The sequence below is a fragment of the Actinokineospora sp. NPDC004072 genome (assembly GCF_053604195.1).
Map to the genome: position 1 here is coordinate 1 of NZ_JBSGHB010000003.1, position 56,024 is coordinate 56,024.

59 protein-coding genes, 1 tRNA gene, 2 CRISPR repeat arrays and 1 riboswitch (1 of these 63 running past the window's edge) are annotated in these 56,024 nt (G+C 72.0%); of the genes, 36 read left to right on the forward strand and 24 right to left on the reverse strand.

Features of this window, described 5'->3' with window-relative positions; all coding sequences use genetic code 11:
* Positions 1–226: 226 nt before the first annotated feature.
* Positions 227–826, forward strand: coding sequence for a LysE family translocator (locus ACWEPX_RS04750; RefSeq protein ID WP_451895741.1), 600 nt, complete (start codon positions 227–229; stop codon positions 824–826).
* Here ACWEPX_RS04750 and ACWEPX_RS04755 read toward each other — a convergent pair.
* Positions 823–1,434: a hypothetical protein gene (locus tag ACWEPX_RS04755; protein ID WP_451895742.1), complete on the reverse strand. Its 612-nt coding sequence runs from the start codon at positions 1,432–1,434 to the stop codon at positions 823–825. The two genes, ACWEPX_RS04750 and ACWEPX_RS04755, sit on opposite strands and share 4 nt — an antisense overlap.
* Before the next feature lie 177 nt (positions 1,435–1,611).
* Here ACWEPX_RS04755 and thiC point away from each other — a divergent pair, with 177 nt between their 5' ends.
* Both thiC and thiD read left to right on the forward strand, forming a co-directional pair.
* Positions 1,612–3,258: a phosphomethylpyrimidine synthase ThiC gene (thiC, locus tag ACWEPX_RS04760; protein ID WP_451895743.1), complete on the forward strand. Its 1,647-nt coding sequence runs from the start codon at positions 1,612–1,614 to the stop codon at positions 3,256–3,258.
* Complete coding sequence (gene thiD, locus ACWEPX_RS04765) at positions 3,255–4,097, forward strand: bifunctional hydroxymethylpyrimidine kinase/phosphomethylpyrimidine kinase (protein ID WP_451895744.1); 843 nt, start codon at positions 3,255–3,257, stop codon at positions 4,095–4,097. Before thiC ends, thiD begins: the two co-directional genes overlap by 4 nt.
* On the opposite strand, the gene ACWEPX_RS04770 is transcribed toward thiD, so the two are convergent.
* The 4 genes from ACWEPX_RS04770 to thiO form a co-directional block, all read right to left on the reverse strand.
* Entirely contained in the window at positions 4,063–4,485 is a 423-nt protein-coding gene (locus tag ACWEPX_RS04770; protein ID WP_451895745.1) for a MarR family winged helix-turn-helix transcriptional regulator, read from the reverse strand. The genes thiD and ACWEPX_RS04770 overlap by 35 nt on opposite strands.
* A 77-nt stretch (positions 4,486–4,562) precedes the next feature.
* Positions 4,563–5,318, reverse strand: coding sequence for a thiazole synthase (thiG, locus tag ACWEPX_RS04775; RefSeq protein ID WP_451895746.1), 756 nt, complete (start codon positions 5,316–5,318; stop codon positions 4,563–4,565).
* Position 5,319: 1 nt separating this feature from the next.
* Positions 5,320–5,520, reverse strand: coding sequence for a sulfur carrier protein ThiS (gene thiS, locus ACWEPX_RS04780; protein ID WP_451895747.1), 201 nt, complete (start codon positions 5,518–5,520; stop codon positions 5,320–5,322).
* A complete protein-coding gene (thiO, locus tag ACWEPX_RS04785) occupies positions 5,517–6,590 on the reverse strand; it encodes a glycine oxidase ThiO (protein ID WP_451895748.1) in 1,074 nt (357 codons plus the stop codon). Before thiO ends, thiS begins: the two co-directional genes overlap by 4 nt.
* Positions 6,585–6,691, reverse strand: a riboswitch (TPP riboswitch). Its footprint overlaps the gene before it by 6 nt.
* A gap of 21 nt (positions 6,692–6,712) precedes the next feature.
* Between thiO and thiE the strand changes: the two genes are divergently transcribed.
* Complete coding sequence (thiE, locus tag ACWEPX_RS04790) at positions 6,713–7,366, forward strand: thiamine phosphate synthase (protein WP_451895749.1); 654 nt, start codon at positions 6,713–6,715, stop codon at positions 7,364–7,366.
* Position 7,367: 1 nt separating this feature from the next.
* Positions 7,368–8,312, forward strand: a complete 945-nt coding sequence (locus ACWEPX_RS04795; RefSeq protein WP_451895750.1) for a threonine ammonia-lyase — start codon at positions 7,368–7,370, stop codon at positions 8,310–8,312.
* On the opposite strand, the gene ACWEPX_RS04800 is transcribed toward ACWEPX_RS04795, so the two are convergent.
* Positions 8,302–9,771, reverse strand: coding sequence for an MFS transporter (locus tag ACWEPX_RS04800; RefSeq protein ID WP_451895751.1), 1,470 nt, complete (start codon positions 9,769–9,771; stop codon positions 8,302–8,304). The two genes, ACWEPX_RS04795 and ACWEPX_RS04800, sit on opposite strands and share 11 nt — an antisense overlap.
* Positions 9,768–10,514, reverse strand: coding sequence for a GntR family transcriptional regulator (locus ACWEPX_RS04805; RefSeq protein WP_451895752.1), 747 nt, complete (start codon positions 10,512–10,514; stop codon positions 9,768–9,770). Before ACWEPX_RS04805 ends, ACWEPX_RS04800 begins: the two co-directional genes overlap by 4 nt.
* A gap of 174 nt (positions 10,515–10,688) precedes the next feature.
* Between ACWEPX_RS04805 and ACWEPX_RS04810 the strand changes: the two genes are divergently transcribed.
* The 3 genes from ACWEPX_RS04810 (at position 10,689) to ACWEPX_RS04820 (ending at position 13,224) form a co-directional block, all read left to right on the forward strand.
* Entirely contained in the window at positions 10,689–11,726 is a 1,038-nt protein-coding gene (locus ACWEPX_RS04810; RefSeq protein ID WP_451895753.1) for an SIS domain-containing protein, read from the forward strand.
* A 47-nt stretch (positions 11,727–11,773) separates the two neighbouring features.
* On the forward strand, positions 11,774–12,256 hold the full coding sequence (locus tag ACWEPX_RS04815; RefSeq protein WP_451895754.1) for a winged helix-turn-helix transcriptional regulator: 483 nt from the start codon (positions 11,774–11,776) through the stop codon (positions 12,254–12,256).
* A gap of 77 nt (positions 12,257–12,333) precedes the next feature.
* Entirely contained in the window at positions 12,334–13,224 is an 891-nt protein-coding gene (locus ACWEPX_RS04820) for an N-acetylglucosamine kinase (RefSeq protein ID WP_451895755.1), read from the forward strand.
* Here the strand turns inward: ACWEPX_RS04820 and ACWEPX_RS04825 are convergent.
* The gene (locus tag ACWEPX_RS04825) at positions 13,192–13,827 is read right to left on the reverse strand and encodes a DUF3159 domain-containing protein (protein ID WP_451895756.1); all 636 of its coding nucleotides are present in this window, start codon (positions 13,825–13,827) and stop codon (positions 13,192–13,194) included. The genes ACWEPX_RS04820 and ACWEPX_RS04825 overlap by 33 nt on opposite strands.
* A gap of 191 nt (positions 13,828–14,018) precedes the next feature.
* Here ACWEPX_RS04825 and ACWEPX_RS04830 point away from each other — a divergent pair, with 191 nt between their 5' ends.
* Positions 14,019–14,795, forward strand: coding sequence for an SGNH/GDSL hydrolase family protein (locus ACWEPX_RS04830; RefSeq protein ID WP_451895757.1), 777 nt, complete (start codon positions 14,019–14,021; stop codon positions 14,793–14,795).
* Positions 14,796–15,079: 284 nt separating this feature from the next.
* Here ACWEPX_RS04830 and ACWEPX_RS04835 read toward each other — a convergent pair whose 3' ends face one another.
* The 12 genes from ACWEPX_RS04835 to ACWEPX_RS04890 form a co-directional block, all read right to left on the reverse strand.
* On the reverse strand, positions 15,080–17,860 hold the full coding sequence (locus ACWEPX_RS04835; RefSeq protein ID WP_451895758.1) for a BTAD domain-containing putative transcriptional regulator: 2,781 nt from the start codon (positions 17,858–17,860) through the stop codon (positions 15,080–15,082).
* A 128-nt stretch (positions 17,861–17,988) separates the two neighbouring features.
* Positions 17,989–18,888: an ectoine hydroxylase gene (gene thpD / locus ACWEPX_RS04840; RefSeq protein WP_451895759.1), complete on the reverse strand. Its 900-nt coding sequence runs from the start codon at positions 18,886–18,888 to the stop codon at positions 17,989–17,991.
* 29 nt (positions 18,889–18,917) lie between these two features.
* On the reverse strand, positions 18,918–19,316 hold the full coding sequence (locus ACWEPX_RS04845) for an ectoine synthase (protein ID WP_451895760.1): 399 nt from the start codon (positions 19,314–19,316) through the stop codon (positions 18,918–18,920).
* Complete coding sequence (gene ectB / locus ACWEPX_RS04850) at positions 19,313–20,566, reverse strand: diaminobutyrate--2-oxoglutarate transaminase (protein ID WP_451895761.1); 1,254 nt, start codon at positions 20,564–20,566, stop codon at positions 19,313–19,315. Before ectB ends, ACWEPX_RS04845 begins: the two co-directional genes overlap by 4 nt.
* Positions 20,567–20,611: 45 nt before the next feature.
* Positions 20,612–21,115: a diaminobutyrate acetyltransferase gene (gene ectA / locus ACWEPX_RS04855; RefSeq protein ID WP_451895762.1), complete on the reverse strand. Its 504-nt coding sequence runs from the start codon at positions 21,113–21,115 to the stop codon at positions 20,612–20,614.
* Positions 21,116–21,368: 253 nt separating this feature from the next.
* Positions 21,369–22,151, reverse strand: a complete 783-nt coding sequence (locus ACWEPX_RS04860) for a PIG-L family deacetylase (protein ID WP_451895763.1) — start codon at positions 22,149–22,151, stop codon at positions 21,369–21,371.
* A 10-nt stretch (positions 22,152–22,161) separates the two neighbouring features.
* The gene (locus ACWEPX_RS04865) at positions 22,162–23,478 is read right to left on the reverse strand and encodes a lysine N(6)-hydroxylase/L-ornithine N(5)-oxygenase family protein (protein ID WP_451895764.1); all 1,317 of its coding nucleotides are present in this window, start codon (positions 23,476–23,478) and stop codon (positions 22,162–22,164) included.
* An 85-nt stretch (positions 23,479–23,563) separates the two neighbouring features.
* Entirely contained in the window at positions 23,564–24,511 is a 948-nt protein-coding gene (locus tag ACWEPX_RS04870; RefSeq protein ID WP_451895765.1) for a methionyl-tRNA formyltransferase, read from the reverse strand.
* 45 nt (positions 24,512–24,556) lie between these two features.
* Positions 24,557–25,279, reverse strand: a complete 723-nt coding sequence (locus tag ACWEPX_RS04875; protein WP_451895766.1) for a PP2C family protein-serine/threonine phosphatase — start codon at positions 25,277–25,279, stop codon at positions 24,557–24,559.
* A 31-nt stretch (positions 25,280–25,310) separates the two neighbouring features.
* Positions 25,311–25,505, reverse strand: a complete 195-nt coding sequence (locus ACWEPX_RS04880) for a DUF1918 domain-containing protein (RefSeq protein ID WP_451895767.1) — start codon at positions 25,503–25,505, stop codon at positions 25,311–25,313.
* Between the two features lie 77 nt (positions 25,506–25,582).
* Positions 25,583–25,810, reverse strand: a complete 228-nt coding sequence (locus ACWEPX_RS04885) for a hypothetical protein (protein WP_451895768.1) — start codon at positions 25,808–25,810, stop codon at positions 25,583–25,585.
* A gap of 274 nt (positions 25,811–26,084) precedes the next feature.
* Positions 26,085–26,479: direct repeats of the CRISPR family, unit length 28 nt; unit sequence GTCGTCCCCGCGCACGCGGGGCTGGTCC.
* Between the two features lie 91 nt (positions 26,480–26,570).
* A CRISPR array of direct repeats spans positions 26,571–27,086; the repeat unit is 28 nt; unit sequence GTCGTCCCCGCGCACGCGGGGCTGGTCC.
* Positions 27,087–27,656: 570 nt separating this feature from the next.
* Positions 27,657–27,729: transfer RNA gene (locus tag ACWEPX_RS04890), tRNA-Thr, on the reverse strand.
* A 173-nt stretch (positions 27,730–27,902) separates the two neighbouring features.
* Between ACWEPX_RS04890 and ACWEPX_RS04895 the strand changes: the two genes are divergently transcribed.
* From ACWEPX_RS04895 to ACWEPX_RS04960, 14 genes are all read left to right on the forward strand, one after another.
* Positions 27,903–29,282, forward strand: a complete 1,380-nt coding sequence (locus ACWEPX_RS04895; RefSeq protein WP_451896162.1) for a threonine/serine ThrE exporter family protein — start codon at positions 27,903–27,905, stop codon at positions 29,280–29,282.
* An 85-nt stretch (positions 29,283–29,367) separates the two neighbouring features.
* Positions 29,368–30,816, forward strand: coding sequence for an alpha,alpha-trehalose-phosphate synthase (UDP-forming) (locus ACWEPX_RS04900; RefSeq protein ID WP_451895769.1), 1,449 nt, complete (start codon positions 29,368–29,370; stop codon positions 30,814–30,816).
* A gap of 36 nt (positions 30,817–30,852) precedes the next feature.
* The gene (gene otsB / locus ACWEPX_RS04905; protein ID WP_451895770.1) at positions 30,853–33,381 is read left to right on the forward strand and encodes a trehalose-phosphatase; all 2,529 of its coding nucleotides are present in this window, start codon (positions 30,853–30,855) and stop codon (positions 33,379–33,381) included.
* A gap of 79 nt (positions 33,382–33,460) precedes the next feature.
* The gene (locus tag ACWEPX_RS04910; RefSeq protein WP_451895771.1) at positions 33,461–33,931 is read left to right on the forward strand and encodes a hypothetical protein; all 471 of its coding nucleotides are present in this window, start codon (positions 33,461–33,463) and stop codon (positions 33,929–33,931) included.
* A 5-nt stretch (positions 33,932–33,936) separates the two neighbouring features.
* Positions 33,937–34,557, forward strand: a complete 621-nt coding sequence (locus tag ACWEPX_RS04915; RefSeq protein ID WP_451895772.1) for a DUF3558 domain-containing protein — start codon at positions 33,937–33,939, stop codon at positions 34,555–34,557.
* Positions 34,558–34,560: 3 nt separating this feature from the next.
* Positions 34,561–35,874, forward strand: coding sequence for a hypothetical protein (locus ACWEPX_RS04920; RefSeq protein ID WP_451895773.1), 1,314 nt, complete (start codon positions 34,561–34,563; stop codon positions 35,872–35,874).
* A 3-nt stretch (positions 35,875–35,877) separates the two neighbouring features.
* Entirely contained in the window at positions 35,878–36,633 is a 756-nt protein-coding gene (locus ACWEPX_RS04925) for an ESX secretion-associated protein EspG (protein WP_451895774.1), read from the forward strand.
* Positions 36,634–36,851: 218 nt separating this feature from the next.
* Positions 36,852–37,724 carry a helix-turn-helix domain-containing protein gene (locus tag ACWEPX_RS04930; protein ID WP_451895775.1) on the forward strand — a complete coding sequence of 291 codons (873 nt, stop codon included), beginning with the start codon at positions 36,852–36,854 and terminating at the stop codon, positions 37,722–37,724.
* Positions 37,721–37,891, forward strand: coding sequence for a DUF397 domain-containing protein (locus ACWEPX_RS04935; protein ID WP_451895776.1), 171 nt, complete (start codon positions 37,721–37,723; stop codon positions 37,889–37,891). Before ACWEPX_RS04930 ends, ACWEPX_RS04935 begins: the two co-directional genes overlap by 4 nt.
* Positions 37,892–37,946: 55 nt before the next feature.
* Positions 37,947–38,549 carry a DUF4178 domain-containing protein gene (locus ACWEPX_RS04940; protein ID WP_451895777.1) on the forward strand — a complete coding sequence of 201 codons (603 nt, stop codon included), beginning with the start codon at positions 37,947–37,949 and terminating at the stop codon, positions 38,547–38,549.
* Complete coding sequence (locus ACWEPX_RS04945) at positions 38,546–38,983, forward strand: DUF4247 domain-containing protein (RefSeq protein ID WP_451895778.1); 438 nt, start codon at positions 38,546–38,548, stop codon at positions 38,981–38,983. Before ACWEPX_RS04940 ends, ACWEPX_RS04945 begins: the two co-directional genes overlap by 4 nt.
* A complete protein-coding gene (locus ACWEPX_RS04950) occupies positions 38,980–39,687 on the forward strand; it encodes a hypothetical protein (RefSeq protein WP_451895779.1) in 708 nt (235 codons plus the stop codon). Before ACWEPX_RS04945 ends, ACWEPX_RS04950 begins: the two co-directional genes overlap by 4 nt.
* 5 nt (positions 39,688–39,692) lie before the next feature.
* Positions 39,693–40,115 carry a DUF350 domain-containing protein gene (locus tag ACWEPX_RS04955; protein ID WP_451895780.1) on the forward strand — a complete coding sequence of 141 codons (423 nt, stop codon included), beginning with the start codon at positions 39,693–39,695 and terminating at the stop codon, positions 40,113–40,115.
* Complete coding sequence (locus tag ACWEPX_RS04960; RefSeq protein ID WP_451895781.1) at positions 40,112–41,668, forward strand: polyamine aminopropyltransferase; 1,557 nt, start codon at positions 40,112–40,114, stop codon at positions 41,666–41,668. Before ACWEPX_RS04955 ends, ACWEPX_RS04960 begins: the two co-directional genes overlap by 4 nt.
* Before the next feature lies 1 nt (position 41,669).
* On the opposite strand, the gene radA is transcribed toward ACWEPX_RS04960, so the two are convergent.
* Both radA and ACWEPX_RS04970 read right to left on the reverse strand, forming a co-directional pair.
* Positions 41,670–43,025, reverse strand: a complete 1,356-nt coding sequence (gene radA / locus ACWEPX_RS04965) for a DNA repair protein RadA (protein WP_451895782.1) — start codon at positions 43,023–43,025, stop codon at positions 41,670–41,672.
* A gap of 91 nt (positions 43,026–43,116) precedes the next feature.
* Entirely contained in the window at positions 43,117–43,812 is a 696-nt protein-coding gene (locus tag ACWEPX_RS04970) for a hypothetical protein (protein ID WP_451895783.1), read from the reverse strand.
* Between the two features lie 267 nt (positions 43,813–44,079).
* Here ACWEPX_RS04970 and ACWEPX_RS04975 point away from each other — a divergent pair, with 267 nt between their 5' ends.
* The 8 genes from ACWEPX_RS04975 to ACWEPX_RS05010 all read left to right on the forward strand — a co-directional run bounded on the left by ACWEPX_RS04975 (position 44,080) and on the right by ACWEPX_RS05010 (position 52,130).
* On the forward strand, positions 44,080–44,571 hold the full coding sequence (locus ACWEPX_RS04975) for a CarD family transcriptional regulator (RefSeq protein WP_189208689.1): 492 nt from the start codon (positions 44,080–44,082) through the stop codon (positions 44,569–44,571).
* An 18-nt stretch (positions 44,572–44,589) separates the two neighbouring features.
* Positions 44,590–45,267 carry a 2-C-methyl-D-erythritol 4-phosphate cytidylyltransferase gene (gene ispD / locus ACWEPX_RS04980; protein WP_451896163.1) on the forward strand — a complete coding sequence of 226 codons (678 nt, stop codon included), beginning with the start codon at positions 44,590–44,592 and terminating at the stop codon, positions 45,265–45,267.
* Positions 45,264–45,725: a 2-C-methyl-D-erythritol 2,4-cyclodiphosphate synthase gene (ispF, locus tag ACWEPX_RS04985; protein ID WP_451895784.1), complete on the forward strand. Its 462-nt coding sequence runs from the start codon at positions 45,264–45,266 to the stop codon at positions 45,723–45,725. Before ispD ends, ispF begins: the two co-directional genes overlap by 4 nt.
* A gap of 19 nt (positions 45,726–45,744) precedes the next feature.
* Positions 45,745–46,407 carry an HAD family hydrolase gene (locus ACWEPX_RS04990; RefSeq protein WP_451895785.1) on the forward strand — a complete coding sequence of 221 codons (663 nt, stop codon included), beginning with the start codon at positions 45,745–45,747 and terminating at the stop codon, positions 46,405–46,407.
* A 63-nt stretch (positions 46,408–46,470) separates the two neighbouring features.
* A complete protein-coding gene (gene cysS / locus ACWEPX_RS04995; RefSeq protein ID WP_451895786.1) occupies positions 46,471–47,853 on the forward strand; it encodes a cysteine--tRNA ligase in 1,383 nt (460 codons plus the stop codon).
* A 2-nt stretch (positions 47,854–47,855) separates the two neighbouring features.
* The gene (gene rlmB / locus ACWEPX_RS05000) at positions 47,856–48,809 is read left to right on the forward strand and encodes a 23S rRNA (guanosine(2251)-2'-O)-methyltransferase RlmB (protein WP_451895787.1); all 954 of its coding nucleotides are present in this window, start codon (positions 47,856–47,858) and stop codon (positions 48,807–48,809) included.
* A 63-nt stretch (positions 48,810–48,872) separates the two neighbouring features.
* A complete protein-coding gene (locus tag ACWEPX_RS05005) occupies positions 48,873–50,306 on the forward strand; it encodes an MBOAT family O-acyltransferase (protein WP_451895788.1) in 1,434 nt (477 codons plus the stop codon).
* Positions 50,307–50,921: 615 nt separating this feature from the next.
* Positions 50,922–52,130 (forward strand): AAA family ATPase, encoded by a 1,209-nt coding sequence (locus tag ACWEPX_RS05010; RefSeq protein WP_451895789.1) that lies wholly within the window; start codon positions 50,922–50,924, stop codon positions 52,128–52,130.
* Positions 52,131–52,146: 16 nt separating this feature from the next.
* On the opposite strand, the gene ACWEPX_RS05015 is transcribed toward ACWEPX_RS05010, so the two are convergent.
* Both ACWEPX_RS05015 and ACWEPX_RS05020 read right to left on the reverse strand, forming a co-directional pair.
* The gene (locus tag ACWEPX_RS05015; protein ID WP_451895790.1) at positions 52,147–52,617 is read right to left on the reverse strand and encodes an NUDIX hydrolase; all 471 of its coding nucleotides are present in this window, start codon (positions 52,615–52,617) and stop codon (positions 52,147–52,149) included.
* Between the two features lie 9 nt (positions 52,618–52,626).
* Positions 52,627–53,370, reverse strand: coding sequence for a DUF5919 domain-containing protein (locus tag ACWEPX_RS05020; protein WP_451895791.1), 744 nt, complete (start codon positions 53,368–53,370; stop codon positions 52,627–52,629).
* Between the two features lie 193 nt (positions 53,371–53,563).
* Between ACWEPX_RS05020 and ACWEPX_RS05025 the strand changes: the two genes are divergently transcribed.
* The 5 genes from ACWEPX_RS05025 to ACWEPX_RS05045 form a co-directional block, all read left to right on the forward strand.
* The gene (locus ACWEPX_RS05025) at positions 53,564–53,932 is read left to right on the forward strand and encodes a plasmid replication, integration and excision activator (protein WP_451895792.1); all 369 of its coding nucleotides are present in this window, start codon (positions 53,564–53,566) and stop codon (positions 53,930–53,932) included.
* A gap of 10 nt (positions 53,933–53,942) precedes the next feature.
* Positions 53,943–54,149: a hypothetical protein gene (locus tag ACWEPX_RS05030; protein WP_451895793.1), complete on the forward strand. Its 207-nt coding sequence runs from the start codon at positions 53,943–53,945 to the stop codon at positions 54,147–54,149.
* 3 nt (positions 54,150–54,152) lie between these two features.
* A complete protein-coding gene (locus tag ACWEPX_RS05035; RefSeq protein ID WP_451895794.1) occupies positions 54,153–54,416 on the forward strand; it encodes a hypothetical protein in 264 nt (87 codons plus the stop codon).
* Complete coding sequence (locus tag ACWEPX_RS05040) at positions 54,413–54,697, forward strand: AMED_5909 family protein (RefSeq protein ID WP_451895795.1); 285 nt, start codon at positions 54,413–54,415, stop codon at positions 54,695–54,697. Before ACWEPX_RS05035 ends, ACWEPX_RS05040 begins: the two co-directional genes overlap by 4 nt.
* A 386-nt stretch (positions 54,698–55,083) precedes the next feature.
* A protein-coding gene (locus ACWEPX_RS05045; RefSeq protein WP_451895796.1) for an FtsK/SpoIIIE domain-containing protein crosses the window boundary here: on the forward strand, positions 55,084–56,024 show its 5' portion. Its footprint extends 532 nt past the window's final position; 941 of the gene's 1,473 nt are visible here — the first part of the coding sequence; the start codon lies at positions 55,084–55,086; its stop codon lies off the right edge, out of view.

A 56,024-nucleotide genomic window follows, 5' to 3' on the forward strand; every position in this document is an offset into this window, starting at 1 on the left:
GCGTGAAGGCGGTGAAGGCGGGCGGAGCCCGTTCACGCCCTGGCCAGTTTAGCGGCGTTTCGCTCCCCGCGAATGCGAGTCCACCCCATCGGACATTTCGGGCGGGGCGCGGTGCGGTTGGGCGGGTGGGCGCGTTTGCTATTGGGTTGGCGGGCGTGTTGCGGTTGGGGGTGGCGTTGGCTGATAAATCAGTTTCCCTGGTCGTGCTGGTGGCTCACTATGCGGTATGACCAGTTCCAGTCTCGTCGCCTTTATGATTGCTTCCTTTACCCTCGCCATGGTTCCGGGGGTTGGTACGGCGATGTTGCTGCGACAGTCTCTTCGCGGGGGGCGGAAAGCGGCTGCTGCCACGGTTGCGGGGATGGAGGTCGGGGTGGCCGTGTGGGCTGTGGCGGCGGCGTTGGGGTTGTCGGTCTTGCTGGTTGCTTCGGAGATCGCCTATCAGGTGCTTCGGGTGGCCGGGGTGGCGGTGCTGCTCTTCTTCGGGATCAAGGCGTTGATCGCGCGGAGGGTGCCCGATGAGCAGGTGCCTGCGAAGGGGAACGGGTTTCGGTCGGGGTTGGTGGTGAATCTCGCCAATCCCAAGCTGGCCGTGTTCGCGGTGTCGTTCCTGCCCCAGTTCGTCACCCCGGGGGCGTCCCGGTGGGTGCTGGTGCTGCTCGCCATCGGGTGGGTGGTCATCGACACGCTGTGGTACCTGCTGGTGCTCGCGCTGCTCACCCGGGTGATGGACGTGCTCAAGCGGCCGCGGGTCCGGACGGTGCTGGAGCGGGTGTCGGGGGTGGCGCTCGTCGGGCTCGGGGTCAAGCTGGCGGTGGAGGGCTAGCGCCAGGGGAGGTCGGGCAGGGTCGTCATCGCGCCGTAGCTGGAGGCCTCGGCCAATTCGTCGGCCCGGCCGGCCAGCAGCAGGACCCGGATGCGGCGGGCCTGCGCGGCCGTGAAGGTGTCGCCGACCAGCAGGAACGGCAGGGTCAGCCGCCAGAACGCGACCACCGTCGGGCGGCGGCGCTCGGCGGAGCGCAGGGCGGCGACCGCGACCCGCAGGGTGTGCTCGTTGGGGGTCATGGCGACCGGCATGCCCGCGTGGTCCCAGGCCCAGCGGTCCTGGTCGGCGCGGGCGCAGGTGAGGCAGCCGGGGTCGCCCGCGCCGAGTTCGGCGCGGCAGGCCGGGCACGGGATCAGGCGCAGGGCCCAGTCGGTGCACGTCCACGGGTAGACGCCCGCGGGTTCGGCCAGCACCTCGGCGGCCAGGTCGCGGTCGGGGGTGTCGCCGCGCAGGGCGGTCCAGTCGGCCAGCCAGTAGGCGTCCACGGCGTCGGCGCAGGCCGGGCACGCGGGGTAGCCGCGGCCGAGCGGGTCGCCGCAGCCCGCGCACGGCCGCACCGCATCGGGTCGGGCCAGGAGCCGGGCTCCTGGCGGGTACGGCCGCGCCATGGACCACAACCCTAATGCTCACTTGGCAGCCACGCCCCCTGCCGGCTAGGGTCGGCCCTGGAGAGAAACCCCAACGCGGGAGCTCGCGCCAAGGCGGGCTGAGAGGGCGACCGGCACCGGTGTCGCCGACCGCTGAACCTGACCGGGTAATGCCGGCGTAGGAAGGACAGGTCCCCCGTGGCCGCTCTTGACGACCGCTCCGTTCGCCCTGCCGTCACCACCGGCCCCATCTCGGGGTCGCGCAAGCACTACACCGAGGTCGACGGGCTGCGCATCCCCGTCCGCCGGGTCGAGCTGACCAACGGCGAGCACCTCGACCTCTACGACACCTCCGGGCCCTACACCGACGAGGCCGCCGCCATCGACGTCCACTCCGGACTGCCGAAGCTGCGCGAGCCGTGGATCGCCGCGCGCGAGCCGGTCGGCGGCGCCGTCACCCAGCTGGCGTACGCCAAGGCCGGGATCACCACCGCCGAGATGCGCTTCGTCGCCGCCCGCGAGGGCCTCGACCCCGAATTCGTCCGCCACGAGGTGGCGATCGGCCGGGCGGTGATCCCGGTCAACCGCCGCCACCCCGAGTCCGAGCCCGCGATCATCGGCAAGCGGTTCCTGGTCAAGATCAACGCCAACATCGGCAACTCGGCGGTGACCTCCTCCATCGAGGAGGAGGTGGAGAAGATGGTGTGGGCCACCCGCTGGGGAGCCGACACGATCATGGACCTCTCGACCGGCAAGCGCATCCACGAGACCCGCGAGTGGATCCTGCGCAACTCCCCCGTCCCGGTCGGCACCGTGCCGATCTACCAGGCGCTGGAGAAGGTCGGCGGCGACCCGGCCAAGCTGAGCTGGGAGGTCTACCGCGACACCGTCGTCGAGCAGTGCGAGCAGGGCGTCGACTACATGACCGTGCACGCGGGCGTGCTGCTGCGCTACGTGCCGCTGACCGCCAAGCGGGTCACCGGCATCGTCTCCCGCGGCGGCTCGATCATGGCCGCGTGGTGCCTGGCCCACCACAAGGAGTCGTTCCTCTACACGCACTTCGAGGAGCTGTGCGACATCCTGCGCGCCTACGACGTCACCTTCTCCCTCGGCGACGGCCTGCGCCCCGGCTCCATCGCCGACGCCAACGACGAGGCCCAGTTCGCCGAGCTGCGCACGCTGGGCGAGCTGACCGCGATCGCCCGGGCCAAGGACGTCCAAGTGATGATCGAGGGGCCCGGGCACGTGCCCATGCACAAGATCGCCGAGAACGTGCGGCTGGAGGAGGAGCTGTGCGGCGAGGCGCCGTTCTACACCCTCGGTCCACTTGCGACGGATGTCGCGCCCGGCTACGACCACATCACCTCGGCCATCGGCGCGGCCCAGATCGGCTGGCTGGGCACGGCGATGCTGTGCTACGTCACGCCCAAGGAGCACCTGGGCCTGCCCAACCGCGATGACGTCAAGACCGGCGTCATCACCTACAAGATCGCCGCGCACGCCGCCGACCTGGCCAAGGGCCACCCGCGCGCCCAGGAGCGCGACGACGCGCTGTCCAGGGCCCGCTTCGAGTTCCGCTGGACCGACCAGTTCAACCTCGCGCTCGACCCGGACACCGCGCGCTCGTTCCACGACGAGACGCTGCCCGCCGAGCCCGCCAAGACCGCGCACTTCTGCTCGATGTGCGGGCCGAAGTTCTGCTCGATGAAGATCACCCAGGACGTGCGCCGCTACGCCGCCGAGCACGGCATCGACTCCGCCGAGGCGATCGAGGCGGGCATGGCGGCCAAGTCGGCGGAGTTCGCCGACCAGGGCGGCAAGGTGTACCTGCCGGTGGTCGGGTGACCCCGCCGCGCGTGCTCACCATCGCCGGGTCGGACTCCGGCGGCGGCGCCGGGCTGCAGGCCGACCTGCGCACGTTCTTCGCCTGCGGCGTGCACGGCATGACCGCCGTGACCGCGGTGACGGTGCAGAACTCGCTGGGCGTCAGCGACTACGCGGTGATCCCGCCGGAGGTGGTGGCCGCGCAGATCCGCGCGGTCGCCACCGACATCGGGGTGCAGGCGGCGAAGACGGGCATGCTGGCCACCGCGGAGACCATCGCCGCGGTGGCCGCCGCCGTCGACGAGGTCCACATCGGACCGCTGGTGGTCGACCCGGTCGCGGCGTCGATGCACGGCGACCAGCTCCTGCGCGACGAGGCGCTGGACGCGCTGAAGTCGCTGCTGTTCCCGCGCGCGACGCTGGTCACCCCGAATCTCGACGAGGTCCGGCTGCTCACCGGCATCGACGTGACGAGCCGGGAGGAGCAGCGCGCGGCGGCCGTGGCGCTGCACGCGCTGGGCCCGCGCTGGGTGCTGGTCAAGGGCGGCCACCTGTGGACCGACCCGTCCTGTGTGGACGTGCTGTACGACGGGGAGTCGTTCACCGAGCTCGACGGGCCCCGCTTCGCCGTGCGCGACACCCACGGCAGCGGGGACACCCTGGCCTCGGTGGTGACCGCGGCCCTGGCCAAGGGCAACGTGCTGCCGGACGCGGTGCGCATGGCCAAGGCGTTCATCGTGGAGTCGGTGCGCCACGCCTACCCGCTGGGCGGGGGCGTCGGCCCGGTGTCCCCGCTGTGGCGGCTGCCGGACGCGGCGGCCTACCTCACTCCGCCAGCAGGGCCTCCAGCACCGGGATAGCCGCCACCAGCGTGGCCTTCTCGGCCGCGGAGAGCCGGTCGAGCCGCTTGCCGAGGTCGCGGACCCGGTTGGAGCGCACCCCGGAGACGATCCGCTCGCCCTCCTCGGTCGCGGTGACCAGCCACGCCCTGCGGTCGGCCGGGTCCGGCTCGCGGGTGACGTAGCCCGCCTCGACCAGCGCCGCGACGATGCGCGACATGGTCGGGGCGGCGACGCTCTCCCGCGCGGCGAGGTCGCCGAGCCGCTGGGTGCCCGCCGTGACCAAAGTGGACAGCGCCGAGATCGACCCGTGGCCGAGCCCGGCGCTGCCGGACCGGCGCAGCGACCGCGACAGCCGCCCGATCGCCAGGTACAGCCGGGACGCGATGTCAGAGTCCGCGGAGCTCATCCGGTCATTCTCGCCGCATCCGCCCAGCGGACAAGACCGGGCACCGCTTCCGCCGCGCCCGGCCGGATAACCGCAGGTCAGCGCGGCGGGCTCGACGCATGGGCCCAGAACCGCCGGGGGATGCGGCCTGCCGAGCCCGCCAGCCTGCCCGCGACCACCGCGTGGCGCATGGCCGCGGCCATCCGCTCCGGGTCCTCCGCGCGGGTGACTGCGGTGGCCAGCAGCACCGCGGCGCAGCCCAGCTCCATCGCCAGCGCCGCGTCGGACGCGGTGCCGATGCCCGCGTCGAGGATGACCGGGACCGACGCGCGGGCGACGATCAGCTCGATGTTGTGCGGGTTGCGGATGCCCAGGCCGGTGCCGATCGGCGAGCCCAGCGGCATCACCGCGGCGCAGCCGGCCTCCTCCAAGCGCAGGGCGAGCACCGGGTCGTCGTTGGTGTAGGGCAGGACGACGAAGCCGTCGTCGACCAGCGCGGTGGCGGCCTCCAGCAGCTCGACCGGGTCCGGCAGCAGCGTGCGGTCGTCGGCGACGACCTCCAGCTTCACCCAGTTCGTGCCCAGCGCCTCGCGGGCCAGCCGGGCGGTCAGCACGGCCTCGGCCGCGGTGCGGCAGCCCGCGGTGTTGGGCAGCGGGTCGATGCCCAGCCGGGCCAGCAGGTCGAGCACGCCGGTGCCGCCGCCCGCGTCGACCCGGCGCATCGACACCGTGGTCAGCTCGGTGCCCGAGGCGACCAGGGCGCGCTCCAGGACGGCGAGGTTGGCCGCCCCGCCGGTGCCGGTGATCAGCCGCGACGAGTACTCGCGGTCGGCGATGACGAGCGGGTCGTCCACGTCAGCCCCCCTGCACGGCGGTCAGGACCTCCAGCGCGGCGCCGGGCGGCACCACGGCGGCGGCGTGCGCCGCCCGCGGCACGACCGCGCCGTCGACGGCCACGGCGATGCCCGCGGCGGGCAGGTCGAGCGCGGCCAGCACGTCGGCGACGGTCGCGCCGTCGGCCACCTCGCGCGGCGCGCCGTTGACCACGATCCTCATCGGACTCCTCTCGGGAAGCGGGACGGGGAGGTCACCGCGGGTTCCGGGGCCCCGTCGACCAGCGCGGCCACGGTGTCGGCGGTCGTGGGGGCCAGCAGCAGGCCGTTGCGGTGGTGCCCGGTGGCGACCAGCACGCCGGGTTCGAGCCAGCCGAGCACCGGCACGTTGTCGCGGCTGCCCGCGCGCAGCCCGGCCGCGGTCTCGACCAGCGCGTACTCGCCGATGCCCGGCAGCACCTGCTCGGCGTCGGCGATGAGGTCGCGGACCCCGCCCGCGGTGACCTCGGTGTCGTAGCCGACCTCGTGCTGGGTCGCGCCCAGCACGACCTCGCCGTCGGCGCGCGGCACCAGGTACACCGGGCGGGACGAGACCAGCGCGCGCACCGTGCGGGCGGGCGGCGGCAGGACCCCCGGCCGGGCCCGCAGCCGCAGGATCTCCCCCTTCACCGGGCGCACCACGCCCGCGAGCGCCGGGTGCAGGCCCCGGCTGTACGCGCCTGCGGCGACCACGACGACGTCGGCTTCCAGCGCGTGCCCGGCGAACTCCACCGCGCCCGTGCGCACGGCGACGGCCCGCTCGGCGATGAACTCCACGTCGGCGCAGGCGCGCAGCAGCGCCGTCAGCAGCGCCCGGTTGTCCACGGCCAGGTCCCCCGGCACCGACAGCGCCGAGCGCACCCGCGGCCCGAGGCCGGGCTCCAGCGCCCGCACCGCGCGCCCGGTCAGCCGGTCCACCGCGCGGCCCCGCGAGGCCAGGAACTCCGCCAGCACGCCGAGCGTGGCCGAGTCGGCGGCGTCGACGGCCAGCACGAGCGTGCCCTCCCGGCGCAGCTCGAAGCCCAGCTCGTCGGCGAAGGAGGGCCACCGGGCCAGGGCCTCGGCGCCCAGTTCGAGCGCGGCCTCCTCGCCGGGCCACGACTCGGTCAGCGGGGCCAGCATCCCGCCTGCCACCCAGGACGCGCCGCGGGCGGGCTCGGGGTCGATGAGCCGCACCCGGTGCCCGGCGCGGGCGAGCCGCCACGCGCACGCCAACCCGATGACACCGCCACCCACGACGGCAACGCTTCCCACGGCTCCCACGCTCCCTGCGCCGGCATGACCCGGATCAGGTTCGACGGTCGGAGCGGCCCAGCTCCCTCTCAGCCCGTACCCGGACTCCCGTGCGACCAGACCCCAACCGTAGCGTGAACCGCATGCCCGGACTAGACGCCGCCCAGATCCGCGCCCGGCTGGCCACCGCCCGGCTGTACCTGTGCACCGGCCTGCGACCCGACCTCGGCGAGTTCGTCGACGCCGCGCTGGCGGGCGGGGTGGACATCGTGCAGCTGCGGGAGAAGGGCCTGGAGGCCCGGCCGGAGCTGGCCGCGCTGGAGGTCATCGCCCAGCGCTGCGCCGAGCGCGGGGCGCTGCTGGCGGTCAACGACCGCGCCGACGTCGCCAAGGCAGCGGGCGCGGACATCCTGCACCTGGGCCAGGACGACCTGCCGGTGCCGCTCGCCCGCCGGATCGCCGGCGACGACATCGCCATCGGCCGCTCCACCCACGACCTCGACCAGGCCGCGGCGGCCGCGCGCGAGCCGGGCGTGGACTACTTCTGCACCGGCCCGTGCTGGCCGACCCCGACCAAGCCCGGCCGCCCCGCCCCCGGCCTCGACCTGGTGCGCGCGACCGCGGCGATGAACCCGGACCGCCCGTGGTTCGCCATCGGCGGCATCGACCGCGATCGCGTCGCGGAGGTGATGCGGGCGGGTGCGGAGCGTGTCGTCGTCGTCCGCGCTGTGACCGAATCCACCGATCCGGCCGCCGCGGCGGCCGAACTCGCCGCCGCGCTGCGGCAGACTGGCTGACGTGGAGCTGGTCACCCTCGCCGACATCGAAGCCGCAGCCGGGCGCGTCGCCGGGACGGCGGTGCGCACCCCGCTGCTGCCCTGCCCGTGGGCCCCGCGCGGCCCGCTGTGGCTCAAGCCCGAGAACCTGCAGCCCATCGGGGCGTTCAAGATCCGCGGGGCGTACAACGCCGTCGCGCGGCTGTCCGACGAGCAGCGCGCCCTCGGCGTGGTCGCCTACTCCAGCGGCAACCACGCCCAGGCCGTCGCCTACGCCGCGCGCGAGTTCGGCGTGCGGGCGTGGATCGTGGTGCCCGAGGACACCCCGCAGGTCAAGATCGACGCGACCCGCGCGCACGGCGCCGAGGTCGTGCTGTGCGCGGTCGGGCAGCGCGAGGCGCGCGCCTACGAGATCGTCGCCGAGACCGGCGCCGCGCTGGTGCCGCCGTTCGACCACCCGGACGTCATCGCGGGCCAGGGCACGATCGGCCTGGAGATCGCCGACGACCTGCCCGACGCCGACGTGGTGCTGGTGCCGGTCAGCGGCGGCGGGCTGATCTCCGGGGTCGCCACCGCGATCAAGAACCGGTCGCCGAAGACCCAGGTGTGGGCCGTGGAGCCGGAGCTGGCCGCCGACACCGCGGCGAGCCTGGCCGCCGGGCGGCTGGTCGACTGGTCGGTCGCCGACCGCAACCGCACGATCGCCGACGGCCTGCGCAGCCAGCCGTCGCCGCTGACCTTCGCCCACCAGCAGGCGTACGTGGACGGCATCGTGACCGTCAGCGAGGACGAGATCCGCGCCGCGGTCGCCCTGCTGGCGCACAAGGCGAACCTGGTCGCCGAGCCCAGCGGCGCGGTGTCGGTGGCGGGCTACCTCTTCCGCGACCTGCCGGAGGGCAAGGCCGTGGCGGTGATCTCCGGCGGCAACATCGACCCGGCGATGCTCTCGGCGATCCTCAGCGCCTGATGTGCGTCGGCGGGGCGTCGATGTCGCAGTGCAGGCAGTCCCCCGGGTGCGGCCCCTCCTCCGGGTGCTCCGGGGCCGCGGCCAGCACGTTCCCGCGCACGCCCAGCGCGAGCAGGCCGCCCGCCGCGGCCATCGCGGCGGCGATGACCAGCGCCTTCTGCCACGCCGCGGTGAGCGCGACCGGGTCGGTGTAGGCCGCGCCGGACAGCCCCGCCGCGGCGGGCAGCACGGCGACGGCGAGCAGGTTGCCGGTGCGGGCCACGGCGTTGTTGACCCCGGAGGCCACGCCCGCGTGCTCGTCGGGGGCGGCGGCCAGCACGGTCGCCGTCACCGGCGCGACGACGACGGCCAGGCCGAGGCCGAACACCAGCACGCCGGGCAGCACCGCCCCGGCGTACGACGCGCCGGGCACGACCCGGGTCAGCAGCAGCATCGCGGCGGCCACCAGCAGCGGGCCGAGCACCAGGAACCAGCGCGGCCCGGCCTTGGCCGCCCACAGCCCGAACCGCGAGGACAGCAGCAGCATCACCACGGTGATCGGCAGCCCGGCCAGCCCCGCCGCCGTCGGGCTGTAGCCCAGCGAGACCTGCAGCTGCATCGCCATCAGCAGCATCCCCACGCCGAGCGCGCCGTAGACGACGAAGGTGAGCGCGTTGGCGATGGTGAAGGTGCGGTCGGCGAACAGCGACGGCGGCACCAGCGGGTCGGCGGCCCGGCGCAGGTGCGCGACGAAGGCCGCCATGGCCACCACGCCCAGCGCGCCCGCGCCGACGACCAGCCAGTCCAGCCCGCGGACCGGGACCTCGACCAGGCACGTGGTGACCGCGGCCAGGCCGACGGCCCCGAGCACCGAGCCGCGCCCGTCGATGCCGCCCTCGGCCCCGCGGGACTCGGGCACGTGCCGGTGGGCCAGCCACACGCACAGCGCCGCGATCGGGATGTTGATCAGGAACACCAGCCGCCACGACCACAGCTGCACCAGCAGCCCGCCCAGCACCGGGCCCGCCGCCGCGGCGATGCCGGACAGGCCCGACCAGGCGCCGATGGCCCGGGCGCGGTCCTCGCGGGCGAAGGCCGCCTGCAGGATGGCCAGCGAGCCGGGGGTCAGCAGCGCCCCGCCGACGCCCTGCAGCACGCGGGCGGCGACGAGCACCTGCGGTGACCAGGCGAGTCCACACAGCACCGAGGCCGCGCCGAACCAGACGACGCCGACGACGAAGACCCGCCTGCGGCCGTAGCGGTCGCCCAGCGACCCGGCGACCAGGATCAGCGCGGCCAAGGCGAGCAGGTAGCCATCCACGATCCACTGGAGACCGGCGACGCCCGCGCCCAGCTCGGCCCCCAGGTGCGGCAGGGCGACGTTGACCACCGTGCCGTCGATCATGGCCATCCCGGACCCCAGGATGGCCGTCGCGAGGATGCCTCGCGCGGTGGGCGTGCCCCACCGGACTCCGCTCACGGGCGGTTCAGCGTGGCCACGAACTTGTAGCGGTCACCGCGGTAGACCGAGCGCACCCACTCCACCGGGCGCTCCTCGGTGTCGAACGAGTGCCGGGACAGCAGCAGCATGGGCATGCCGACGTCGGCGCCGAGCAGCTCGGCCTCGTGCGGGCCTGCCAGCGCGGTCTCGATGGTCTCCTCGGCGTGGCCCATCTCCACGTCGAAGCGCTCGCGCAGGATCTGGTAGAGCGAGCCGCCGGAGCTGACGTAGCGGCGCAGGCCGCGGAAGCGCCCGAGCGGCAGGTGCGTGGTCTCCATCGCCATCGGCTCGCCGTCGGCCAGGCGCAGCCGGTGCAGGCGCAGCACCTTGGCCCCGGCGCGGATGCGCAGCAGCCGGGCCAGCTCGGCCTCGGCCGGGATCTCGGAGACGTCGAGCAGCTTGGAGCTGGGCTCGCGGCCCTGGGCGATCATGTCCTCGGTGTAGGAGGACAGCTGCAGCCGCTGGGCGACCTTGGGCTCGGCGGCGAAGGTGCCCTTGCCCTGCACCCGCAGCAGCCTGCCCTCGACGGTCAGCTCGGCCAGCGCCTGGCGGACCGTGGTGCGCGAGACGTCGAACTCGGTGGCCAGGGAGCGCTCGGTGGGGATGGGCGAGCCGGGCGGCAGGCTGCCGAGCAGGTCGAGCAGGTGGCGCTTGAGCCCCCAGTACTTGGGCTCGCGCTGCCCCCTGGCCACCGAACCTTCGGCAGTGGACATCTCCAGCATGGTGTCCTCCTGTGTCTCGCTCCCGGGTACAGAATGCCCTGTCCAGGCCCGTCTCCGCGATCACACCCCTAGTGAACGGGCATGAACTCCCGTGAACCACTTCCGGTGAAGTGGACTACCGGAGCGGTCACCGCGCTATGATTGGTCTAGACCTTAACCCGTGAGGAGCCGTCGATGACGAACCCGCCCCCCGGCGAGCGCATGCGCGCCGAGATCGCCGAGCAGCCCGAGGTCCTGGCCCGGCTGGTCGCGGCCCGGGCGGCGGTGGCCGAGGTGGCCGGGCGGATCGCGGCGGCCCGGCCCCGGTTCGCGCTGTTCGCCGCGCGCGGGACCAGCGACCACGCGGCCCTCTACGCCAAGTACCTGACCGAGGTGCTGCTCGGCCTGCCCGCGGGCTCGGTGTCGCCGTCGACCACCACGCTCTACGGCGCCACGCCCGACCTGACCGACGTGCTGTACGTGACGGTCAGCCAGAGCGGCGGCTCGCCGGACCTGGTGGAGGCCACCCGCGCGGCCCGCGAGCGCGGCGCGCTGACGGTCGCGGTGACCAACACCGCCGACTCCCCGCTGGCCGAGGCCGCCGAGCTGGCCGTCGACATCGGGGCGGGCCCGGAGCTGGCCGTCGCGGCGACGAAGACCTACACCGCCACCCTGCTCTCGCTGTACCTGCTCGTCGACGCCGTCCGCGGCGGCACCGGCGAGGCCGTGGCCGACATCGGCGCGCTGAGCTCGGCCGCCCTGGCCGCCCCCGGCGTCGAGGAGGCCGTCACCCGGCTGCGGTTCGTCGACCGGGTCGTCACGACCGGGCGCGGCTACTCCTCGGCCACCGCGGCCGAGGCGGCGCTGAAGCTGGCCGAGACCAGCTACCTGCCCGCCCGGGCCTACAGCGCGGCCGACCTGCTGCACGGGCCGGTCGCCGCCGTCGACAAGGAGACCGCCGTGGTGGCGGTGGCCAGCAAGGGCCGCGGCGCGGACGCCGTCCGCGAGGCGCTGGAGGTCGTGGCCGCCAGCGGCGCGGACATCATCGCGGCCGGGTCCGCGGTGGCCTCGGTGCCCGCGACCCTGCGCATCGAGCTGCCGGACGTGCCCGAGGAGGTCGCGCCGATCCTGGAGATCCTGCCGCTGCAGCGGCTGGCCCACGGCCTGGCGCTGGCCCGCGGCGGCGACCCGGACGCGCCCCGCGGCCTGAGCAAGGTGACTCGCACACGGTAGCCATTCGGTCTCTGTGCGCCCCGTCACGATCTCCCTACACTGGCCCGATGCGGAGGACCTCGTTCGCGCGTTGGCCCTGCTCCATCGCCCGCACGATGGATCTGATGGGCGATCAGTGGACCTTGCTGGTGCTGCGCGAGTCGTTCTACGGCACCCGGCGCTTCGACGCCTTCCAGGGCGCGCTGGGCATCGCCAGGAACACCCTCACCGAGCGGCTGGACCGCCTGACCGGGGCCGGGCTGCTGACCAGGGTGCGCTACCAGGAGCGGCCCACCCGGTACGAGTACGTGCTCACCGAGATGGGCCGCGACTTCTTCCCCGTGCTGGCCGCGATCATCCGCTGGGGCGACCAGTGGCTGGGCGACGGGCCCGCGGTGCCGCTGGTGCTGCGGCACCGCACGTGTGGTCACGCGACGACCGCGGTTGTTAACTGTGGCGAGTGCGGTGGGGAGTTGACGGCGGCGGCCGTGGTGGTGGAGCCGGGCCCGGGGATGCCTGCGGACGAGCGGGCGCGGCTGGCCGGGGCATGAGAGACCCGCTCCGTCGAGGGGGTGGAACGGAGCGGGCCGACACCCATGCTACGCCGAATGGAGCAGCGCGCATCGCCGTGGGGGTCGACGCGGGCGGGACCAGCACCCGGGCAGTCGCCGTGGACGCGGGCGGCGCGGTCGTCGGGCGCGGCTCGGCGGGCGGGGCGAACCCCAACTCCAACGGGCTGGCGGCGGCCGCGGCGAACATCGCCGCCGCAGTCGGGGCCGCCCTGGCCGGGCGGCCGTGCGCCGGGTGCCTGGTCGGGATGGCGGGCTCGTCCAAGCTGCACGCCGACCCCGCCGCGTTCGAGCTGGTCAGCGCGGCCCTGGCTGAGGTCGGGGTGCCTGGGCCGCCGGTCGTGGTGTCCGACGCGGAGGTGGCCTTCGCCTCCGGGGCGGTCGAGGCCGAGGGCACGGTGCTGATCGCCGGGACCGGATCGATCGCCATGCGCATCTCCGGGCACCGCCGATCGGCGACAGCCGGTGGTTACGGATGGTTGCTGGGCGACGAGGGCTCGGCGTTCTGGCTGGGGCGCGAGGCCGTGCGCGCGGCGCTGGCGGCGGTGCAGCGGGACCGGCAGCCGGGGCCGTTCGCCGCGGCCGTGCTGGCCGAGGCGGGCGTGGGCGGCTTCGGCGAGCTGATCACCGCCGTCAACGCGGCGCCCCCGATCGCGCTGGCCCGTTACGCCCCCCTGGTGAGCGCGCACGCGGCCGATCCGGTGGCGGCGGGCATCGTGGAGCGGGCGGCGGCCGCGCTGGCGGAGCTGGTGGCCCAGGTGCGCGTGACGGGGCCGGTGGTGGTCGCGGGCTCCGTGGCGGGACCGGCGACGCCGGTGGGGGTGCGGCTGCGGGAGCTGCTGGCGGGCGTCGACGTGCGGACGGCGGCCGACGGCGTCGTCGGCGCGGCCCGCCTGGCCGCGCTCAGCGCGTTCGGCTCACCGGGCGACCTCGACCCGCGGATGCCGTAAACCCGGGTGGTCGGCGGGCAGGGACTTGCGCAGGACGACCGCGCTCACCGCGACCACCGTGGCGACCAGCGGCCACGAGAACGCGACCTGCGCCACCGTGAGCCACCACACCGACCCCGACCACCACAGCAGCCCGAACACGATCGAGCGCAGCGTGTACTGCCCGAAGACCCACACCCAGCTCGCTCGCGAATAGGCGCGCAGCAGGTCCGGGTCGCGCCGCCACCGCCCCTTCTGGCCCAGGACCGTGCCGACCACCGCGCCCAGCAGCGGCCAGCGGACGAGGATGCTCACCGCCCACGCCAGCCCACTGCCCACATTGGACAGGAGCCGGATCAGGAAGAAGTCCTGCGCGCGTCCGGTGTAGAGGGCGACGAGCGCGCCGGCGGCCACGGCGGCCAGGCTGCCCAGCACGGCCGTCGGCTTGCCACCGGTCATCACCCGCCACACCGCTATGACCAACGCCACCGCACACGCCCCCGCGGCCGCCCACCCGATCGAGTGGTCGGCCAGCAGCCACACCAAGCCGAACACGACCGGCGGCAGGGTGGCGTCCACCACGCCGCGCTTGCCGCCGAGGAGGTCGGCCAGGGAATCGTTCACAGGTCCAGCCTGCCTTACGCCGCGGAGGTTAGGTAGCCCTAACCGGGAATGCCGGACCGCACGAAATCGGTTGGCCGGGATGGCCGCCGGTCATACGCTGCGGTAACCGACGGTAGCGTAGGTCGGCGCCCACTTGAGATATTGGCCGAGTTGGTTGGGGAAGCCAACGGGTTCGAGGGGAGGACCAGGCGGTGCCGGGTTGGGAGAGCTGGATAGCGCTGGGTGACAGCTTCACCGAGGGCGTCGGCGACGACGGCCCCCACGGCTGCGTGGGCTGGGCCGATCGGCTGGCCGCCGCGATGGCCGACGAGAACCCCGCGCTGCGGTACGCGAACGTGGCCCTGCGCGGCAAGATGCTCGCCGAGATCGTCGACGAGCAGGTGCCCATCGTGGAGGAGGCCCGCCCGCAGCTGGTGACCCTGTGCGGCGGCGGCAACGACATCATCACCCCGGGCAGCGATGTGGACTCCGTCGCCGCCCTCTTCGACTCCGCCGTCGCGCGCCTGCGCGCCGCCGGGTGCGAGGTCGTCGTGTTCACCGGCCCCGACCCCCGCGTCCAGCCGCTGCTGCGGCGCGTCCGCGGCAAGGTCGCCATCTACAACGGCCACGTGCGCGCGATCGCCGAGACCCACGGCGCCCGGGTCGTCGACCTGTGGTCGATGCGGGCGCTGCACGACCGGCGCTCCTGGTGCGAGGACCGGCTGCACTTCTCCACCGAGGGCCACCGGCGGATCGCGCTGCGGGCGGCTGAGGTGCTGGGCGTGCCGACGGCCGGGGACTGGCGCGAGCCGCTGCCGCCGGAGCCGCCGCGGCGGTGGCTGCAGATGCGGCAGGCGGATCTGGCGTGGACTACCACGCATCTGCTGCCGTGGGTGCGGCGGCAGTTGACCGGGGAGTCGTTGGGGGATGGGTTGTCGCCGAAGCGGCCGGAGTTGGCTCCGGTGAAGGAGCGGGTCAGCTTGCGGTGAGGCTGCTCGTCTTGACGTGGGGGTGACTCGGCTCGCCTGCGGCGTTGCGCCGGGTTAAGAGCGCCCTCGCCGGGCGGGCAGGTCTCCGGGATGGTGGCCGGACTTGCGGGGTGGGCGCTGGCTGGGGGCTGCTGGTGTTTGGGTCTTTGAGTTCTTTAGTGCTGGCCGGCGCCGTCCCCCCTGGCGCCGGCCAGCTGTGGGCGGGGCTCCCCTGCCGCCCGGGTGCGCCTGTGGCGCGGGTGGGTCAGCTTGCCAGGTGGGGGGTGGGTGGGGCTAAACGGCGGCTAAATGGGGGGTAGGGCGTTGAGGGCGGCGCGGGCGGGGGTGGAGAGGGGGGAGCGGAGGTGGTCGTAGTGGGTTATGGCCTTGGTCAGCTCTGTTCTGGCTGCGGGGATGTTGCCCTGGTCTTTGTGGATTCGGGAGAGGATTTCCCGGGCGAAGGCTTCGGTCAGGGGTTGGGGGGTGTGGGTGGAGAGGGCGATCGCCTCTCGGGCGTGGTGTTCGGCGGTGGGGTGGTTTCCGGTGAGGTGTTCCAGTTCCGCCAGGTTGGCCAGGGAGAGGCCCAGGGAGCCCAGGTCCTTCTCCGCCCGGTAGATGGCCACCGCTTGGCGTTGGGGGGCTAGGGCTGCTGTGGGGTTGCCCAGGTTCAGGTGGGTTTGGGCGATGTTGTTGAGGATGTTGGCCTTCGTGGGGCGGTTGCCCGATTCCTGGGCCAGGCCCAGTGCCCGCTGGTAGCCCGCCAGGGCCTCCTCGTGGCGGCCCGCGGTGTAGTGGGCCGAGGACAGGGCGTTGTAGGCCATCGCCAGGAGTTGGGGGTCGTTGAGGTCGGTGGCGATCTTCACGGCGCGTTCGGCGTCGGTGAAGTGCTCGGGGGTGGGGTCGAAGCGGCTGGCCAGGACCATGCGGTTGAGCAGGAGGAGGACTTCGCCGCGGGGGTCGCCCGCGGCGCGGGCGCTGTCCAGGCCGGTGGTGACGAGCCACTCCCAGTCGTCGCGGCGGTGGCGGACGCGGCGGTACTCCGCGGCGAAGCGGGTCAGGGGCCACACCAGGTCGTGGCAGCCCGCCTCGGCGCCCGCGGCGGCGCAGGCGAGGATGTTGGGCCACTCGCGCTCGAACCACGCCAGCGCGGCGGCCTGGTCGGGCAGGTCCGGGCGGGGCAGCGGGTCCGCAGCCGGGTTCAACCCGTCCATCGCGCAGCGCAGCCGCCTGCGGGCGGCGTCCGCCGCCGCCGCGTAGTACCGCAGCAGCGCGCGCAGCGGGGTCAGCGAGTCGCCCGCCAGGTCGCGGGCGAACAGCCGCACCAGGTCGTGCATCCAGAAGGTGTCGGCGCTGCTCTCGGTCACCAGGAACAGCTCGGCCAGCGCGTGCAGCCGGGCCCGCGCCTCGGCCACCGGCACCCCGCACACCGCGGCCACCGCGTGCACGTCGAACCACAGGCCGGGGAACACCCCCAGCATCCCCAGCGTGCGCGCCTGGGCGGAATCCAAGCCGCGCAAGGTCACGTCGAGCGCGGCGCGGACGCCGGTGTCGTCGGACAGGCCGAGGCCCGCCAACCGGTTGCGCTCGTCGGCCAGTTCGGCGACCAAGTCGTCGACCGTCCACTGCGGACGCACCACCAGCCGCGCCCCGGCGATCCGCAGGGCCAGGGGCAGGTAGCCGCACAGCTCCACCAGCCGGGCCCTGGCCACCTCTTCCGCCGGGCCGCGCGGCGGTCCGGCGATGTGCTCGACCACCCGCGCCGCCGCGCCCGCGGACAGGATGTCCAGCACCAGCAGCCGGGCGCCGTCGGCCACCAGCCCGTCCAGCCTGCGCCTGCTGGTCACCAGCGCCAGCGCGCTGCCCCCGCCCGGCAGCAGCGGGCGCACCTGCTCGGCGTCGCGGGCGTCGTCCAGCACGACCAGCACCCGCCGCCCGGACAGCAGCGAGCGGTACAGCGCCATCCGGTCGGCGAGGTCGGCGGGCACGTCGTGGACGGCCACGCCGAGGGCGAGCAGGAAGTGCGCCAGCGCGTCGGCCGGGGGCAGCGGCGGGCGCCGCGGGTCGAAGCCGCGCAGGCTGACGTGCAGCACGCCGTCGGGGAAGTGCTCGGCGTTGCGGGCGCCCCACAGCACCGCCAGCGCGCTCTTGCCGATGCCCGCAGGCCCCGCGATGACCCCGAGCACCGGCGTGGCGCCGTCCGCGCTCAGCCGCAGGCCGTCCAGCCAGGCCAGCTCCGGCTCGCGCCCGGCGAACCCGCTGGGCGGCGGGGGCAGCTCGGCCGGGGTGACCACGCCCGCCCGCGGCGCCACCACCGCGGGCGTGCGGCTCAGCGTCGCGTCGTCGCGCAGCACGCGCCCGTGCAGCTCGCGCAGCGCCGACCCCGGCTCGATGCCCTGCTCGGCGGCGGCGCGGCGGGCGAAGCGCTGGTAGACCTCCAGCGCGGCCGCCCGCCTGCCGCCGCGGTAGAGCGCGAGCATGAACTGGGCGACGAAGTGCTCCCGGAAGGGGTAGGTGTCGACGAGGGCGGCCAGCTCGCCCATCACCTCGTCGTGGCGGCCGAGGTCGAGGTCGGCGTCGATGCGCGCCTCGATGACGGCGAACCGCAGCTCGGCCAGCTCCGGGGCGCGCACCCGCTGGTCGATGTCGGACAGCTCCGGGCCCCGCCACAGCCGCTGCGCGCGGGCCAGCAGCTCGGCCCGCACCGCCGCGGGCTTGCCCCGGGCGTCGGCCAGCAGCGACCGGGCCAGGAACACGTCCACCCGCTCCGGGTCGACCACCAGCCGGTAGTCCGACCCCTGCGTCTCGATGACCGCGCCACCGGGGTCCACTGTGGACAACCACTTGCGCAGCCGGGAGATGTAGCCCTGCACGATCGTGCGCGCGGTCGTCGGCGGCTCGTTGCTCCACAGCACGTCCACGATCCGCCCGATCGACACCGACCGCCCCGCCTCCAGCAGCAGCATCGCCAGCAGCGCGCGCGTTCCCGGCCCGCTGACCGCGTGCGCCTCGTCGCCGCGGGTCGCGCAGACCGGGCCGAGGACGCGGAACCGCACCGGTTCCGCGTCCTCCGCCGTTCCCAGGTTCACCAGTCCCAACCCCCTTTGCGGCTCCTCCCCGAGCACGCAAAGGACAACCTAGGCGGGACAGGCGTACTGGACGCCCGATTTCACCGACCCCTTACCCGGATGGCGTAAAAACCGAGATTAACTCGCAGTTAACGGGATAGCGGCGTGAACGTCCGCGACGCGATGAAGTCCGGTCGCGGGGTCGGCGCGGCATAGGGTTCCACAAGGGAGTTCTCGACGCTGTTGAACACCACGAAGATGTTCGAGCGCGGGAACGGCGTGATGTTGTTCCCGGAACCGTGCATGATGTTCGAGTCGAACATGAGCGCTGATCCCGCAGGCCCGGTGAACTGGTCGATTCCGTGCTCGGCCGCCAGCTGCGCGATGTGCTCGCGGCTGGGCACGCCGATCTCCTGCTCCTTGAGCGAGGCCTTGTAGTGGTCGGCCGGGGTTTCCCCGACGCACGGCACGAAAGTCCGCTGCGAACCGGGCATCACCATCAGCCCGCCGTTGAACGGGTAGTTGTCGGTCAGCGCGATCGAGATCGACACCGCGCGCGGCACCGGCATGCCGTCCTCGGCGTGCCAGGTCTCGAAATCGGAGTGCCAGTAGAAGCCCTTGCCCTTGAACCCGGGCATGTAGTTCACCCGGCTCTGGTGCACGTACACCTCCGAGCCCAGGATCTGCCGGGCCCGGTCGAGCACCCGCGGGTCCCGCACCAGCTCGGCGATCAGCTCGCTGATCCGGTGCACCTCGAAGATCGAGCGGACCTCGTCGGACTCCTTCTCCACGATCGTGCGCTCGTCGGCCTTGAGCCCGTCGTCGGCGGCCAGCCGGGCCAGCTCGTCGCGGTAGGCGCGCACCTCGGCCGGGCTGAGCAGCCCCGGGTACTGCGAGTACCCGCGCGCGTCGTGCGCGGCCAGGGTCGCGGCGTCCAGCGGTCCGTCCGCGCCCCGCCACACCGTCGGCTCGATGCGCTCGACGGGGTCGGCGGGCTCCGCGGTCCGCGTGCGGTAGCGGTCTTCGGTCCTCACGTCGGTCAGCGTCATGCGTCTGTCCTCCTTGGGGTCCTCGTGGATCAGGATGCGGTCGGCTCGACGATCAAGGGGTAGACGCCGTTCTCGTCGTGCACCTCGCGGCCGGTCACCGGCGGGTTGAACACGCACACCGTGCGCATCCGCGTCTTGGGGCGCAGCTGGTGGCGCTCGTGCCCGTCGAGCAGGTACATCGAGCCGGGGCCGAGCTGGTAGGTCGTGCCGGTCTCCTTGTCGAGCAGCTCGCCCTCGCCGTCCACGACGAAGACGGCCTCGACGTGGTTGGCGTACCAGAAGTCGTTGACCGTGCCGCCGTCGAGCACGGTCTCGTGCAGGGAGAACCCGACGCCGTCCCCGGCCAGGACGATCCGCTTGCTGCGCCAGTTCGGCGTCTCCACGTCGCGGTCGGTGCCGGTGATCTCGGCCAGCGTGCGCACGATCATGCGTCCCCCTTCCCGAGCACCGCGGTCACGGCCTCGGTGAGCACGGCGAGGCCCTCGTCGACCTCGTCCTCGGTCACGGTCAGCGGCGGCATCAGCTTGGCCACCTCGCCCTCCGGCCCCGCGGTCTCCAGCAGCAGGCCCCGCTCGAACGCCGCCCGGCACACCGCGCCCGCGGTGGCGCCGTCGGCGAACTGCAGGCCCCTGGCCAGCCCGCGGCCCTTGGCCTTGAGCCCGTGGGACTCGGCCAGGTCCTCCAGCACCCGGCCGACCTGCTCGCCCTTGGCCAGGGTGCCCTTCTCCAGGGTGTCGTCGGTCCAGTACTCCCGCAGCGCGGCGGTGGCGGCGACGAAGGCGGGGTTGATCCCGCGGAAGGTGCCGTTGTGCTCGCCGGGCTCCCAGATGTCCAGCTCCGGGCGCAGCAGGGTCACCGCAAGCGGCAGCCCCATCCCGCCGATGGACTTCGACAGGCACACGATGTCGGGCACGATCCCGGCCTGCTCGAAGCTGAAGAACGGCCCGGTGCGGCCGCAGCCCATCTGCACGTCGTCGACGATGAGCAGCATGCCGTGGCGCTTGCACAGCTCCGCGAGCCCGCGCAGCCACTCCGGGCGGGCGACGTTGATTCCGCCCTCGCCCTGCACGGTCTCCACGATCACCGCGGCGGGCTCGTTGAGCCCGCTGCCGCTGTCGCCGAGCAGCCGCTCGAACCACAGGAAGTCCTCGACCTTGCCGTCGAGGTAGTTGTCGAAGGGCATGGGGGTGGCGTGCACCAGCGGGACGCCCGCGCCGCCGCGCTTGAGCGAGTTGCCGGTGACCGACAGCGCGCCCAGCGTCATGCCGTGGAAGGCGTTGGTGAAGTTGATGACCGACTGCCTGCCGGTGACCTTGCGGGCCAGCTTCAGCGCCGCCTCCACGGCGTTGGCGCCCGCCGGGCCGGGGAACATGACCTTGTAGTCCAGCTCCCGCGGGACCAGCGCGATTTCCAGGAAGGTCTCCAGGAACTCGCGTTTGGCCGCGGTGTTCATGTCCAGCGAATGGGTCACCCGGTCGGCCATCATGTAGTCGATGACGGCCTGTTTCAACACCGGGTTGTTGTGCCCGTAGTTGAGCGCGCCCGCGCCCGCGAAGAAATCGAGGTATTCGCGGCCGGACTCGTCGTACATGCGGGCGCCGACAGCGCGGTCGAAGACGACCGGCCAGCTGCGGCAGTAGCTGCGTACCTCGGATTCGGTCGTCTCGAAGACGTTCATCCACTCACCATCCAGGGTTTCGGCAGGGGTTGTGCTGCGCGGTGCTCACGCCGGAACGGCAACGGGCTGCAGGGGGCCGATCCGGTGCAGGTCCTCGCGGTCGTGCTCGTCGGGGAAGGCGTCGGCCGCGAACAGCGCGGTGGCCTCCCGGCGCGCGCCGCGGCGGCGGGCCAAGCCGTCGAACAGGGCGATCGATGCGGTGTTGTCCGGGGTGATCGTGGTCTCCAGGTAGCGCACGCCGCGCTCGGCGAGGCGCTCGACGAGGTGGTCGAGCAGCTGCCCGGCCAGGCCCCGGCCGCGCTGGGCGGCGTCGACGGCGATCTGCCAGATCACCAGCGTCTGCGGGTCGGCCGGGCGCAGGAATCCGATGGCGAAACCGACGGCAGCGCCATCGGCGCGCACGACGGCCGAGGTCTCCGCGAAATCGCGGCACCACAGCAGATATGCGTAGGAGGAGTTCAGGTCCAGCGTCCCGGAATCGCGCGCGATTCGCCACATGGCCGCGCCGTCGCGGGTGGTCGGCTTTCCGATCTGGTGCTTTCCGGACATACCAAGGCAACGTAACAGGGACGTTCCCGGATTACCGGTTATGGCGTTTTGCGCACCCCGCCCCACCTGCGCAGACGCAGAAACCCCGGTGAGGAGCCCAACAGTTCGGTTGTCGCTTGCAACTGGCCTGTGCTACCGGCCGCCGCGGGTCGCGGGCGCACCCTCCACGGTATTGCCGAACGCGCCGGGCGGCTGAAGGAGCGCCCACCGCGCCGAGGCCACCCCCAGCGGCCTCGGCGCGGTGGGCGGGGGCCTAGAGGCCCGCCATGAGGTCGGTCTCGGTGATGCCCGGGCCCGCGCCGCGGCGGATGAACCACTCGGTGCCGAAGGCGCGGGCGAACTCGTCGTCGGGCATGGCCAGGAAGAAGGAGTCCTCGGCGATCTGGCTGGCGTGGGCGCGCATCGCGGCCCGCTTGACCCCCAGGTAGGCGGTGACGTCCACGGCCGCGGTCAGCTCGGCCTCCGGCTTGCCGACCTCGAAGTCCTCCGGCGGCCCCCAGTCGGTCTCGCCGCGGTCGCGGGCCGCGGCGGCATCGGCCTGGATCTGGTCGCGGTTCATCGTCGCCTGGTAGACCCGCGGGGTGCCCGCCAGCTCGGCGGCGCGGTAGCCGACGTGGTGGACCTGGATGTGGTCGGGGTGGCCGTAGCCGCCAAAGTCGTCGTAGACGGTCAGCACGTCGGCGCGCTCGTCGGCGAGGATGTCGGCGAGCTTGCGCGCGGCGTCCTCGACGTCGGCGCGGGCGAAGGCGGCCGGGTGGTCGTTGTCGGCCGTGCCCGCCATGCCGGAGTCGCGGTAGCCGAGGAACTCCACCCGCGCCACGCCCAGGATCTCCGCGGCGGCCCTGGTCTCGGCCACGCGGCGCTCCCAGAGCTGCTCGCCCGGGTCCAGGAAGCCGTCGGGCACCTCGCCGACCTCGCCCCTGGTCGCAACCACCAGGACGACCCGGTGACCGGCGTCGGCGGCCTTGCGCATGATGCCGCCGCAGCTGATGCACTCGTCGTCGGGATGGGCGTGGAAGGTGACAAGGGTTGCCATGCGGCCGAAGCTACGCCGGAGCACCGACAGCGCGCACCGGCGTTCGCTGTGGGCGAGACGCACCGGCCAGCACGGACTCCAGGATCTCCCCGACGCGCACCGCGGTGTTCGACAGCAGCGTCGAGGTGAGCCCGTGCGTGTGCTCGGTCCCGCCCTGCAGGTAGATGCCCGCGGTGACGTTGCCCGCGGTGCGCAGGCGGTGGTCGCGCTCGACGACCGCCTGCCCGGCCGCGTCGCGCTCGCACACCGCGCCCGCGCGGCCCAGCAGCTCGAACACGTCGCCCGGTCGGTACCCGGTGGCATAGACCACCGCGTCGCAGCGCAGCGTCTCCACCGCGCCGGTCGGCAGGTGCTCGACGGCGGCGTAGACCGCGTCGTCGGTCTCCCGCACGAACCGCAGCCGCGAGGCCGAGCGGATGTCCAGCCGCCGCACGCCTTCGACCTTCTCCCGGTACTCCCTGCGGTACAGCTCCTCGATCAGCTCGAGGTCCACCACGGAGTAGTTGGTGTTGCGGTGGTAGCCCATCAGCATCGCCTTGACCTCCGGGCTGGCGCCGTGGAAGTCGTCGACGGCCGCGGGGTCGAAGATGCGGTTGGCGAACGGGCTGTCGTCGGCGGGGGTGTAGCCGTACTTGGCGAACACGGCGGTGACCGCGGTGCCCGGCAGCGTGGAATGCAGCTGCGCCACGGTTTCCGCGCCGCTCTGCCCCGCGCCGACGACGAGCACCCGGCCCGCCCCCTCCAGCGACCCGATGCGGTGCATCAGCTCGATGTTGTGCCACACGCGGTCGGAGGTCTCGGCGTCCTCAGGCAGCACCGGCCGCAGCCCGGTTGCGACGACGAGGTTGCGGGCGCGGAAGGAGACCACGCCGTCCTCGCCCGCCGGGGTGGCCACGACGTCGAACCACGCGACCTCGCCGTCGACCTCGACCGGCCGCACCGAGATCACCTCGACGCCGTAGCGCACCTGGTCGGCGACCCGCTCCGCGGCCCACTCGAAGTAGTCGTGGAACTCGGTGCGCAGCGGGAACATCGTCTTGTGGTTGATGAAGTCGACCAGCCGGGCGCGGTCGCGCAGGTAGCACAGGAAGCTGAAGTCGCTGGCCGGGTCGCGCATCGTCACCAGGTCCTTGAGGAACGAGACCTGCATGGTGGCGTCCGGGATCAGCATGCCCCGGTGCCAGCCGAACCGCGCCTGCCGCTCGCAGAACAGGCTGCGCAGGGCGCGCTCCGGGTGCCGCCGGTTGTGCTCGTCGACGGCGACCGCCAGGGCGAGGTTGGACGGGCCGAATCCGATGCCGACCAGGTCGTACACCTCTGTGGTCACGTTGCCCCTCCGTCGCCAATCTTGACCGAACGGAGGTAAGGCTAACCTAATGAAGGGGTGCTCGGGAGTGGCCTGCGTCTCTCGCCTACGGCTGGGCGGTCAGGTAGCCGCCCATGCGGGTGAAGTACTCGTGCGCGGTCAGTTCAACGCCCTCGTCCGTCCGGACCCTGGTCACCAGCAGCGCCTTGCTGCGCCCCCGTCGCGCCTGCGCGCCCGCGACGACGGCCACGCCGTCGCCCTCGCGGTAGAAGATCCGGCCGGGGGTGCCGCCGTAGACGGCCTCGGACACCCGGGCTTCCACGATCTCCAGCTTCCGCCCGCGGTGGTAGGTGAAGGCGCTGGGGTAGGGGGCGCACTGGGCCCGCACGAGCCGGTCCAGCTCCTCGGCCTCCCACGTCCAGTCGATGCGCAGGTCCTCGGCGGAGCGCTTGTGGAAGAAGCTGGCCTTGGTGCGGTCCTGCGGGGTGAAGTCGGTGTCCCCGCGGGCGATGCGGGCCAGCCCCTCGACGGTGAGCTTGCCGAACAGCGGCAGGGTCTTGTCGAACAGGTCCTTCGTCGTGTCCCGCGGACCGACCTCGACCGCCTCCTGCGCCACGATGTCCCCGGCGTCGAGCGTCTCGTCCATCATGTGGGCGGTGACGCCGACGTGCGTCTCGCCGTTGATGAGGGCCCAGATGAGCGGGGAGAACCCGGCGTAGGCGGGCAGCAGCGAGTCGTGGACGTTGAGGGTGCCCTTCGGCGGGAGGGTGAACACCCGCGGCGGGATCCAGGTCCGCCAGTTCGTGGCGACGATGACGTCCGGGTCGGCCTCTTTGAGGGCCTGCATGAGGTCGTCGTCGTCAGCCTTCTCGCGGATGAGGACGGGGATGCCGCTGGCCTGCGCCAGCTCCTCCACCGAGTCGGCCCAGATGCGCTCGTAGGCACCCTCGCCGCGCGGGTGGGTCACCACCATGACCACCTCGTGCTCGGATTCCAGCAGGGCTTGGAGGGTGCGGTGCCCCCAGGTCTGAAAGCCGAACATGACGACCCGCATGAGCCTCTCCTCGGTTAGGTAAGGATTACCTAGCTGAGGTTAGGCTCACTGCCGCAGGTCCACAACGACGGCGGTCACGTTGTCCCGGCCCCCGGCGTCCACGGCCATCTCGACCAGCCGCTCCGCGGCCGCGCCCGGGTCTTCGACGTCGGCGAGCACGCCCGCGATGTCGGTCTCCGGGACCTCCAGGGTGAGGCCGTCGGAGCAGATGAGGAACCGCTCCGGGGCGGCGGTGGGGAAGACGTCGAGGTCGGGCTCGGGCGCGGGGGTCATGCCCAGGGCGCGGGTCAGGACGTTGCCCAGCGGGTGGCCGACGGCCTCCTCCGGCGCGATGTCGCCCGCCTGGACCATCTCGGCCAGCTCGGTGTGGTCGGTGGTCAGCTGGGTGAGGACGCCGTCGGCGTGCCGGTAGACCCGCGAGTCGCCGACGTTGAACACGACCCAGTGCGGCGCGCCCTGGAAGTCGGCCAGGCACAGCCCGGTGAGGGTGGTGCCCATCCCGCGGTAGAGGGGGTCGCGGCGGCCCGCGGCGAGGATCGCGGCGTTGGCCTCCAGCACCGCGGCGCGCACATCTTCGGGCTTGACGGTCCGCCCGACCAGCCCCTTGGCCACGGCGACGGCCAGCCCGCTGGCCACCTCCCCGGCCACGTGCCCGCCCATCCCGTCGGCGACGAGGTACACCCCGTCGGCGACGAGGTGCGCGTCCTCGTTCCCGGACCGCACGACCCCGACGTCGGTGGCCGCCCCGGCGCGGATCATCTCCCCCATACCCGGGTGATCGCCCCCGCCCGACCCACCGTTAGTCGCTCGCCTGTCGCGGCTCAACGATGCAGTCCGGGCCCGGGTGCACGATCGTCTCGTGCCCCACCCCGTCGCGGACCCGATAGGGCGGCGCCCCATCGACCCCCAACACCTCGACGATCTCCAGCACCCGGTCGTGCCTGCCCACGACCTTGCCGTGGACCACCAGCCGGTCTCCAGATCGGGCGTGCACAGCAAACCCCTTCCCGGTAGGCAACGCCGTCGAGTATTCCGCGTCCCCAGCCCGCGCGCGAGACCACGCCACCCACCTCACCGAAACTCGTGCACGACCTCGATCAGCCCGACGATGTGCCGGTTGAATTCGTCGAGCTCCTCAGCGGGCACCCACAGCTCCAAGATCGTCCGGCCCCCGGCCTGCTGCACGGGATACCGCCGCAGGAATTCCGCGTCCACCCGAAACCGCGTCACATACCCGACCCCGTGATGAGGCACATTCCACTCCCGCGCGATCTTGATCGCGTACTCCTCGTTGAGCACGGGATAGAAGATCGGCTGCTCGGGAAGCCGCGCAGGCCAAGCCCGCCACCCACCCCGCCGAACCAACTCCAACTCCTCCGGCCCAGTAGGACGCCACAACGTCGTCGTCGCCCCCACCTGAACCACCTCCCCCAAGTCGATCAATCCACCAAAGCCTACTGACCCATCACATCACCCAACCGCTTCCAAGCCCTACTAATTCAACACTAGCTGAAAAGTGCGCAAACTGATTCCAGAACGCCCCATGACGCGCTATCGTCCCTGGTCAGCAAGTGTCGTCCCCGCGCACGCGGGGCTGGTCCGGGCACGCGGCGGGCGCAGATCGAGATGGCCAAGTCGTCCCCGCGCACGCGGGGCTGGTCCCCCCAGGAACGGTGCCTGATGAAAGGCTCCTCGGTCGTCCCCGCGCACGCGGGGCTGGTCCCCCGTCGTCGGTGGCGTGGTGCGGCTCGATGTAGTCGTCCCCGCGCACGCGGGGCTGGTCCCGGCCTGCGCGCCGCTCGCGGCCGAGACCGACTGTCGTCCCCGCGCACGCGGGGCTGGTCCCCGACAAAAGAAATTATGACGTCCTGGCGTGTGGTCGTCCCCGCGCACGCGGGGCTGGTCCTCCCTCCAAGCACGAAGGCGACCGCCCGATTGGGTCGTCCCCGCGCACGCGGGGCTAGTCCCTGCGGCGCGCGGGTCAGCATCGAGGAGCACGAGTCGTCCCCGCACGCGGGGCTGGTCCTCGCCGGGTTCTTGACGGGCGCATCGTTGGTTGGTCCTCCCCGCGCACGCGGGGCTGGTCCGCTGCGCCTCTACGTGGAGCCCTACCACCTGGCGTCGTCCCCGCGCACGCGGGGCTGGTCCCACGCCATCGCCATCGCCGGAACACCGTCGATCGTCGTCCCCGCGCACGCGGGGCTGGTCCGGTGTTCTCCTCGATGGCACGGGTTATCAGTGGGTCGTCCCCGCGCACGCGGGGCTGGTCCGGTCCCGCGCCCGTTAGCCCAGGGTCGTGGGCCGTCGTCCCCGCGCACGCGGGGCTGGTCCCAGGTCGTGCAGGTTGGGCATGTCGTCCTCCATGTCGTCCCCGCGCCCTCGGGGCTGGTCCGCACTTCCACCGCTCGATCTCCTACGACCTGGTGTCGTCCCCGCGCACGCAGGGCTGGTCCCCCCGAGGCGGTCAGGCCGGAACCGGCCAGCACCTCGTCCCCGCGCACGCGGGGCTGGTCCCTCTCCTCGGCCTTCGGGCAGAGCTGGCGGCCCGTCGTCCCCGCGTACGCGGGGCTGGTCTCGACGGCTGCACAGAAAATTGTTCTGTGGGGGCTTTGCGCCAGGTCGCGGTGATCTGGGCTGCCCGGGGCGGGTTCGGCTGGCGGGGTTGGGTTGGATGGATCTTGGCGACCTCGGCGGAGGTTGAAGGTGAGCCCAATCCCAGCGGGCTGCGGCGCGCCAAGGCACCTGGATGCGGAGTGAGTCTTGGGGACTGTCGACTTCAGCAGCGGTCTGCTGCGGTGGGGCTGGCATTCGAGGGCCGTGCAGTTGGTCTCGGCGCAGTAGGGGTTGGGCAGCCGCGGCGGGACGGCGGCTGGGTGGGCGCTTGTGCTTGATCACACCGACTCGCGCGGCTCGTTCATGGTGTTAATAAACGGCTGACCTCGCGGCGGCGGCTGCCTCGGCGCAGTTCGATGTGCACCTCTGCTGCAGGCGCGTTCTTCCAACTCGGACGCGGAACTTGGTGCGCAGGCGCTTGCCGGGGTCCGCCATCCCCATGTGAGCTGCCCCAGATCTGCGGGCCGTTGCCGCGAGTGACTCTCCGCGGATCTTGGGCGCGCACGGAGCGGGGCTACCTACGCTGGTAGAGAGCCGGCAGCGGGACTTGAACCCGCAACCTTTCGCTTACAAGGCGAGTGCTCTGCCAATTGAGCTATGCCGGCGTGGGCGCGGGTGGTGGGCGCGCCGGGGGTCATCCTAAGGGCTGCGCGGTTGCGGGTAGCGGGGAGTTACCCGAGCGTGGGGGCGGCCACTGCAACGTACTGGTGGGGTCATCCGATCAATCAGGTAGGAGGTGGTAGTGGTGTGGTTCGCTCAGCGGGGGCGGGCGAATGGGATGTGGTGGCAGACGAAGGCCGAGCCGCCGGTGTGGGGGGCGGTGCACGGGCCAGAGCTGCCCGATGACCGGCGGGTCAACGTGGTGCTGGATCTCGCGCTGCGGGTCGGGGACGTGCAGATGGCGTCGGGGGCCGGGGCGGCGGATGTCACGGCGACGATGCTGGCCGTGACCGGGGCGTACGGGCTGCCGCACTGCGAGGTCGACGTCATCTTCACCTCCATCACCATCGCCTGCCACCGGGGCACGGAGATGTCCCCGGTGACCTCGCTGAGGGTCGTGCGCTCGCGCAGCCTGGACTACACGCGGCTGGCGCACCTGGAGACCCTGGTCCGCGACATCACCGCGGGCCGGGTCGCGCTCGAGGACGCGCACACCGAGTTGGACCGGATCGTCAACGCGAACCACCCCTACCCGCGGTGGGTGGCGACGCTGGCGTGGGCGGGGATGGCCGCTGCGGTGACCATCCTCATCGGCGGGCAGCCCGCGATGGCCGCGTGGGCCGCGTTGATCACCGCCGTCGTCGACCGGGTGGGGCGGGTGCTCAACCGGCGGGCCCTGCCCTTCTTCTTCCAGCAGCTCGCAGGCGGCCTGCTGGCGACGGGCGGGGCGCTGGCGCTGCTGTCCAGCGGGGTGCTGCCCGCCGCCCGGCCGACCGTGCTCGTCGGAGCCGCCATCACAGTTCTGCTGTCCGGGCTCTCCGTCGTCTCCACCGTCCAGGACGCGATCTCCGGGTACAACGTCACCGCCGCGGGCCGCGCGATGGAGGTCTCGCTGATGACCGCGGGGCTCATCGCGGGCGTCGTGCTCGCGCTGAACATCTCCGTCTCGCTCGGGATGCCCTACCAGCCGCTGGCCGACCCGCTGCCGCAGACGGCGCTGCGGCTGCCCGTGCAGGCGCTCGCGGGCGCCGCCGCGGCCGGGTGCTTCGCCCTGGCCAGCTACGCCACCCCCAAGGCCCTGCTCATCGCCAGCGCGGCGGGCGGGCTCGGGGCCGCCGGGTACGGCGCGCTGTCGCTCAGCGGCACCGGGCCCATCACCGCATCGGCTGGGGCCGCGGTCGCCGTCGGGTTCGCGGGCGGGCTCATCGCGCGCAGGCTGCGGATGCCGCCGCTGGTCATCGCCGTGTCCGGGATGGTGCCGCTGCTGCCCGGCCTGACCACCTACCGCGCGCTCTACGAGCTGGCCATCGAGAAGAGCACCACCGGCATCCCCACCCTGATGACCGCCGCGGCCATCGCGCTGGCCCTGGCCGCGGGCGTGGTGCTCGGCGAATTCCTGGCCCAGCCGGTCCGCACGGGCCTGAGCAGGCTCGAGCGCAAGATCGCCGGGCCGCGGATGTCCGGGCCGCTGCGGCCCACCAGGCGGCGCCTGGAGTAGCGAACGTGAGCGCCGCCACCCCCTTCCCCACCAGACGCAGGACGCGCGACGGGCCAACCCTGGTTAGCCTCGAAAGAGGGCAACTATGAGGAGGCAACCGCTCGTGAGCAGCAGAAACGGCTCGGACTTCATCGTCGTGGCCAACCGTCTGCCGGTGGACCTGGAGCGCCTCCCCGACGGCACCACCCGCTGGAAGCACAGCCCCGGTGGGCTCGTCAGCGCCCTGGAGCCCTTCCTCCGCAACCACAAGGGCGCCTGGGTCGGCTGGCCGGGCGTGCCGGACGCGGAGGTCGACGACTTCGAGGAGGACGGCCTGGCGCTGCGCCCGGTCGGCCTGACCGCGACCGAGGTGCGCGACTACTACGAGGGCTTCTCCAACGCCACGCTGTGGCCGCTCTACCACGACGTCGTGGCCCCGCCGGTGTTCGACCGGGCCTGGTGGGACGCCTACGTCAAGGTCAACCACCGCTTCGCCGACGCCTGCGCGAAGGCGGCCGCGCCCAACGCGACGGTCTGGGTGCAGGACTACCAGCTGCAGCTGGTGCCTGCGATGCTCCGCGACCAGCGCCCCGACCTGCGGATCGGGTTCTTCCTGCACATCCCGTTCCCGCCGACCGAGCTCTACATGCAGCTGCCGTGGCGGGCCGAGATCGTGCGCGGGCTGCTCGGCGCCGACCTCGTCGGCTTCCACCGGCCCGGCGGCGCGCAGAACTTCCTCTGGCTGGCCCGGCGGCTGCTGGGCCTGGAGCCGACCCGCGGCGCGGTCGGCGTGCGCACGCGGCCCGGCGTCATCCAGGTCGGCGACCGCGCCGTGCGGGTGGGCGCCTTCCCGATCTCCATCGACTCCGCCGGGCTGGACGCGCTGGCCCGCAAGAAGGAGACGATCAGCCGGGCCCAGCAGATCCGCGCGGACCTGGGCAACCCGAAGAAGGTCATGCTCGGCGTCGACCGCTTGGACTACACCAAGGGCATCGACCTGCGGCTCAACGCGCTGCGCGAGCTGCTGTCCGAGGGCCGGGTCGACCCGGCCGACGTGGTGATGATCCAGCTCGCCACGCCCAGCCGCGAGCGGGTCGAGCACTACCAGCGCATGCGCGACGAGATCGAGCTGACCGTCAGCCGGATCAACGGCGAGTTCGGCCGGGTCGGGCACCCCGTCGTGCACTACCTGCACCAGTCGGTCGACCGGGCCGAGCTGGCGGCGTTCTTCTCCGCCGCCGACGTCATGCTCGTCACGCCGCTGCGCGACGGCATGAACCTGGTGTGCAAGGAGTACGTCGCGTGCAGGCACGACCTCGGCGGGGCGCTCGTGCTCAGCGAGTTCGCGGGCGCGGCCGCCGAGCTCACCAGCTCCTTCCTCGTCAACCCCCATGATCTTGACGGCGTCAAGAACGCCATGCACGCAGCCCTCACGATCGATCCAGCGGAGGGTCGCCGTAGGATGCGCGCTCTGAGGCGTCAGGTGCTCACGCACGACGTCGACCGTTGGGCTCGCTCGTTCCTAGACGCGCTGGACCCTGACAGCAACCATTGAGAGAACCGAGCCCCCGCACATCCTGAGGAGAAGGCGTTGACCGCCGAGGCCCTGCCCGCCGAGCTGCGGCGCGCGATCGTCCAGATCGCCCGCACTCCGCGCCTGCTGGTCGCCTGCGACTACGACGGCACACTCGCGCCCATCGTCAACGACCCCGAGCAAGCGCGGCCGCTCCCGGAAGCGGTGAACGCGCTGCGGGCGCTGGCAGGACTGCACGAGACCACCGCCGCGGTGATCTCCGGGCGCGCGCTGCGCGACCTGGCCACCCTGTCCCGCCTGCCCTCGGAGGTCCACCTCGTCGGCTCGCACGGCTCGGAGTTCGACGTGGGCTTCGTGCACGCCATCGACGCCGACGCGCGGCGGCTGCACCGGCGGCTCAAGGCCGACCTGGAGATCCTGGTCGAGGGCGAGCCGGGCGTGCAGCTGGAGGTCAAGCCCGCCAGCATCGCCGTGCACGTGCGCCGCGCCGACGCCGACGTCGCGGCGCGCGTGCTGGACGCGGTCCGCAAGGGGCCGTGCACCTGGGACGGCGTGCACGTCACCGAGGGCAAGGCGGTCATCGAGCTGGCCGTCGTGCAGACCGACAAGGGCCACGCGCTGGACATCCTGCGCCACCAGGCGGGCGCGACGGCGACGGTGTTCGTCGGCGACGACGTGACCGACGAGAAGGCCTTCGCCCGCATCACCGGCCCGGACCTGGGCATCAAGGTCGGCGACGGGGAATCGCTTGCGGGCTACCGCATCGATGACCCGACGGCGGTCGCAACCATGCTGGCGTTCCTCCTGGAGGAGCGCAGGGCGTGGCTGTACGGCGAGCAGGCGGTGCCGATCGAGCGGCTGACGATGCTGGCCAACGAGCGCTCGGTCGCCTTGGTGACTCCGGACGCGCGGCTGACCTGGCTCTGCCACCCGGAACCGGACTCCGCTTCGATCTTCGCCGACCTGCTCGGCGGGCCGGGCGCCGGGCACTTCAGCGTCTCCCCCGAGCGCGGCGGGCTGCCGCTGGGCCAGCGGTACCTGCCCGGCACGATGACCGTGGAGACCCGCTGGTCGGGCCTGCTGGTCACCGACTTCCTCGACAACGACGCCGAGCCCTTCCGCACCGACCTCACCCGGGTGCTCAGCGGCAGCACGACCGCGCTGGTGGAGTTCGCGCCGCGGCCGGAGTTCGGGCAGGTGCAGGTGCGGCTGGAGGCGCGCGCCGACGGGCTGCTGGTGCAGGGCACCGGCGAGCCGATCGCGCTGCGCTCCCCCGGCGTCGCCTGGGAGATCGTCTCCGACGGCATGCACGACTCGGCCCGGGCGCGGGTGGAGCTGCGGCCGGACGAGCCGGTGGTCTTCGAGCTGCGCTGCGGCACCGACGAGCTCGACCCGCACCCGGTGCCGGTCGAGGAGCGCAAGGCGGTCGCGGGGGCGTACTGGTCGCGCTGGCTGGACACGCTCGTGCTGCCGCCGGTGGAGAAGGACCTGGTCGCCCGCTCGGCGCTGACCCTGCGCGGGCTCTGCCACGAGGAGACCGGCGCGATCATGGCGGCGGCGACCACCTCGCTGCCCGAGGAGATCGGCGGCATCCGCAACTGGGACTACCGCTACTGCTGGCTGCGCGACGCATCGATGACGGCCAAGGCGCTGGTGTCGCTGGGCTCGCTGGCCGAGGCCGAGGCGTTCCTGCGCTGGCTGCACGCGGTGCTGGCGACCCTGCCCGGCCCGGAGCGGCTGCACCCGCTCTACACGATCGCGGGCACGACGCTGCCGCCCGAGGCCGTGATCGACACCCTGCCCGGCTACGCGGGCTCGCGCCCGGTGCGGGTGGGCAACCTGGCCAACCAGCAGGTCCAGCTGGACGTGTTCGGCCCGGTGGTCGACCTCGTCGCGGCGCTGTCGGAGGCCAGGGGCTCGCTGACCGACGACGACTGGCGCATGGTGTGCGCGATGGCCGAGGCCGTCGCCCGCCGCTGGCACGAGCCCGACCACGGCATCTGGGAGGAGCGGCACCGGCCGCGCCACCACGTGTACTCCAAGGTCATGTGCTGGCTGACGATCGACCGCGCGATCAAGCTCGGCAAGGCGCACGGCCGCGCGCTGGAGCCCGAGTGGGAGTCGCTGCGCGACGAGATCGCCAACGACGTGCTGACCAAGGGGTGGAACGAAGAGGTCCAGTCCTTCACCACCGCCTACGACGGCACCGACCTCGACGCGGCGACCCTGCTGATCGGGATGGTGGGCCTGATCGACCCCGCCGACCCCCGCTTCCAGGCGACCGTCACCGCGACCGAGGCCGAGCTGCGCAGCGGCTCGACCGTCTACCGGTACCACCGCGACGACGGCCTGCCCGGCGACGAGGGCGGCTTCCACCTGTGCGCGGCGTGGATGATCGAGGCGTACCTGCTCACCGGCAGGCGCACCGAGGCCGAGGACCTCTTCGCCCAGATCGTCGACGCCGCGGGCCCCACCGGCCTGCTCCCCGAGGAGTACGACCCGGTGGCCGAGCGGTCGCTGGGCAACCACCCCCAGGCGTACTCCCACCTGGGTCTGATCAGGTGCGCCCAACTGCTGTCCGCCTGATTTCCCCAATCGGCCCATGCCTGATCCGCCCGATCGGTACCCTGTCGGGCGGATACAGGTGTGCGACGGGGAGGCATCCATGCCGGACGGGACCGGTACCGAGCCCACGAACGACCAGCCGCCCGCACCGGGCGACCAGATCGACCAGCAGGTCAACCTGATCAGCGTGCTGGAGCGCCTGCCCTTCCTCGGCCCAGCCGCCACCGCCATGTACTCCTCCGGCGGCGGCGGCGAAGGCGGCCGCTTCGCCATCTCCAGCCTCGCCGAACTCGACGCCCTCATCACCCGCTGGCAGGGCATCCTCGACAAGATCGACGAGAGCCGCAGCAAGCTCGACGACGCGCTCGCGCACGTCCTGCCCCCGGCCGAGGACGGCCCGAGCAACTTCGAGGCGGAGAAGACCAAGGCCAGCCTCCAGGCCGCGCTCGAGCACAACATCGTGATGGCGGACTACGCCGCGGGCTACATCAAGAAATTGCAGGCTGCTCGCGCGGACTACGCAGGCACTGAGAGCGAGAACACCGCCACCGTCAACAATTCTGGAGCCTGACCGACATGTCGACGCGGTTCATCGGAGCGGCCGTCATCGCCGCCTGCGCCATCGGGCTCAGTGCGTGCAGCGAGAGCGGAACGCCCACCCCCGGCGACGGACGTGCGACCACCACGGCGCCCCCTTCGGCCGAGACGACCACGACGACCGCCGCGGGGGACGACCGCTTCGGCGCGCCGCACGTCGAGAACCCGCTGGACGCGGCGAAGCAGCTCGAAGACCCGTGCACCTCCCTCACCTCCGCCCAGTTGCGCACCCTGGGCGGCTTCCAGGAGTTCAGCTCGGATCCGGAGGACACCGATCCCTCCTGCCTCTGGAAGAACGAGGACCTGGTCACGATCGCGGTGTCCTACATCACCGCCAACAAGAACGGCTTGGCCGACCTCTACCGGGGGCAGCAGCAGGGGCAGTGGGCGTACTGGGAGCCGACGACCGTGAGCGGCTATCCGGGCGTCTTCCAGCACGCCAGCGACAACCGGGCGCGGGGCTACTGCACCATCTCCGTCGGCGTGACCGATGAGCTGCACTTCTCCGCGACCATCAGCCGCGGGGACAAGGCCCAGGCGTGTGACCAGATCAAGGACGTTGCCGCAGCAGTTGTCGACACCCTGAAGGGCGGAGGCTGAGCCATGTCGTTCCAGATGCAGTGCATGTCCGGCCAGGCGATCTACGACAACTTCGTCAACGGTCGCGGGGGTGAGGAGCTGGTCCAGGCGGCCACGAAGGTCGACGGGGCCAAGCAGGAGTACGACACGCTCGCCGCCGAGATCCGGTCGCTGGCCATCGACATGGAGGCGATCTGGGAGGGGCCCGCGGCGGGGGCCGCGCAGCGCGGCGCCGGGCCGCTGGCGGTGGAGCACGAGCTGGCGCAGCCGGAGCTGCACAACGTGCAGGACCTGACCAACCGGCAGGTCGAGTCGTACAACACGGCCAAGAGCCAGGTGCAGCCGGTGCCGGATGTGCCGGAGGAGCCGGGGTTCTGGGACAACGTGTTCAGCCTCGGTGGGGCCGGGGACGACTACGAGAAGCAGGTCCAGGCCAATCGGGCGGCCAACGACAACAACGTGCAGGTCATGCAGGCCTATGAGAGCGCGTCGCTCTACAACGGTGAGAGCATGCCCACGCAGTACGGGCAGATGCAGCCCGACAACTCGCAGATCACCGTGAACAAGCCCGGTGGCGGCGGGGATGGCGACGGCAACGGGACCGGGGACGGGTGGCGGAATGTGACGCCGCCGTCGGGCAGCCCCGATGACAACCGGGGCAGCTGGGACACCGGGGGCAGGCCGCCGACGAACCCGTCGGGGTACGACCCGACCAACCCCAGCGGCTACCAGCCGCCCCCGGGCGGTGGGCCCGGGCCGTACCCGGGTCCGACGCCGGGGCCCTACCCCGGTCCGACGCCGGGACCCGGGCCGTACCCGCCCGGTGGCCCCTACCCGCCTGGCGGTCCGTACCCGCCCGGTGGCCCGTACCCGCCGGGCGGTGGGCCGGGCGGCGGCAATCCGGGCGGGCGTCCGCCGGGGGTGCCGGGTGGCCGTCCGCCGGGGGTGCCCGGCGGGCCTGGTGGGCCGGGTGGCACGCCGCCGACGCGCGGGCCGGGCATGCCCGGTGGGCCGGGCGCGTCCGGTGGGCCGAACGGCGGGCCGCGCGCAGGCGGGGCCGGGTTCGGGCCGGGCATGGGCGTCGGCGCCGAGGAGGCCAGGGCCGGGGCCCGCAGCGGGTTCGGCGGCGGCGCCGGGGCCGGTGGGCTCGGCGGCGCGGCGGGCGCTGGCGGGGCCGGTGGGCGCGGTGGCGCGCCGATGGGCGGTGGCGGCGCGGGGGCACGCGGCCAGGGCGGGGAGGACGAGGAGCACACGCGGGCTTCCTTCCTCGTCGAAGACGACCCGGACAGCCTGTTCGGGACCGACCAGATGACGGCTCCGCCGGTGATTGGGGAGTAGTAGGTGCTGGACAGGCCGCTCAGGCTGTCGGTCAACACCGTCGCGCGGACGGTGAAGGCCGAACGGCTCGGGCAGTTGCACACCGCCATCGCGCCGGAGGCCCTGTGGTTCCCGCGCGATGAGGACCGGCTGGCCGAGCAGATGGCCCGCGACGAGCTCGCCCGCGCCGGTGGCATCGACCACCGCGGGCGGGTCGACGCGGACATGCTGGCCACGCTGGCGATGCTGTGCACGCCGCGGGCGGAGTTCTACGGCTGGATCAGCCAGCAGAAGCGGACGGCGGGCGTCCTGGTCGCGGTGACCGGGCGCACCGCCCTGCTGGTGATGAACGACGACGGCATGGTCACCATCACCCCGGTCAACCCGGAGGCGCCCGCGGAGGCGCTGGTGGCGCAGACGCCGGAGGTGCCGCCCGGGCGCGGCCAGGTGATCACCGTCTTCGGCGAGGACGTGCGGAACTCGGCAGACGGTCGGCAGCGCACCGCCGCCGGGGTCGGCACCCGGGCGGCCCCGCCGCAGGTGCGCGAGATCCAGCGGATCACCGCGCTGCCGACGACGGGCGGCGGGCAGCTGTTCACCGCAGTCCGCGACAACTCCGGCCGCCGCCACCGCGTGGAGTGGCCGCTGCGCTACGCCGACACCGTGCAGGGCCGCTACCTCAACCTGACGCTGCCCGGCGATCGCGTGATGGTCGGCCCGGCCGACCGGCGGGCGCTGTCCGGCAGGCTGTACGAGCTGCACCGCAACCTGACCCGCTGACCGGCGCAATGCGATGCGGATATGCGCCGGATCGAATGCGACCGATCATTGTCCCGTTCGGCCGATCGCTTTCTCCACAGCGCCAAACCGTTTTCCGCCAGGGGAAGTAGCCACTTCGAGAAGCGGCTAACGATACAAGATCGCACTACCAAATCACGCCAGTACACGATGGGGTGATCATCCTTGCCGCTGCAATCCGCGGTCGAAATGATCGCCCCATGCCAATCGAGGACCCCGCGGTCGCGCGCATTCAGCTCGGGCTGCTCCTGCGTGCGCTGCGCACGGGCAACCAGCTCTCCACGATGACGACGGGCCGGGCCGTCGGCACCTCCAACGCCACCATCAGCCGGGTCGAGACGGGCAAGCAGGGGATCAGCCAGGCCGACCTGCTCAACCTGCTCGACGTCTACCGGGCAAGCGAGGAGGCGGTGGCCGACGCCCTGCGCCTGCACGCGGCCAGCAAGCTGCGGCGGCGGGCGAACGCCTACTACGACAGCATCCCGCCGTGGTTCCGCCGCTTCATCGCGATGGAGGAGGAGGCCACCCAGCTGGCGATCTACGAGAACGAGGTCGTCACCGGCCTGTTCCAGACCGAGGACTACGCCAGGGCGCTCATGCAGGCGTGGACGCCGGTGGCCGGCCGCTCGGAGATCGACTTCCGGGTCGAGCAGCGGATGGACCGCCAGGAGATCCTCACCCGCGACGACCGGCGGCCCTCGCGGGTGGACGTGGTCATGCTGGAGGCCGTGCTGCACCGGGTGATCGGCGACGACGAGGTGATGGCGGGCCAGCTCGGCAAGCTGCTGGAGCTGTCGAAGCTGCCCAACGTCAGCCTGCGGATCCTGCCGTTCCGGGCCGCGCCGACGCCCAACAACGATCACACCTTCGTGGTCTACCGCCCGTTCACGCTGCTGCGGCTGCCGGAACAGGGCACGCTGCTCTACCTGGAGGACTTCCAGGGCGCGACCTACCCGGAGGACCTGGCCGTCATCGAGAGGTACAGCCAGGCGTTCGAGCGGCTGCGCGTGGCCGCGGCCGACCTCGACGCCTCCCGGGAGATGATCACCACGATGCTGAAGGAGTACGGATGAGCGAGCGCGGGACCTGGCGCAAGAGCAGCCGCAGCGCGGGCGGCGGCCAGTGCGTCGAGGTGGCCGTGACGCCCACCGCCGCCGCCCTGCGCGACTCGAAGAACCCCGACGGCGGCGTCCTGGTCGTGCCGTTGGTCGCGATTAGGACACTCCTGCGGCAGCTCTGACCCGCGATCCCCTACAGTCCCGGGCTGATTCAGCCAATCGGGTAGGGGGTCGCAAGTGGACGCGCTCGGCATCGTCCTGCTGATCGTGGTGGCCGCGGCCGTCGGCGCGCTCATCGCGGGCCTCGTGCTGCGCAAGCGGCAGCAGCAACCAGCGCAGCCGCCGCCGCCGAAGGACCCCTTCGCCGACGACGACCACCACGCCGTCTACGGCGACCCGCGCCGCCTCAGGGCAGGCGACCTGGTCGAGCTGCGCGGCGTCCCCTACTCCGTGCGCGGCTCCCTGCGCTGCGACGAGGGCGGGTGGACCTGGTCGGAGCACCTGCTGGAGACCGCGGCCGAGGAGCGGGTCTGGCTCTCCGTCGAGGAGGACCCCGACCTCGTGCTCGTCGCCTGGACCGAGGTGGACACCGACCTGCAGCCCGGTCCCCGCAAGATCGCCTTCGACGGCCGCGAGTACACCTCGGACGAGAAGGGCTCCGCCGCCTACACCACCGAGGCCACGACCGGTCTCCAGGACGGCACGGTCCGCTACCACGACTACGAGAGCGGCGACCGCCTGCTGTCCTTCGAGTCCTACGGGGACGCACCCTGGGAGGCCGCCACCGGCGAGCGGCTGTCCACCTACGACGTCAAGATCTTCCCGGCGGCGTCGGCATGAGCACCACGACCAAGCCCAAGACCTGGTTCTGGATCGCGGGCATCTTCGCCGCGATCGCCGCGATCATCGCCATCACGATGCTCGCCCGCGGCACCTCCGTGCGCGACTACGTGCAGGACAGCTACACCCGCGCGGCGAACCTCGACCAGGACGACGAGATCGCCTACACCAGCACCGCCGACCCGAGCACGGTCACCGCGGCCATCGTCGGGGCGTGGAAGCCGGTGGCGCAGTACGCCGACGCCAGCGGGGTCTACCTGCGCTACAACGACGACATGGTGCTGGTGCGCCCGCACAACGGCGGCAGCGTCATCCGCGTCGACGACGTCGACCGCGCCTACCGCCGCTACCACTCGCACGTCAGCAGCTCGTGGGGCTGGACCTCCGGGCACGGCGAGTCCTTCCGCGGCCGCGGACCGGGGGCGGGCAAGTGAGCGAGCAGCAGGCCAAGAAGCTCTCCAAGCCCGTCGCGTGGCTCATCGTGGTGGGCACGTGCGTGGCGGTCATCGTCGCCGTGATCGCGGGCGCGGCGAGCAGCGACGACAACGACCTCACGGTCTCGGTGCCCACCGGCCAGGAGACCGCCGACCTCGTGCAGAAGCTCGCCGAGGCCGAGGAGGCGCACGGCATCTGCTACGGCTGGGTGCTGACCGACGCGGACAAGCCCAGCGACGAGGAGGTGGTCAGCAGCGGGTCCAGCCGCGGCGCGGGCACCAGCGCCGAGGAGTGCCAGCGCTACGTCTGGGTGGACGCCCGGGTCGACTACGAGTCCGAGAGCAGCTCGTTCGAGGACTCGGCCAGCATCATCGTCCACGCCTCCCCCGGCCTGCCCGAGCCCTCCGCCGTCGACCTGGAGCGGCTGGGCGTCACCCAGGAGGCGCTGCTGGCCGAGCCCGCCGCCGCGGTCGGCTACGGCGCGCTGGCGCTGCCCCTGCTGATGGCCGAGGACGGCGTGGTCGAGCCGCTGCCGACCACCCCGGCCGCCGCCGCGCCCGCGACGCCGATCGGCCGCCCCGGCTCGGACTTCGTCGGCAACCACACCGGCGGGCTGATCGCCCTGGGCGTCGTCGGCGGCCTGGCCCTGCTCTGCCTCATCGTCGGTCTGACCATCCGCATCCGCGGGAGAGAAGCGAGGTAACCCCCGTGTCCGAACTGCTGACCGGACTGCTCGGCACCCTGGCCTACGCGGGCGCCGGGCTGGTGCTGATGGCCTTGGGCTACGTGCTGGTCGACGTGGCCACCCCGGGCAGGCTGGCCGACCTGATCTGGACCGAGCGCAACCGCAACGCCGCCATCCTGCTGTGCTCGGGGCTGCTCGGCATCGGCATCATCCTGACCACCGCGATCCTGACCAGCGCCGACGACCTGGGCACCGGCCTGGCCAACACCGCGGTCTACGGCCTGCTCGGCCTGGCGATCATGGCGCTGTCGTTCGTCATCATCGACGTGCTCACCCCGGGCAAGCTCGGCGAGGTCATCTGCGCCGAGGAGCACCACCCCGGCGTGTGGGTCTCGGCGGTCGCGCACCTGGTCGTCGCCGTGGTGATCGCCGCCGCGATCACGTGAGCGAGCAGGCGGTCGACGGACCCGCCCGCGCCCGTCCGGCGCGGGTGGCGCTGCTGGCGACCGTCTTCATCTGCGCGGCCTGCGGCCTGGTCTACGAGCTGGCGCTGGTCGCGCTGGGCAGCTACCTGATCGGCGACACCGTCGGGCAGGCGTCGATCGTGCTGTCGCTGATGGTGTTCGCGATGGGCATCGGCGCGCTGCTGGCCAAGCCGCTGCAACGGCGGGCCGCGGTGTCCTTCGCGCTGGTCGAGCTGGTGCTGGCCCTGCTGGGCGGCCTGAGCGTGCTGCTGCTCTACGCCGCGTTCGCCTGGCTGAGCCTCTACACCCCCGCGCTGATCGCGATGGCGCTGGCGCTGGGCGTGCTGATCGGCGCGGAGATCCCGCTGCTGATGGAACTGCTCCAGCGGATCAGGGCGCAGGCGGCGGGCTCGGCGGTCGCCGACCTCTTCGCCGCGGACTACGTCGGCGCGCTGCTGGGCGGGCTGGCGTTCCCGTTCGTGCTGCTGCCGGTGTTCGGGCAGATCGAGGGCGCGCTGGTGGTGGGGATCGTCAACGCGGTGGCCGGGCTCGGCCTGGTGCTGACGGTGTTCCGCGGGGAGATCGGCAGGCGCGGCAAGGCGGTCCTGGTCGGCGGCGCCATCGCGGTGTTCGGGGTGCTGGGCGGGGCGTACGCGCTGGCCGAGGACTTCGAGGTCACCGCGCGGCAGGCGCTCTACGCCGACCCGGTGGTGCACGCCGAGCGCACCCCCTACCAGGACATCGTGATCACCGAGTCGGTGGCGCTGTCGGGCAACCGGGACGTGCGGCTGTTCCTCAACGGCGACCTCCAGTTCAGCTCGGTCGACGAGTACCGCTACCACGAGGCGCTGGTGCACCCGGCGATGGCCGGGCCGCACGGCCGGGTGCTCATCCTCGGCGGCGGCGACGGCTTGGCCCTGCGCGAGGTGCTGCGCTACCCCGACGTCAGCGCGGTCACGCTGGTCGAGCTGGACCCGGCGATGATCGAGCTGGCCAGGACCGACGAGCGCCTGGTCGAGGCGAACGGGCGCTCCTTGGACGACCCGCGGGTCACCGTCCGCACCGAGGACGCCTTCACCTGGCTGCGCACCGTGACCGCGGACTACGACGTCATCGTGGTCGACATGCCCGACCCCGACTCCACGGCGACGGCCAAGCTCTACTCGATCGAGTTCTACGGCCTGGTCGCGCAGGCCCTCGCCCCCGAGGGGCGGATCGTGGTGCAGGCGGGCTCCCCGTTCTTCGCCCCGCACGCCTACTGGTGCATCGAGAAGTCGCTGCGGGAGGCCGGGCTGGCCACCGCCGCTTACCAGGTGACCGTGCCGTCATTCGGCGAGTGGGGCTTCCACCTGGCAGCGCGGACGACCCCCGCGCTGCGCCTGCCCGGCCTGCCGCTGCGCTCGCTGGACGAGCCGACGCTGGCCGCGGCCGCCGTCTTCCCCCCGGACCGGCGCGCCCCCGCGGACGTCCGGGCGTCGACGCTGATGGACCCGGTCATCCTGCGCTACTCCCGCCAGGAGTGGACGAACTACTGAGCTATCCCCGCAGGACCTGGAGGTTGTTCATCGCCGACCCGAGGTCGCGGACCACGCGGACCTGGAGGCCGTCGGGCACATCGCCGCAGTCGGGTGGGATGAGGGCCTTGGTGAAGCCCAGCCGCAGGGCCTCGGCGAGGCGGGCGCGCACACCGCCGACGCGGCGCACCTCCCCGGCCAGGCCGACCTCGCCGAGGACGACGAGATCCGGTGGCAGGGCGACGTCCTTGGCCGCGGTCGCCACGGCGAGCGCGACGGCGAGGTCGGCCACCGGCTCGGCCACCTTCATCCCGCCGACGGTCGCGGCGAAGACGTCCCGGTCGCCCAGCCGGACGCCGCCGCGGCGCTCCAGCACGGCCAGGACCATCGCCACCCGGGCCGAGTCGAGGCCGCTGACCGCCCGCCGCGGGGTGTTGAGCGGGGAGCTGGCGACGAGCGCCTGCACCTCCACCAGCATGGGCCGCTTGCCGTCCATCGCCACGGTGACCGCGGTGCCCGGCACGCCGACGTCGTGGCGGTTGAGGAACAGCCCGGACGGGTCGGGGACGTCGACGATGCCGCGGTCGACCAGCTCGAAGCAGCCCACCTCGTCGGCGGGCCCGAACCGGTTCTTCACCCCGCGCAGCATGCGCAGGCTGGAGTGGCGGTCGCCCTCGAACAGCAGCACCACGTCGACCAGGTGCTCCAGCACCCGGGGCCCGGCGATGGACCCCTCCTTGGTGACGTGCCCGACGAGCAGCACCGGCAGCGACCGGTCCTTGGCGAGGGCGACCAGCGCGGCGGTGACCGCCCGCACCTGGGTGACGCCGCCCGGGGTGCTGTCGACCTCCGGCGACGACAGCGTCTGCACCGAGTCCACGACGAGCAGGCCGGGCTTGATGTCGTCCACGTGGCCCATAACCGCGGAGACGTCGCTCTCGGCGGCCAGGAACATGTTCGGGTCGACGTTGCCGGTGCGCTCGGCCCGCAGCCGCACCTGGCCCGCCGACTCCTCGCCGGTGACGTACAGCGTCGGCCCGCTGGCCCGCCTGGCCCACTGGTAGGCGACTTCGAGCAGCAGCGTCGACTTGCCGACCCCGGGCTCGCCCGCCAGCAGCACGACCGCCCCGGGCACGAGCCCGCCGCCCAGCACCCGGTCCAGCTCGCCGACCCCGGTGGACTGCGCCCGCGCGGACTCGACGTCGACCTGATCGATGGGCCGGGCGGGCGCGCTCGGCGCGCCCGCGGCCACCCGGCCGGGCCGCGACGGCGCGACCTCGCGCAGGGTGTTCCACGCCTGGCACTCCGGGCACCGCCCGACCCACTTGACGACCGCGGTGCCGCACTCGGCGCAGCGGTACCCGCCCTTGCTCACCACGCGGCGACGCTATCGCCCGGCCCCGACAGGCCCGGTGACCGCATGGCGGTGGGTCACCGAACCCGCGGGGACGGGGCGTCAGCAGCCCGGGTCAGTGCCCCGAGGAGCCGGAGCCCGAGGACTGGCGCGACTCCGCGGGGGCGGCGATCGGCAGCTGCAGGGTCACCGCGCCCGCCTTGGCGAAGACGAAGGTGACCGGGTAGACGCGGCCGGGATAGAGGTCCTCGGTGAGGCCGTCGAGCAGGATGGTCAGCTTGCCGCGCTCGACCGCGCCCGTGGTGCCCGCAGGCGCCGTGGTGGTCGTGGTGGCCGCGGTGGTCGCCCCGGTCGTCGTCGCGCCGCCCGTCCCGGTGGTCGTGGGCGCGGTGGTGGTCGCCGAGGTGGTCGTCGCCGTCGGGGGCTCGGCCTTGAAGTCCTCGTTCGGGGTGCCGACCGACAACGTCACCCCACCGGGCAGCGCGGTGTCACCGGTGAGGGTGACCGAGCGGGCGATCGGGCTCGACACCTCGACCAGGGTGTCGGACTCGGTGCCGGGGTTGATCAGCGCCGCGATCAGCGCGGCCTGGCCGCCCTGCGGGTAGTGGCCGCCGTCGGGGTAGGCCAGCTCGGCGTTGCGGACGGCGATGCCGCCCGCGTCGGCGTTGACCCCGTTGACGGCCGGGAGCTGGGAGTCCGTCTGGGTGATCTGCCCCGCGCCGCAGGCCGCCGTGGCCAGGAGCGCGGCCAGGCCGACGGCCAGGGACGCGCGGCGCAACCGACCGGACGAGTTCTGCTCTGCACGGCTCACGGGTGGGCTCCTGCGGTTGAGGCTTGCGTTCGGACCGAAGGGTAGCCGCCGCAATCACCCGCGACCGCGCGTGGTGGGCGAAAGCACGGTGATGATCAGGTCCACTGTGGAGATTTTGGCATTCCGGCCAAGAGCTGGGCGAGCACGATCGAAGGGCCGTTGTCAACCCCCCATCTGGCCTGTGACCTGCGCAGACCGAACGCGGGTTGAGCTGTTCGGGAGTGCGACTCGTGTTAAGATGGGACCAGCGAAAGGGGCAGAGGACACATGGTTTTCAAGGTCGGAGAGACCGTCGTCTACCCGCACCACGGTGCCGCACTCATCGAAGCGATCGAGACCCGCGTGATCAAGGGCGAGGAGAAGAAGTACCTCGTCCTCAAAGTCGCGCAGGGCGACCTCACGGTCCGCGTTCCCGCTGACAACGCCGAGATCGTGGGCGTCCGGGACGTCGTGGGCCAGGAGGGCCTCAACCGCGTGTTCGATGTGCTGCGCGCTCCGCACACCGAGGAGCCGACCAACTGGTCGCGTCGGTACAAGGCCAACCTGGAGAAGCTCGCGTCCGGTGACGTGAACAAGGTGGCCGAGGTGGTGCGCGACCTCTGGCGGCGGGAGAAGGACCGCGGCCTGTCCGCAGGCGAGAAGCGGATGCTGGCCAAGGCCCGGCAGATCCTGGTGAGCGAGCTCGCGCTGGCCGAAGGCACCGACGAGGGCAAGGCCGAGGTGCTGCTCGACGAGGTGCTGGCAGCCGCGGCGGTCTGACGTCCGCCCGTGGCACAACTGAACTCGGCCGTGGCCCTGGTGCCCGCGGCCGGTCGCGGAGAACGTCTCGGCTACGGGATGCCCAAGGCGCTCGTGCCGGTCCGCGGCACACCTTTGCTCGTCCATGCCGTACGTGGCCTGCTGGATTCCGGCCGCGTGCGGCATGTTGTCATCGCGGCCCCGCCCGACGACCTCGCCGCCGTGTCCGCCCTGGTCGCGGGGCTGCCGGTGGACGTGGTGGCCGGGGGCGCCGACCGCACCGAGTCGGTCGGGAACGCGCTGCGGCACGCCGTCGCCGCCCACCCGGACGCCACCGTCGTGCTGGTGCACGACGCGGCGCGGGCGTTCACCCCGCCGCAGGTCGTGGCGCGGGTGGTCGACGCGGTCGCGGCCGGGGCGGAGGCCGTCGTCCCGGTGTTGCCCGTCGCGGACACCGTCAAACGGGTGGACGCGGCCGGTGTGGTCTTGGACACCCCCGACCGCTCGGCGCTTCGCGTTGTCCAGACCCCTCAGGGGTTCACGGTGAAGACCCTGCTCAGGGCCTACGAGAACGCGATCCCGGCGACCGACGACGCCGGATTGGTCGAACAGCTCGGGGTGCCGGTGGCGACCGTCGCCGGGCACCCGCATGCGATGAAGGTCACAACCGCACACGACCTGGCCGTGGCGGAGAAGGTGCTGGTGGAGGGCTTGTGAGGGTCGGCATCGGCACCGACGTGCACCCGATCGAGGTCGGCAGGGAGTGCTGGATCGCCGGGCTGCGCTGGGACGGCGTGGACGGCTGCGCAGGCCACTCCGACGGCGACGTCGCCGCGCACGCCCTGTGCGACGCGCTGCTGTCGGCCGCGGGCCTGGGCGACCTGGGCGCGGTGTTCGGCACCGGCGACCCGCGGTGGGCGGGCGCGCACGGGGTGGACCTGCTCGCCGAGGTGCGGCGGCTGCTCGACGGCGCTGGCCTGCGGGTGGGCAACGCGGCCGTGCAGGTGATCGGCAACCGGCCGAAGATCGGCACGCGCCGCGCGCAGGCGCAGGAGGTGCTCTCGGCCGCGGTCGGCGGGCCGGTCTCGGTCTCCGGGACGACCACCGACGGGCTGGGCCTGACCGGCCGCGGCGAGGGTGTGGCGGCGGTCGCAACGGCGCTGCTGCTCGGCTGATGCGGCTACGGTGGACGGCGTGACCATCCGCGGTGTCCTGTTCGACTTCTCCAGCACCCTCTTCCGCCTCGAACCGGACGTGTCGTGGCTGGCGGGCACGGGCCTGGACGGGCACGCCCAGACCGAGGTGATGGTGCAGCTGACGCTGGGGCCGTCCAAGCACCTGCCGGACGACCTGCGCGCCGACTGGGACCGCCGCGACCTCGACCCCGAGACCCACCGCCGGGTGTACCTGGCGGCCTACCGGGCCGCGGGGATGGACGTCGCGCCCGGCGTGGTGGAGCAGGTCTACGCCAAGATGCTCGACCCGGCGTCGTGGCGGCCGTACCCGGACACCGCGGCCGCCGTCGCGGCGGTGCGCGCCGCGGGGCTGCCGGTCGGGGTGCTGAGCAACATCGCCTGGGACATCGAGCCGACGCTGCGGGCGCACGGCATCGAGGTGGACGCCTACGTGCTCTCCTACGTCGAGGGCGTGGTGAAGCCGGACCCGAAGATCTTCGAGATCGCCTGCGAGCGGATCGGGGTCGCGCCCGCCGAGACGCTGATGATCGGCGACAGCGCGGAGGCCGACGGCGGCGCGACGGCGCTGGGCTGCCGGTTCGCCAGGGTGGCCCCGGTCAGCACGGATGAGCGGCCGGATTCGCTGCTCAACGCGCTCACCGCGTACGGCATCGCGGTCTGAGTCACAGCGCGCACTACCATTGTCGCGCACAGCGCGATCCCGCCTACCCACCACGGAGCCCCCGTGCCTCTGCTCCTGCACGACACCGCGACCCGCACGACGCGCGAGTTCACGCCCCGGACACCCGGCAAGGCGTCGATCTACGTCTGCGGCGCGACGGTGCAGGGCGTCCCGCACATCGGCCATATGCGAGGCGGGCTCAACTTCGACGTGCTGCGCCGGTGGCTGGCCAGCGGCGGCCTGGACGTCACGCTGGTCCGCAACGTCACCGACATCGACGACAAGATCCTGACCAAGGCCGCCGCGGCGGGCAGGCCGTGGTGGGAGTGGGCGGCCACCCACGAGCGGGCCTTCCAGCAGGCGTACGCGCTGCTGGGCTGCCTGCCCGCGTCGGTGGAGCCGCGCGCCACCGGGCACATCACCCAGATGATCACGCTGATGGAGCGGCTCATCGCCGCGGGCAGCGCCTACGCCGCCGAGGGCAACGTGTACTTCGCGGTGGCCTCCTACCCCGAGTACGGCGCGCTGTCCGGGCAGCGGCCCGACGACGTGCAGCAGGGCGAGGACCTCGCGGCGGGCAAGCGCGACCCGCGGGACTTCACCCTGTGGAAGGCGGCCAAGCCGGGCGAGCCGTCCTGGCCGACGCCGTGGGGCGCCGGGCGGCCGGGCTGGCACCTGGAGTGCTCGGCGATGGCCGAGGCGTACCTGGGCGCGGAGTTCGACATCCACGGCGGCGGCATCGACCTGATCTTCCCGCACCACGAGAACGAGCAGGCCCAGTCGCGCGCGGCGGGCGACGGGTTCGCCCGCTACTGGCTGCACAACGCCTGGGTGACGATGAGCGGCGAGAAGATGGCCAAGTCGCTGGGCAACACCGTCTCGATCCCGGAGATGGTCCAGCGGGTGCGGCCGCAGGAGCTGCGCTACTACCTGGTCGGGCCGCACTACCGCTCCAACATCGAGTACAGCGAGGCCGCGCTGGCCGAGGCCGAGCGCGCCTACCAGCGCATCGAGTCGTTCGTCCGGCACGTGGTCGCCCGCACCGGCGCGGTGGACCTGGGCGAGCTGCCCGCGGGCTTCACCGCGGCGATGGACGACGACCTGTCCACCCCCGCGGCGCTGGCCGAGGTGCACAACGCCGTGCGCACCGGCAACCGGGCGCTCGACGCCGGGGACGACGCGGCCGCGCGGGCGGCTGCGGCGTCGGTCCGGTCCATGATGGACATCCTGGGCCTGGACCCGCTGGCGTGGGCGGACCCCAGCGGCAGCTCCGGCCTGCACAAGGCGCTGGACGACCTGGTGGGCAGCCTGCTGGAGGAGCGCCAGCGGGCCCGCGCCGACCGGGACTTCGCGCTGGCCGACACCATCCGCGACCGGCTGCTGGCCGCGGGCGTCGCCGTCGAGGACACCCCCGACGGTCCGAAGTGGACTTTGAAGGACGAGTAGACGTGGCAGGCAACTCCAAGCGCCAGGGCGCCACCCGCAAGGCGGGCACGAAGAAGGGCATGGTCGTCGGCTCCGGCGGCCAGCGGCGGCGGGCGCTGCGCGGCAAGGGCCCCACGCCCAAGGCCGAGGACCGGGTGGGCCACGTCGCGTACAAGAAGGCCAACGCCGCGGCCAAGCGGGAGCAGGCGCGGTCGGGCAAGCAGGCCAACGAGCTGGTGGCCGGGCGCAACCCGGTGGCGGAGTGCCTGCGCGCGGGCGTGCCCGCCACGGCGCTGTACGTGGCGCTGGGCATCGACGCCGACGACCGGGTCAAGGAGTCGGTGCACCTGGCCGCCGACCGCGGGGTGTCGGTGCTGGAGGTCTCCCGCGCCGAGCTGGACCGGCTGACCGCGGGCGCGATGCACCAGGGCCTGGCGCTGCAGGTGCCGCCGTTCGAGTACGCCCACCCCGACGACCTGCTGGCCGCGGCCGCCGACAGCGGCGAGCCCGCGCTGATCGTCGCCCTGGACGGGGTGACCGACCCGCGCAACCTCGGCGCGGTGATCCGCTCGGCCGCGGCGTTCGGCGCCAACGGCGTGCTGCTGCCCCAGCGGCGCAGCGCGGGCATGACCGCGGTGGCCTGGCGGACCTCGGCGGGCACGGCGGCGAAGCTGCCCGTCGCGGTGGCCACGAACCTGACCCGCCAGCTGCGCGCGTACGCCGCAGAAGGGCTGATGGTGGTGGGCCTCGACGCCGACGGCACCCTGCCCTTCGACGACTTCTCGCTGGCGACCTCGCCGCTGGTGGTCGTGGTCGGCTCCGAGGGCCGCGGGCTGTCCCGGCTGGTGCGCGAGGCGTGCGACGCCACCATCTCGATCCCGATGTCGGCCGGGGTGGAGTCGCTCAACGCCTCGGTCGCCGCGGGCATCGTGCTGTCCGAGGCGGCGCGCAGGCGGCGGGTGGCCGGGCGCGTCTGACCGCGCGTTCGCGCCGGACGGGGGATCGGGAGCGGCTACAGTCTGACCCCGGGAGGGGGAAGGATGTCGTTCGCGAGCCCGCTGTTCCTGTGGTTCTTCACCCCGCTGGTCCTGCTGGCCGTGCTGGTCGCGCCCCGGCACTGGCGCAACGGCATCATCGCCTTCGCGAGCCTGCTGTTCTACACCGTCGGCGCGGGGCCGAGCACGATCCTGCTGCTGGTCTGCATGGCGGTCAACTTCGCGGCGGGGCCGTTCCTGGAGCCCGACGAGTGGGACGTCAACCGCAAGCGGCGGCGGAACCTGCTCTGGGCCGTGGTCGGGTTCGACGTGGCGATCCTGGTGGTGTGGAAGTACGCGGGGTTCGCCAGCGAGCAGATCGCCGGGTTCATGCGCCTGTTCGGCGGCGACTTCCCGGTGATCGAGCTGCTGCTGCCGATCGGCATCTCCTTCTACACCTTCCACCACATCTCCTACGTGGTGGACATCTACCGCGGCGAGCGCCCCGCCCTGCGCAAGCCGGTCGCGTTCGTCACCTACATCGCGATGTTCCCGCAGCTGGTGGCGGGCCCGATCGTGCGGTACCGGGAGATCGCCGACCAGCTCCCCCAGCTGCGCACGCACCGCCTCGACGACATCGCGGCCGGGTTCCCGCGCTTCGCGCTCGGGCTGTGCAAGAAGGTCATCATCGCCGACTCGCTGAGCCCGGTGGTCGAGCAGTGCTTCAACACCCCCTCCGGCGAGATGACCTTCGCCATCGCCTGGCTCGGCGCGATCGCCTACACCCTGCAGCTGTACTTCGACTTCTCCGGCTACTCCGACATGGCGATCGGCCTGGGCCGGATGCTGGGCTTCCGGCTGCCGGAGAACTTCGCCCGCCCGTACTCGTCGGTGACGGTGACGGAGTTCTGGCGCCGCTGGCACATGTCGCTGTCGCGCTGGTTCCGCGACTACGTCTACATCCCGCTGGGCGGCAACCGCTCGGGCTCGGGCAAGACGTACCGCAACCTGTGCGTCGTCTTCGTCCTCACCGGCCTCTGGCACGGCGCGAACTGGACCTTCCTGGTCTGGGGCCTCTTCCACGGCGCCCTGCTGATCATCGAGCGCGGCTTCGGCTGGGAGCAGGCCCCCACCGCCCGCCGCGCCCGCATCGCCCGCCGCGCCCTGACCCTGCTCCTGGTCTGCATCGGCTGGGTCTTCTTCCGCGCCGCCGACCTCGGCCAAGCCCTCGTGATGATCGGCCACATGCTCCTGCCGGACTTCACCGGCCTGACCGCGGAGGTGGACACCGCCCTGGGCAACCAAGCCCTCGTCACCCTCCTGGCCGCCCTCCTGGTCGTCTTCCTCCCCGCCGCCCCGGTGACCGGCCCCATGCTCGAATCCGCCCGCGGCCGCACGGCGTCGGCCCTGCGGATCGCGGTGATGGTCCCGGGAATGCTCTGGGCCGCGATCCTCGTCGCCACCGGCACCTTCAGCCCGTTCCTGTACTACCAATTCTGAGGCCCGGTCTCGGCCGGCCTTGGCGGTTGGCGGCGAAAGCGCCCCTGACCTGCACGAACCTTTGTTCGTCACTTCTCATCGGTCTTCGACCGTCCACGTCCTCTCACGGCCTGGTGACGGCCTGGCGGACGTGTCTCCGTCGCATGTGGTCCGCGCGTGCCCTCCTGCCGCTGCCGCGTCGAGCCGCCTCACCGCCTCGCGCCCGAACCACGGGGCTTGCTCCTCCCCCTGCTTCCTCGCCCTTGCCGCCCCTAGCGTCGGGAGTGCGGTGTCAAGGGTGGCGCTCGCGCCATCGCGCAGCGACGCCGCAGGCGCCCTTGATGCCGTGCTCCCGGCGTTAGACGATCGCGGCGACTGGGGGAAGCACCTCCCCCAGCTCATTGGTCCTTGTGCCGCGTCGCCTGCGCGGTGCGGCGCGCCCTGGACCGGCTCCGCCAGGGCCTGCCGCGCGCCAGCGCGGGCGGAGCGAAGCGGGAGCCCGCGCCTTGGCGCGATGGATAGGCCCGCACGGTGCCACCGGGACAGGCCCACCCGCGCCGCGCCGCGCAGGCGGCGCGGCCTTGATCCCGGATAGCCGAATTCAGCAACGGTTGCATACGGGTCTACCATGACCTCATGACGGCCGAAAAGCGCAAGATGGTTACATACGCGGACATCGCTAGGGTCTTTACACCCTCTGCACCGGTCATCTCCCGCGACTCCTTCGCTGGCCGCTCGGAAGAAATCATGAGTATTCTGGACGTTTTGAACGATCCGGGGCAGCAGGTGGCGCTTTATGGTGAAAGAGGCGTAGGTAAAACCTCGCTTGCGAATGTACTCTCAGAATTCCTTACGATCCACGACGGGCAAACTACGCTACTGGCCGCTAGGATCAACTGCAATTCGAATGATAATTTCAAGTCTATATGGGTTAAAGTATTTCGCGAGTTGAGTGTTCCAGTTCCGGAGCAATGGGCATTCGGCACCCCTGATCCGGATGAAATCCGATCGTTGCTTTCCAAGGTGCGCCCAGTTCGACTGGTCGTCCTCGACGAGTTTGATCGAGTAGATGATGATGAAGCCCTGTCGTTGATGGCCGATACGATCAAGGCTTGCTCAGACCATCGTGTTGCAACCAAATTGGTGATCGTAGGTGTGGCTGATTCGATAGATCAGCTGATAGGCGAGCATGCTTCTGTTCAGCGCGGCTTGGCTGAGGTGCATCTAGCCCGTATGTCCTATCTCGACTCGCAAGGTATTATCACTAGCGGACTCGATCGCCTGAATCTGACCATCGAATCGGCGGCGCAAAATAGAATCAACCGGTTGGCCGAGGGGCTCCCGCATTATGTGCACCTCCTGGCCAAGCATGCTTGCCAGCTCGCGGTCGCAGACGATCGCTCCAAGGTGACCATTAAGGATGTCGAGCTGGCTATTGATAAGGCGATGGAGAAGCACTCGGTAGTAAAAGAGTATCAGCTGGCTATCCAGAGCCCACGTAAGAAGAATCTTTACGCGCACGTTCTCGCGGCGTGCGCACTTGCCGAAAAGAACCTCCTAGGCCAGTTCGTTCCAAGCTCCCTTCGCGACCCCTTGTACAGAATGACGGGGCGGAGCTACACCATCCAGTCCTATTCGAAACATCTGGCCGACTTCGCTAGCGATGACAAGGGGAATGTACTCAAGAGGGAAGGTAGTCCGCGCAAGTATACCTTCCGGTTTCAAAATCCACTCCTTCAGCCCTTCTCGGTGATGGCTGCATGTCGCGCGGGAATTATCCCAGACGACTACATGAGTGAGATTTTTCGGGCACCTGACACGGACGAAATTCCGCCCCTTGCTTGAGCTTGGATGGGAATCTCTAGGTATAGAAAGGAGTTGTTCCCCGAGCGGTGGCGCACCGTATTCGCAACATCGTGGACGGATGGATTTTTAGTGCTGGAACCTGGTGATTTGCTACCCACGTCACCTCTTTTGATTCAGAACTAGTGCGTTCAGTTCCAGGGGTGCCAACTGCTCGAAAGCAAATCGAGAACTCCTGCCTAATTTCGCCGTCGGAGTATTCGATCACATGCGCCGGATTGCTGAAAATTCCAACAAGTCCTACAATCGATATTTTTACCCCAGTCTCTTCCAAGGTCTCCCGTATTGCGCACTGTGTGACAGTTTCGCCGGGGGTCAGCGCCCCTCCCGGAATGGTGTAAAGGTCGTTGTCGGTGCGCCGGATCATTAAGATCCGCCCATGATCGTCCTCAACGAAAGAGCTGGCCGCAACGATAATGCTGTTTGCCTTCGGGGCTCTTGGATCGTTCAAGTAATCCTTGCGCGTCACTAGTTGCTCCTAGTAGTTCGCTCGCTTAGAGAGGTTCCAAACGCTTTCGAAGCTCTCCGAGTAGGTCTCGAAGAGATCGCCTGCCGAGAGGCGACGGAGATGGAGGCTCGGGGCGTGGGCTCCTTGGAAGCCGTAGACGTGGGTGTTGATGATCATCTCGTCGTCGAAGCGGAAGATGCTGTTGTAGAGGGTGGTGCGGTGGAATCGCATTTCTATGCCGTCTACGTCGATGAGTGGTCGGTAGAAGGCAAGTGCGTTGCGGATGCGGGCGGCGAGAGTTCCGTCGCCTAGTTGTTCTTCGGCACTGCGGGTGGCGACTTCTGGGCTGTCCGGGTCGCCGAAGAGGAGGCGGATTCGGGTGCCGTTGGTGGCTTTGGTGGCTAGGTCTTTGATGAAGCGGGGGCGTTCTACCAGGAAGAGGGCTGCGTGCATGAGCAGCTCGATGTGGTCGGTGGCGTCGTTGATGAGGCGGTCCCAGAGTTCGACGGGGATGCTGTTGCGGTGGGGGTAGACCTTGACCACCTCGCTCCCCGCTATCTCGGCCTTGCGTTCGGCTGCCACTGCGTCGGGCCAGAGGTAGTTCTCCGACTCCCGCACCATCGCGGCGATGGTGTGGCGGTGCTTGGGGTACGGCACCCGGCCCTTGGTGATCCACCGTTCCACGGTCTTGGGGTCTACGCCCGTCGCCCTGGCCACCTTCTCCAGGTCCAGGCCCTTGCGGAGCAGGGCGTCTCGTAGGCGTTCGTTGGGCATCCGGGGCCTCCCAGGACGTGTAGGGACGTCTCCACCGTACGCCTAGACGTCCGTAGTCGTCCTGCTGTGCGGTGCTCGCGTCCTGGCGTTTTGACGACATTGGTCAGTGTCCGGGAACCGGTCCCGGGCCTTTGACCAGGGAGAAGACGCGATGCCTGTCATCCCTACGCGGTTCGCGGTCGACTTCGGGGACGTGTTCCCCGTCGGCGCGTTTGTGCTGGGTGTGGAACCCTCCATGGCGTTCTCGGACACGCCGGGTGCGCCGAAGCAGCAGGAGCGGGACAAGGAGACCGGACGGCTCGTCTGGGTCGTGCGGGCGCTGGACGCCAACGAGGAAGCGGCGCGGTTCGGGGCCGAGTTCAAGGTGAAGATCGCCGCTGACCACCAGCCGGTGCCGCCGCCGAAGGCCAACGGGTTCCCGTTCGCGGCGGTGGAGTTCGAGAACCTGACGGTCACCCCGTACGCCAACGCCAAGGGACGGATCGCGCACAGCTTCCGGGCCTCGGGGATGCGTTCGCCGCGCACGGGGCGCAAGCCGGCCACCGACCCGCAGGCTGCGTGAGGGCCGCTGGATGCGCGACATGGTGCACATCTACATCAGCGCCGACGTGCCGATCCGTTCGGAGCCGTTGCCGTTCGCCGACCGGCTGGAGATCCGGTTGGGCAAGGCGTACCCGGTGGTGGTCGTCGTGGACCGGCCTGCGCTGGACCTGCTGGCCCGGGCGATCGAGAGCGGGCGGACCAAGCTGGACGCGGCGGCCAAGAAGCAGGAGGGCTGAGCCGTGTCGGTCAACGTGACCTGCGATCCGGGACCGCAGTCGGCCGCCGGATTCATGCGGGTGGGCAGTGCTCCGGCGTTGGTGCTGTTCCTGGACCCGGGCAACATCGCGGTCCAGGTCCCGCCCTTCCCCGGTGGCGCGCGGGTGCTGGCCAAGTTCTGCCGCGAGCTGGCCAGGGAGGCGACCAAGCTCGCCGACGCGCTTGAGGGCGAGCAGACCGGGCGGCACGCGCTCGTCACCGATCCTGACGGGCGGCGGTCGCAGTGAAGGTCAAACTGCGGGTCGGGCCTGGCAAGGGCGAGATCGCCACGCTGCGGCAGGCGCACGACGCGATTGCTGAGCTGCGCCCACCCCGGTCGGCATCGGCGGCGGAATGGGAGGCGTTCCACCGCGAGGCATCGCGGGTGTACGCGGAGGTCGCCTGGGTGGACCTCAACCACCACCACGAAGCCCGCGGGTACTGGGCGGTCGCCGAACGCAGGATCGCCGACTACATCGCCTCGACGGGCGTCATCCCGGAGGGCTACCCGGAGATGCCGGGATGGTGAGGTCCGCAGCCGGGCAAGGGGGGTGATGCCCCTGGACCATTGAGCTACCACTGTCCACACCGCACAGAACGCGCTGAACGCTGATGCGGCTATGTCGCGCGCTCTCGTTGCGCTGCAAGCAATGCGACGACAGAAGCGGCCATCCGTGGCTGGCACCTTGGGGCCGCTTCTGTCTGTCCAACCCCTGACGGAGTTGACATGGCAAGCGTAGAACACGCTCGTGGTGACCGCGCAACCCCTACCCCTCGAACGCGGTGCGCGCGGTGTTGCAAGTTCGCCCGGCTGCTGCCCGGCGACGATCAGTGCGCCTCGTGCTCGGGCGCGTTGGCACTGGAGTTCGGCACGATCGCCGCTCCCTCGGACACGACGGTTCGGGGTGGTTGGTGATGAAGAACAGCCGATGGGTCGACCCGGCCCCGCTGGAGGTAGCACGTCCCCGCCTCCCGTGGTGGACCTTGCTGCCGTGGAAAGCCAAGCTCCTGCTCTCGCCGATCGCGGCGGCCTGGGTGCTGTGTTGGCTGACGGCCAAGCTCGCCCGGCTCGTCTGGTACTACCCGCTGTCGACGGTGCTCGCCGTGGCTGGCGGGCTGCTGTACGGCGTCGCTGGCGGGTGGGTGCTCGGCGGCCTGGCCCTCGTTGTCCTCGTGGCTGGGCTGGTGTGGTGGCACCGGGACACGACGGGGTTCCAGCGGCGGATGCGGTGGGTGCGCACGGAAGCGCGCCGCGCCTCCCTGTACGCGGCGAACTGGCGCACCGTGACCCGGCTCGCGGGGCTGACCGGAGAAGCCCGGGGACGCGAGTACCGGCCCAGGCTCAAGCGCGTCCACTCCGAGTGGTGGCGCGACCGGGTGCGGGTCCGCATGATCCCGGGGCAGGCACCGGAGCAGTGGGAGCTGCGGGCCTCGGGCCTGGCGCACTCGTTCCGGGCTCGCTCGTGCCGGGTCCGGGTGGTCAAGCCCGGGGTGATCGAGCTGGACCTCGTGCACGCCGACCCGCTCGCCGCTTCGCTTCCCGTGCCCGAGCTGGCGGCGACGGATTCGACGGTGGACCTGCGGCGGGTCGTGATCGGTCAGACCGAGACCGGTAAGCCGTGGACCCTGCGGCTCATCGGCGGGCAGTACCTCGCGGTCGGGGTGCAAGGCGCGGGCAAGGCGTCCGTGCTGTGGTCGCTGCTGTGGGCGCTAGCCCCGGCGATCCGATGCGGCTCGGTGCGGGTGCTCGGGATCGACCCCAAGGGCGGGATGGAGCTGGGGCAGGCCCCGGAGCTGTTCCACGGCGGTCCCGTGTTCGGCAACGGCGCTGCCGCTGTTGAGCTGCTGGAGCAGAT

Bases quoted from the DNA above. Each gene is read 5' to 3' on its own strand.
- ACWEPX_RS04750 (WP_451895741.1), top strand. From the start codon at position 227: ATGACCAGTTCCAGTCTCGTCGCCTTTATGATTGCTTCCTTTACCCTC.
- ACWEPX_RS04755 (WP_451895742.1), bottom strand. From the start codon at position 1,434: ATGGCGCGGCCGTACCCGCCAGGAGCCCGGCTCCTGGCCCGACCCGAT.
- ACWEPX_RS04770 (WP_451895745.1), bottom strand. From the start codon at position 4,485: ATGAGCTCCGCGGACTCTGACATCGCGTCCCGGCTGTACCTGGCGATC.
- thiS (WP_451895747.1), bottom strand. From the start codon at position 5,520: ATGAGGATCGTGGTCAACGGCGCGCCGCGCGAGGTGGCCGACGGCGCG.
- thiE (WP_451895749.1), top strand. From the start codon at position 6,713: ATGCCCGGACTAGACGCCGCCCAGATCCGCGCCCGGCTGGCCACCGCC.
- ACWEPX_RS04805 (WP_451895752.1), bottom strand. From the start codon at position 10,514: ATGCTGGAGATGTCCACTGCCGAAGGTTCGGTGGCCAGGGGGCAGCGC.
- ACWEPX_RS04810 (WP_451895753.1), top strand. From the start codon at position 10,689: ATGACGAACCCGCCCCCCGGCGAGCGCATGCGCGCCGAGATCGCCGAG.
- ACWEPX_RS04815 (WP_451895754.1), top strand. From the start codon at position 11,774: ATGCGGAGGACCTCGTTCGCGCGTTGGCCCTGCTCCATCGCCCGCACG.
- thpD (WP_451895759.1), bottom strand. From the start codon at position 18,888: ATGACGCTGACCGACGTGAGGACCGAAGACCGCTACCGCACGCGGACC.
- ACWEPX_RS04845 (WP_451895760.1), bottom strand. From the start codon at position 19,316: ATGATCGTGCGCACGCTGGCCGAGATCACCGGCACCGACCGCGACGTG.
- ectB (WP_451895761.1), bottom strand. From the start codon at position 20,566: ATGAACGTCTTCGAGACGACCGAATCCGAGGTACGCAGCTACTGCCGC.
- ectA (WP_451895762.1), bottom strand. From the start codon at position 21,115: ATGTCCGGAAAGCACCAGATCGGAAAGCCGACCACCCGCGACGGCGCG.
- ACWEPX_RS04860 (WP_451895763.1), bottom strand. From the start codon at position 22,151: ATGGCAACCCTTGTCACCTTCCACGCCCATCCCGACGACGAGTGCATC.
- ACWEPX_RS04870 (WP_451895765.1), bottom strand. From the start codon at position 24,511: ATGCGGGTCGTCATGTTCGGCTTTCAGACCTGGGGGCACCGCACCCTC.
- ACWEPX_RS04875 (WP_451895766.1), bottom strand. From the start codon at position 25,279: ATGGGGGAGATGATCCGCGCCGGGGCGGCCACCGACGTCGGGGTCGTG.
- ACWEPX_RS04895 (WP_451896162.1), top strand. From the start codon at position 27,903: ATGTGGTGGCAGACGAAGGCCGAGCCGCCGGTGTGGGGGGCGGTGCAC.
- ACWEPX_RS04900 (WP_451895769.1), top strand. From the start codon at position 29,368: ATGAGGAGGCAACCGCTCGTGAGCAGCAGAAACGGCTCGGACTTCATC.
- ACWEPX_RS04910 (WP_451895771.1), top strand. From the start codon at position 33,461: ATGCCGGACGGGACCGGTACCGAGCCCACGAACGACCAGCCGCCCGCA.
- ACWEPX_RS04915 (WP_451895772.1), top strand. From the start codon at position 33,937: ATGTCGACGCGGTTCATCGGAGCGGCCGTCATCGCCGCCTGCGCCATC.
- ACWEPX_RS04920 (WP_451895773.1), top strand. From the start codon at position 34,561: ATGTCGTTCCAGATGCAGTGCATGTCCGGCCAGGCGATCTACGACAAC.
- ACWEPX_RS04930 (WP_451895775.1), top strand. From the start codon at position 36,852: ATGCCAATCGAGGACCCCGCGGTCGCGCGCATTCAGCTCGGGCTGCTC.
- ACWEPX_RS04935 (WP_451895776.1), top strand. From the start codon at position 37,721: ATGAGCGAGCGCGGGACCTGGCGCAAGAGCAGCCGCAGCGCGGGCGGC.
- ACWEPX_RS04945 (WP_451895778.1), top strand. From the start codon at position 38,546: ATGAGCACCACGACCAAGCCCAAGACCTGGTTCTGGATCGCGGGCATC.
- ACWEPX_RS04975 (WP_189208689.1), top strand. From the start codon at position 44,080: ATGGTTTTCAAGGTCGGAGAGACCGTCGTCTACCCGCACCACGGTGCC.
- ACWEPX_RS05005 (WP_451895788.1), top strand. From the start codon at position 48,873: ATGTCGTTCGCGAGCCCGCTGTTCCTGTGGTTCTTCACCCCGCTGGTC.
- ACWEPX_RS05010 (WP_451895789.1), top strand. From the start codon at position 50,922: ATGACGGCCGAAAAGCGCAAGATGGTTACATACGCGGACATCGCTAGG.
- ACWEPX_RS05020 (WP_451895791.1), bottom strand. From the start codon at position 53,370: ATGCCCAACGAACGCCTACGAGACGCCCTGCTCCGCAAGGGCCTGGAC.
- ACWEPX_RS05030 (WP_451895793.1), top strand. From the start codon at position 53,943: ATGCGCGACATGGTGCACATCTACATCAGCGCCGACGTGCCGATCCGT.